The 57,671-nt window shown below is 40.8% G+C and carries 43 protein-coding genes (2 of these 43 running past the window's edge); 29 read left to right on the top strand and 14 right to left on the bottom strand.

From position 1 onward, the window contains the following. Positions 1–1,049, bottom strand: partial view of a M1 family metallopeptidase gene (locus tag K0S23_RS11260; protein ID WP_300357262.1) — the start only. It extends 1,579 nt beyond the left edge of the window; only the first 1,049 of its 2,628 coding nucleotides appear in the window; its start codon is at positions 1,047–1,049; its stop codon lies off the left edge, out of view. Positions 1,050–1,171: 122 nt separating this feature from the next. On the opposite strand from K0S23_RS11260, the gene K0S23_RS11255 reads away from it, so the two are divergent. Continuing rightward, positions 1,172–1,642 (top strand): biotin/lipoyl-containing protein, encoded by a 471-nt coding sequence (locus K0S23_RS11255; RefSeq protein WP_300357259.1) that lies wholly within the window; start codon positions 1,172–1,174, stop codon positions 1,640–1,642. Positions 1,643–1,735: 93 nt separating this feature from the next. Here K0S23_RS11255 and K0S23_RS11250 read toward each other — a convergent pair whose 3' ends face one another. The 4 genes from K0S23_RS11250 to K0S23_RS11235 all read right to left on the bottom strand — a co-directional run bounded on the left by K0S23_RS11250 (position 1,736) and on the right by K0S23_RS11235 (position 5,253). After that, positions 1,736–1,930: a hypothetical protein gene (locus tag K0S23_RS11250; protein ID WP_300357257.1), complete on the bottom strand. Its 195-nt coding sequence runs from the start codon at positions 1,928–1,930 to the stop codon at positions 1,736–1,738. Between the two features lie 139 nt (positions 1,931–2,069). Beyond that, positions 2,070–3,017, bottom strand: a complete 948-nt coding sequence (locus K0S23_RS11245) for an Omp28-related outer membrane protein (RefSeq protein ID WP_300357254.1) — start codon at positions 3,015–3,017, stop codon at positions 2,070–2,072. Positions 3,018–3,034: 17 nt separating this feature from the next. Beyond that, positions 3,035–4,729, bottom strand: a complete 1,695-nt coding sequence (locus tag K0S23_RS11240) for a DUF6029 family protein (RefSeq protein ID WP_300357252.1) — start codon at positions 4,727–4,729, stop codon at positions 3,035–3,037. Positions 4,730–4,743: 14 nt separating this feature from the next. Continuing rightward, positions 4,744–5,253, bottom strand: a complete 510-nt coding sequence (locus K0S23_RS11235) for a TlpA disulfide reductase family protein (protein ID WP_300357249.1) — start codon at positions 5,251–5,253, stop codon at positions 4,744–4,746. 338 nt (positions 5,254–5,591) lie between these two features. Between K0S23_RS11235 and K0S23_RS11230 the strand changes: the two genes are divergently transcribed. From K0S23_RS11230 to K0S23_RS11185, 10 genes are all read left to right on the top strand, one after another. Next, entirely contained in the window at positions 5,592–6,353 is a 762-nt protein-coding gene (locus K0S23_RS11230) for a T9SS type A sorting domain-containing protein (protein ID WP_300357247.1), read from the top strand. Between the two features lie 978 nt (positions 6,354–7,331). Beyond that, positions 7,332–9,170, top strand: coding sequence for a T9SS type A sorting domain-containing protein (locus K0S23_RS11225; protein WP_300357245.1), 1,839 nt, complete (start codon positions 7,332–7,334; stop codon positions 9,168–9,170). Between the two features lie 121 nt (positions 9,171–9,291). Continuing rightward, the gene (locus tag K0S23_RS11220) at positions 9,292–11,556 is read left to right on the top strand and encodes an NADP-dependent malic enzyme (RefSeq protein WP_300357242.1); all 2,265 of its coding nucleotides are present in this window, start codon (positions 9,292–9,294) and stop codon (positions 11,554–11,556) included. 12 nt (positions 11,557–11,568) lie between these two features. Continuing rightward, positions 11,569–12,147 carry a Holliday junction branch migration protein RuvA gene (gene ruvA / locus K0S23_RS11215; RefSeq protein ID WP_300357240.1) on the top strand — a complete coding sequence of 193 codons (579 nt, stop codon included), beginning with the start codon at positions 11,569–11,571 and terminating at the stop codon, positions 12,145–12,147. A 40-nt stretch (positions 12,148–12,187) separates the two neighbouring features. Further along, on the top strand, positions 12,188–19,525 hold the full coding sequence (gene sprA, locus K0S23_RS11210; protein ID WP_300357486.1) for a cell surface protein SprA: 7,338 nt from the start codon (positions 12,188–12,190) through the stop codon (positions 19,523–19,525). A 1-nt stretch (position 19,526) separates the two neighbouring features. After that, entirely contained in the window at positions 19,527–19,970 is a 444-nt protein-coding gene (locus K0S23_RS11205; RefSeq protein ID WP_300357238.1) for a GNAT family N-acetyltransferase, read from the top strand. A 63-nt stretch (positions 19,971–20,033) separates the two neighbouring features. Beyond that, positions 20,034–20,972 carry a hypothetical protein gene (locus tag K0S23_RS11200; protein WP_300357236.1) on the top strand — a complete coding sequence of 313 codons (939 nt, stop codon included), beginning with the start codon at positions 20,034–20,036 and terminating at the stop codon, positions 20,970–20,972. 62 nt (positions 20,973–21,034) lie between these two features. Then, positions 21,035–21,721 (top strand): phosphoribosylformylglycinamidine synthase subunit PurQ, encoded by a 687-nt coding sequence (gene purQ, locus K0S23_RS11195; RefSeq protein WP_300357234.1) that lies wholly within the window; start codon positions 21,035–21,037, stop codon positions 21,719–21,721. A 1-nt stretch (position 21,722) separates the two neighbouring features. After that, entirely contained in the window at positions 21,723–23,000 is a 1,278-nt protein-coding gene (purD, locus tag K0S23_RS11190) for a phosphoribosylamine--glycine ligase (protein ID WP_300357231.1), read from the top strand. A gap of 32 nt (positions 23,001–23,032) precedes the next feature. Beyond that, on the top strand, positions 23,033–24,286 hold the full coding sequence (locus K0S23_RS11185; protein WP_300357228.1) for a hemolysin family protein: 1,254 nt from the start codon (positions 23,033–23,035) through the stop codon (positions 24,284–24,286). Positions 24,287–24,349: 63 nt separating this feature from the next. Here the strand turns inward: K0S23_RS11185 and K0S23_RS11180 are convergent, their stop codons facing one another. Beyond that, complete coding sequence (locus tag K0S23_RS11180; protein WP_300357225.1) at positions 24,350–25,204, bottom strand: aldose 1-epimerase family protein; 855 nt, start codon at positions 25,202–25,204, stop codon at positions 24,350–24,352. A 427-nt stretch (positions 25,205–25,631) separates the two neighbouring features. On the opposite strand from K0S23_RS11180, the gene rimP reads away from it, so the two are divergent. The 3 genes from rimP to infB all read left to right on the top strand — a co-directional run bounded on the left by rimP (position 25,632) and on the right by infB (position 30,424). After that, positions 25,632–26,108 carry a ribosome assembly cofactor RimP gene (rimP, locus tag K0S23_RS11175; protein ID WP_300357223.1) on the top strand — a complete coding sequence of 159 codons (477 nt, stop codon included), beginning with the start codon at positions 25,632–25,634 and terminating at the stop codon, positions 26,106–26,108. A gap of 6 nt (positions 26,109–26,114) precedes the next feature. Next, on the top strand, positions 26,115–27,350 hold the full coding sequence (nusA, locus tag K0S23_RS11170; protein WP_294859994.1) for a transcription termination factor NusA: 1,236 nt from the start codon (positions 26,115–26,117) through the stop codon (positions 27,348–27,350). A 179-nt stretch (positions 27,351–27,529) separates the two neighbouring features. Continuing rightward, a complete protein-coding gene (gene infB, locus K0S23_RS11165; protein WP_300357220.1) occupies positions 27,530–30,424 on the top strand; it encodes a translation initiation factor IF-2 in 2,895 nt (964 codons plus the stop codon). 76 nt (positions 30,425–30,500) lie between these two features. On the opposite strand, the gene K0S23_RS11160 is transcribed toward infB, so the two are convergent. From K0S23_RS11160 to K0S23_RS11150, 3 genes are all read right to left on the bottom strand, one after another. Continuing rightward, a complete protein-coding gene (locus K0S23_RS11160) occupies positions 30,501–32,696 on the bottom strand; it encodes a M43 family zinc metalloprotease (RefSeq protein WP_300357218.1) in 2,196 nt (731 codons plus the stop codon). A 92-nt stretch (positions 32,697–32,788) separates the two neighbouring features. Next, entirely contained in the window at positions 32,789–33,232 is a 444-nt protein-coding gene (locus tag K0S23_RS11155; RefSeq protein ID WP_300357215.1) for a DUF4395 domain-containing protein, read from the bottom strand. Further along, positions 33,232–33,867, bottom strand: coding sequence for a peroxiredoxin (locus K0S23_RS11150; protein ID WP_300357212.1), 636 nt, complete (start codon positions 33,865–33,867; stop codon positions 33,232–33,234). Before K0S23_RS11150 ends, K0S23_RS11155 begins: the two co-directional genes overlap by 1 nt. A 134-nt stretch (positions 33,868–34,001) precedes the next feature. Between K0S23_RS11150 and K0S23_RS11145 the strand changes: the two genes are divergently transcribed. Continuing rightward, on the top strand, positions 34,002–35,252 hold the full coding sequence (locus K0S23_RS11145) for an LETM1-related biofilm-associated protein (protein WP_300357209.1): 1,251 nt from the start codon (positions 34,002–34,004) through the stop codon (positions 35,250–35,252). Continuing rightward, the gene (locus K0S23_RS11140) at positions 35,249–36,406 is read left to right on the top strand and encodes an acyltransferase (protein ID WP_300357206.1); all 1,158 of its coding nucleotides are present in this window, start codon (positions 35,249–35,251) and stop codon (positions 36,404–36,406) included. Before K0S23_RS11145 ends, K0S23_RS11140 begins: the two co-directional genes overlap by 4 nt. A gap of 100 nt (positions 36,407–36,506) precedes the next feature. Here K0S23_RS11140 and K0S23_RS11135 read toward each other — a convergent pair whose 3' ends face one another. Genes K0S23_RS11135 through K0S23_RS11125 form a run of 3 tightly spaced genes read right to left on the bottom strand, consistent with a single transcriptional unit; the run spans position 36,507 to position 39,454 of the window. Then, positions 36,507–37,445 (bottom strand): endo alpha-1,4 polygalactosaminidase, encoded by a 939-nt coding sequence (locus tag K0S23_RS11135; protein WP_300357203.1) that lies wholly within the window; start codon positions 37,443–37,445, stop codon positions 36,507–36,509. Positions 37,446–37,456: 11 nt separating this feature from the next. Further along, positions 37,457–38,287, bottom strand: a complete 831-nt coding sequence (locus tag K0S23_RS11130) for a hypothetical protein (RefSeq protein ID WP_300357201.1) — start codon at positions 38,285–38,287, stop codon at positions 37,457–37,459. A 24-nt stretch (positions 38,288–38,311) separates the two neighbouring features. Next, positions 38,312–39,454, bottom strand: a complete 1,143-nt coding sequence (locus K0S23_RS11125; protein WP_300357199.1) for a glycosyltransferase family 1 protein — start codon at positions 39,452–39,454, stop codon at positions 38,312–38,314. 288 nt (positions 39,455–39,742) lie between these two features. Between K0S23_RS11125 and K0S23_RS11120 the strand changes: the two genes are divergently transcribed. The 8 genes from K0S23_RS11120 to rodA all read left to right on the top strand — a co-directional run bounded on the left by K0S23_RS11120 (position 39,743) and on the right by rodA (position 48,642). Then, positions 39,743–40,471: an FkbM family methyltransferase gene (locus K0S23_RS11120; RefSeq protein WP_300357197.1), complete on the top strand. Its 729-nt coding sequence runs from the start codon at positions 39,743–39,745 to the stop codon at positions 40,469–40,471. 9 nt (positions 40,472–40,480) lie between these two features. Next, complete coding sequence (locus K0S23_RS11115; RefSeq protein WP_300357195.1) at positions 40,481–41,929, top strand: oligosaccharide flippase family protein; 1,449 nt, start codon at positions 40,481–40,483, stop codon at positions 41,927–41,929. 252 nt (positions 41,930–42,181) lie between these two features. Next, positions 42,182–43,207 (top strand): UDP-glucose 4-epimerase GalE, encoded by a 1,026-nt coding sequence (gene galE, locus K0S23_RS11110; protein ID WP_300357193.1) that lies wholly within the window; start codon positions 42,182–42,184, stop codon positions 43,205–43,207. Then, positions 43,194–43,934, top strand: coding sequence for a hypothetical protein (locus K0S23_RS11105; protein ID WP_300357191.1), 741 nt, complete (start codon positions 43,194–43,196; stop codon positions 43,932–43,934). The genes galE and K0S23_RS11105 overlap by 14 nt, the downstream gene beginning before the upstream one ends. 65 nt (positions 43,935–43,999) lie before the next feature. Beyond that, entirely contained in the window at positions 44,000–44,848 is an 849-nt protein-coding gene (mreC, locus tag K0S23_RS11100) for a rod shape-determining protein MreC (RefSeq protein WP_300357189.1), read from the top strand. Continuing rightward, complete coding sequence (locus K0S23_RS11095; RefSeq protein ID WP_300357187.1) at positions 44,849–45,367, top strand: hypothetical protein; 519 nt, start codon at positions 44,849–44,851, stop codon at positions 45,365–45,367. Further along, a complete protein-coding gene (locus K0S23_RS11090; protein WP_300357184.1) occupies positions 45,364–47,244 on the top strand; it encodes a penicillin-binding transpeptidase domain-containing protein in 1,881 nt (626 codons plus the stop codon). The genes K0S23_RS11095 and K0S23_RS11090 overlap by 4 nt, the downstream gene beginning before the upstream one ends. Continuing rightward, on the top strand, positions 47,245–48,642 hold the full coding sequence (gene rodA, locus K0S23_RS11085; RefSeq protein WP_300357183.1) for a rod shape-determining protein RodA: 1,398 nt from the start codon (positions 47,245–47,247) through the stop codon (positions 48,640–48,642). Between the two features lie 99 nt (positions 48,643–48,741). Here the strand turns inward: rodA and K0S23_RS11080 are convergent, their stop codons facing one another. After that, on the bottom strand, positions 48,742–49,470 hold the full coding sequence (locus tag K0S23_RS11080; RefSeq protein ID WP_300357181.1) for a DUF2490 domain-containing protein: 729 nt from the start codon (positions 49,468–49,470) through the stop codon (positions 48,742–48,744). Then, positions 49,471–49,896 (bottom strand): hypothetical protein, encoded by a 426-nt coding sequence (locus K0S23_RS11075; protein ID WP_300357179.1) that lies wholly within the window; start codon positions 49,894–49,896, stop codon positions 49,471–49,473. A gap of 182 nt (positions 49,897–50,078) precedes the next feature. On the opposite strand from K0S23_RS11075, the gene K0S23_RS11070 reads away from it, so the two are divergent. The 5 genes from K0S23_RS11070 to K0S23_RS11050 all read left to right on the top strand — a co-directional run. Beyond that, a complete protein-coding gene (locus K0S23_RS11070) occupies positions 50,079–53,159 on the top strand; it encodes a CotH kinase family protein (RefSeq protein WP_300357177.1) in 3,081 nt (1,026 codons plus the stop codon). Positions 53,160–53,161: 2 nt separating this feature from the next. Continuing rightward, a complete protein-coding gene (locus K0S23_RS11065) occupies positions 53,162–54,205 on the top strand; it encodes a PorP/SprF family type IX secretion system membrane protein (protein ID WP_300357175.1) in 1,044 nt (347 codons plus the stop codon). A 193-nt stretch (positions 54,206–54,398) separates the two neighbouring features. After that, a complete protein-coding gene (gene purH, locus K0S23_RS11060; RefSeq protein ID WP_300357173.1) occupies positions 54,399–55,931 on the top strand; it encodes a bifunctional phosphoribosylaminoimidazolecarboxamide formyltransferase/IMP cyclohydrolase in 1,533 nt (510 codons plus the stop codon). Positions 55,932–56,204: 273 nt separating this feature from the next. Then, positions 56,205–57,422, top strand: a complete 1,218-nt coding sequence (locus K0S23_RS11055; protein ID WP_300357171.1) for a hypothetical protein — start codon at positions 56,205–56,207, stop codon at positions 57,420–57,422. Between the two features lie 247 nt (positions 57,423–57,669). Beyond that, a protein-coding gene (locus K0S23_RS11050) for a rod shape-determining protein (RefSeq protein ID WP_300357169.1) crosses the window boundary here: on the top strand, positions 57,670–57,671 show a 2-nt sliver of it. 1,024 nt of this gene lie beyond the right edge of the window; only 2 of the gene's 1,026 nt are visible here; only part of the start codon is in view: it crosses the right edge, with 2 bases visible at positions 57,670–57,671; the stop codon falls past the right edge of the window.

Here is a 57,671-nt window from a genome sequence, read left to right as displayed (position 1 = left end):
TTATCATTTTCATCCAGTAATTCGCGTTTCGTTTTGTAAGCATATTCTCCGAAAATAACGGCTCCTGTATTTTCCATTGCCCCGGAAACGTAGTCTCTTACAATGATTTGTGAGTATTTATCCCATGGGTATTCAACTCCAAGAAGCTGAGAGAAGAAACCGATCATAGCCGGTGTTTCTCCGAAAATAGCTTTTGCATCTTTCTCCCATTCCGGCTCCACATAATAGTTTACTTCCATGTTCGTTCCGTCGGGGCGCTTGTATGTATCTTTTACTACTTTGAATTCCCCTACACCCATCATGAATAAGTAAGGTGCGTGAGGTAATTCCTGTTTCCAGTAATCTGTTCGTGTACCGTCAGCATTTTTTGTAGAGCTCACCAATTTTCCATTGGAAAGAGTAGCATATTTATCCTGAACGGTGATATAAATCTCCTGTTTTGTTTTAGAGTTCGGTGAATCAATAGTAGGAAACCATACGGAGTTCGATTCTGTTTCACCTTGTGTCCAGATCTGAGGCATTTTACCTGCTTCTTCTCCACGTGGGTTAATAAAGTAAAGACCTTTATCACTTGTGATTGCATTCGAACCACCTGTTTTGCGCTCGTCCGGTTTTGCGATGTAATCAATTACGACTGTAAAGCTTTCATCGCGGGTATATTTTTTATCCAGCTGAATGGTGAGTACATCGTCTTTGTATTCGTATTGACAAGTTTTACCGGCCATCGATACACCTTTGATCTCCATTCCCTTTGCGTCAAGGATCAGTTGATTGGATGCATAGTAATGCGGTTTTGCCTGCAGCGTTTCTTTACCGATCAGCCATGATTTCGTCCAATCGAAGGAAACCTCTAATTTCGTATTGATCAAATCCGTCAATACGGTTCTGGATGCATGATATACTGTGGGCTTATCTTGCTTCGATTCATCAACCGCAACTACTGCACTTGCCTTTGATTCGTTACTTTGGCTTGCTGCATGGTCAGTGTCAGAATGTTTAGGTTGACAAGCTACTAAGACAAGAGCAACCAAATAGTATATTTTCTTCATTTTCGGGCGAATATGATTCGTAAATATTTTGAAGAGCAAATATAGGAAACTATGCTTTTTTTACAAGGTTTTTCTAGATGAATGGCCAAATAGTTCGTATTATTGTCGCAAAATTCTTACAGATGGAAACAGCTAATTGGACATCGGACGGAGAAGTCCTTCATGCTAACAGAGATGGGGTTCATATTCGTTGGGAAGACCAGCAGTTTTTTACAATTACTTATAAGGGAAAAAAATTCCGTGGTGAGGTTATGTCAAACCGCATGGAAGAAGGCTTATTGACCCTGAAATTGAATCACAGGGTGTTTGAAGTAAAGAAGGGTGGACCTCTTGATGAACTAATCGCTTCTCTCGGAATGGACAAGCCGAAATTGCGCAAACTGAAGCAATTGAAAGCTCCGATGCCTGGAAGAGTTGTGAGCGTTGCTGTTACAGTTGGTCAATCAATTGAAGTGGGTGATCCTTTACTTACTTTGGAAGCAATGAAAATGGAAAATGTGCTCAAAGCAGAAGGTGTGGGAGTTGTTAAATCCATTGCTGTCAATCCGCAGGATGTGGTAGACAAAGGAGGCTTACTGATCGAATTCGAGTAGTTTCTGTGAAGCTTAGACAGATATTTCTTACGATATACCTCAAAATAAAAACGGCTCCAAAAGGAGCCGTTAGTCGTATATTATATATGTCTTTTAATTTTTTTGCATTGTAAATGCCTTTTGAATGATAGAAGGATAAACCGCGCCGAACTCCTTCATACACCATTCCCTTAAATGTTGAATTTCTTCTGAGTTAGACATCCATTTAATTGCTTTAGACAATTCTTTCTGGAATAAGAGTGGGTCAAAACTTACCCGAACCAGGATTTTTTTCGTCAGTTCAAACATGGGGTTCTGTTTAATAATTTCATCTAATATAACGAACCCTTTTCTTATTTGGTATTTGGAAAATGTTAAAAGTTCTTCACAAAAAAAGCGTGTGCCCGTAACAACCAGACACACGCTACTTTATAGTAAATGTTAAATTTTAAAGCAGGTGTTTTTCGATCACCTGGTAGATTTCTTCTGTCGTTTTGTCGTAAACATAAATGTACAATTTCATGTTGTCTGCATTGTACTGAGCCGGTAATTGATAGGAGTAACTCACAAAGTATTTTCCATTTGTTCCCAGGTCGCTTGCAGTCAAAACTTTCCCAAAAGTTCGCCCGTCAATAGTGCCTCTGAATATATCGCGGTGAATGTAATCTTCATCTTTTCCGTCGGGATCCATACTTGTCGGTACTAATTGTGGAGCAATTAATGAATCTTCAACCAAACAAACAACAACAGCTAAGTCTGAAGTAATAGATGCATCAATTTTATCTACTTCCGTATGCAGGAACAAACCGCGGGTAGAAGGGAAGTAATTGCTTACAGCTTGAATATTGATACGAATTGAACTTGCCAAACAAGTGTTGGTTTTATTCGCAATTGCAGCACCTGCATTCGAGGTAAACTGATTATTTGCTTTGGTTCTGTTTACACAAAATGCAGGATTCCCCAAAAAAGTAGATCCTGGAATATCCTGTCCGAAATGCTTCCCGGTTTCAATTCCGGCATCGCTGTAAAGAACAGTCGGGTATTCGGAAGAAGTTACCTGGAAACCCGTCAATCCGGTAGGTCCGGCATGAATAGCCAAACCAAATATATGCTCCGGATTTGTAGCGATTAATTGTTCCATGTTTGCTGTTGAAGCCGGACAATTCACGCACTGATGACCTGTAAAATCCTCGATCAATACATTGCGTTGTGTATTCGAGTTAGCCGTAAACGTTGGCCACAAACCTTGGGCAACATAATGAGCGGAATCCCCGTCCGGGTATAAACTCCAATCCAGGGTAGTTGATACCGGATTTGTTGGATAGGCATTTCTAACCTTGTCGCAAGAAGCGATTACGGTTGCCAGGACAGCTGTAAAAATTAAGATCTTTTTCATGTTCTAAACCTGTTTAATTAGAAACTTTGCGTTAACGAAACGGTCAAACCATTCGATGCCGGTACGAAACGACATACACCACCTACACAGAATAAGCCTGCACGCTGTCTACCGTAATTCAAAGTTATGCGGGTTGCATCTTTTATCCAACCGAATGATCCGATTGCATAATGTACGCGCAAGTCTTTATGTGGATTCCCATAATTGTATTGATCCATGAATCCCAGGAACCAATTAGGTGAAATGTTGTACTCTAAAACAACCGTTACCCAATCTCCTTTGTCCTCTGAAGTACGATAGTTGAAACCTGCCATTTTTTTATTGGCAGTGAATAGAGCTTGCACTTCAGCACGAATACTGTGTTTTTTATTGATCTTCCATCCGGCTTCCAAAACCCCGATGTGGGAGCTAATCATACCAGTTGCATCTTCCGTAATTTTGGAGACATCATTGTTAATGATAATATTGAAATAAGAGGCAATCAAGTAGAAATTTTTATTGAGTTTGAATGTCACATTTGCGTTGATATCCTGCCAAAGTAAACTGTCAGACAAATCATACGGATTCCCTTTATACATTACACGTGTCGAATCTCCCGGTAAGCCGAAGCCAGAATAATGTCTCATGGGCAAATAGGCCGTGGAATAATTCACGTTGACCGGAATTCCATATTTCCCGCCACCCTTTCCTTTTGGAATGGTATAAAGGACTTCTGCCTGGAAAGCTACTTCTCCCAGAGGTTGTGTAGCGTAAGGATACAGTGTTGCAACTAAATTATAGGTATGTGTTTTGTTCATCGCCGGAAGGTAGTTGATGAACAGATCGGCCAAACCTTTGGTTCTGTCTGAACGGTAACTCATATTATCTACCGATTTTGCGGCTAATGAGATTCCCAATCCTTTACGTGAATAACCCAAATTGATCAAAGCTGAATGGCCGGTATTATAAATGTATCCATTGTCCTCACTTGGGTCGTTATCTTTATGAGTATACTCACCGCTCAATGTAAATTTCTTGTAGCGTAAACCGAGCCTTCCGCTGTAAGCAGCAACGTTTTCAGGAAGGATGTATAAATCGTTATCATCTTTTTGGTATTTGCTCACAAAAGCACCTCCGATTGTAACATCCAAACCGCTTGAATCTAACCTGGGCGCTAATTCATTGAGATGAAGCTGTAAATCAATTCCGCGGGTCACACCACTCGATTTATCGACTCTTCCGCCTTGGAAAGCATAACGCTGGTTCCCGTAAACTCCTTTTAACTGAATTCCTTTATAAGGTCTGAGGATTACACGGGCACCGTCCATCGCATTATCGTAACCTAAATTTCGGTCTTCATAAGCCCTAAATATAGTTCCCGCACCAAACTGCTCGTAAAAGTTCCCGAGAGTTACATCTATATAATTGTTCGACCAGCCTACATAGCGCATACCGATTCCGGTACCGTCAAAACGATTCGGGTATCCATTGATTCGCGGCAGGTATGATTCAAAACGGGCACCCGCCTTAAAATGAGATCCGGAATAAAAGACATTCATATACGAATTCAACAAACCTCTTTCTGCCGGTTGGGTTGCACCGATTAATGGGTCAGCGTTTAAATACTGGAAGGTAGCTTCCATATTCCCGGTGATGTTCCCCAATAAATTCGATTGTCCGAGTGCTGTAAGCGACCCGGACAATGCGCAGATTCCTAAAATCCAGTTTTTCATCTATAAAGCAGTACTTATTTGTTGACTAATTTTTTGATCTCTTCGTACAACTTCTCTTCATCTCCGGGAGCGTAGTTGTTATGAGAATAAACAATATTTCCTTTTTGGTCGATCAGGAATGTATGAGGGACGTTGTTTACTCCCATTGCACGTTTGAAATCTCCGTTCGGATCCATTAATACTAAATATTCCCATCCTTTTCCGTCAACATAAACAGGAACCTGAGCCTTTGTTTTTTCGTCATCGATCGTAACCGCAACAAGGTTAACTCCTGTTTCCTCTTGCCAGTCTGTGTATAATTCATGAATAGTGTTTAGTTCGCGTTTGCATGGTGAACACCAGGTAGCCCAAAATGAAATAACAACAGGGCCTTTAAAACCTAATTCAGCAGTGTTAACCGCTTTGCCATTCATGTCTACTAATTTTACAGAGGGAAGTTGTTTTACAACTAAAGGTTCGTGGTCTTGAGCCATTGATAAAGTAGAAACAACAAGTCCTAACAATAAGAACGCAATTTTTTTCATAGTTTAAATTTTAGCTTGCACAGTTCAAGTTTCGTGCCGAATCCCAAAGATACCTTTTCCTTAACACAATTTTAAACATGTGTTATCCAAGACTCTTGTATTCCTAAAAAATGTTAAGCTAAGCATAGAAATTGTAATCCTAACATCTGAGAAATCTTCTGCTATTTAACCGTTTACTTGTAAAAACAAGCACTTAAATCAAAAACGGGCCAATATTCGATTCTTTCGTATTGTTTTTTTGGCAAATAAATTGTATTCTTACGAATTAATAGCGTGACCAAGCATCTTGTTTGTGAAGAATAGCTATTATATATTTGTAAAAACTAGAAGCTCAAGATATGAAAAAAATATACTCTCTATTAAGCATTGCTTTATTAACTGCTGCGGTTTCGACTGCACAGGTTGACATAAAGCAATATGAAACCGGTTCTGCAAGTGGTCCTAATTTAAACGGTACAACAATTACTAAGGTAGCAAGCGAGGATGAGTTGGTAGTGATTGACCTTGCGGTTATCAATAAGTTCGGATCAGACAAACTTTTAAGAATTACAAGAGATAAATTTGTCGACGTGCCTGCTTGGTCTATAGCTCACACTCCTCCTGAAGCGATTTGCTGGGGTCCTGTTCCGGATCCAAACTTTGAAGGGCTTTGTTCGCAACCAAACTCAGATCCATGGACTACTTCAAATGATTTTACTTTGGTTAATAATGGACTTGCTCAATTGAAGTTTGACATTCACACAGATGGTCCTGGAAGTATTCATTATCGTCTTTATATAGTAGATGGTTCTGCCAAAGTAGACTCTGTAGATGTTATTGTTACAACAGTTTTGGGAATCAAGGATCAGAAAAACGAAGAAATCACCATGTCTATTTATCCGAACCCGGTAAGTTCTTTATTGTCTGTTACTGCTCAGGGCTTGGATGGAAACTTTGATCTTAAAATGACAGACGTATTAGGCAAAGTAGTTTACAACGAATCTGTTGTTGGAGCTTCTAAGAAGGTAGATGTAAGTGATTTTAAAAATGGAGTTTACTTAGTTACGGTTCTTGAGAAAGGAAGGGTTGTTCAAACAAGAAGAGTGGTAATTAAGCACTAAGATACTTTAGAAATACAGAAAAGCCGGGATGAAAATTCCGGCTTTTTTTGTTGTATATACATTTCTCAACACCCATTATCCGGGATGGTGCTATAGAAATAATAAAACTGTTTTTTGGTCTAATAAAGCTATTTACAGCCAGATGAATGAATCCAATCCGTAACAAGTCTTATTTTAATTCCCTCCAATCCAAGTATGCATGCTAATTAACTACGTGTGGTTGCTGTTTAATGATTGAAAAACTTCAGTTGAAGTTAATCACAATGAATACGGTATTTCCTTAATCTAACTTTTACATTATCCTTGTTTAATCAATCTGAATCGGGATAAACTACTTTGTCTTGAATCACGATTCAGTCAATATTGCTTTAATAGACAGAAAATAAGTTGTTGCCCAAAGGGAAATCGTGCACCAGAATCGCATCATTAAATCTTTTTAATGATGATTGGGAAAACTCTTTGGATCTTCATTTTCTTTTCAAAACAGAAGCAAAACAAAGGTCTTTCACTTTTCTCAATACCTAATACCTCACAATAATCTACAAATACCCGTATAAAAGCGACTCATTAACTGGATATTTGGTCAAAATAGTCATTTAGGATTCAAATAGAATTCTTTTTTTGTTAGTGATTTAAGATTAAAGCAATCAATGGAAGACAATGTTTTTAGCAATTTAAAAAGCTTTGTAACTAACCATATTTCAATCGCATAATCGGCTAAAATCCACTTATTAAAACCGATAAGGACTGAATAATCAAACAAATAATCGCCTAGTGATGTTAAATTTGTTTAGGCTTCATTGATTAGTCACAGTAAAATCACCCAACTATAAAGTTTTGAGGATTGCGAAAGAAATAAAACTTGTGTGTTAATGCTGCTTTTAACATTTCAATAATCCATTGTTTTTTTAGCTCTAACGTTTTAGATACCAAGAAGAAAATAATTTAACTTTAGCCAAATTATAAAATCAAAAAACCATGAAAAAAATTTTACTATTGTTTGGTTCATTCGCTCTTTTAGGTGCTTCTTATGCACAGCAGCGATTTATTCTTGCTGAAAGTTTTTCACAAGCTTCTTGTGGTCCATGTGCATCTCAAAATCCGGCGTTTAAAGCTTTAATTGACGCAAATGCAAGTAAGATTGTAGCGATCAAATATCAAACTAGCTGGCCAGGTGTGGATCCAATGAATGCACAGAACGCTACTGAAATAGGTAATCGAGTATCTTATTACGGTATATCCGGAGTTCCTGATAGAATAATGGATGGGACAAATATGACTGTTACTCAAGGTGCAATCGATTCACGATATGCTGTGGCTTCGCCTGTAAGTATGACAATTTCTCATTCATTTGATCCAGGATACGCAACTGTTGATGTTACTGTAACTATTACAGCACCAAATGTTTGGAATCCGTCAAATACTGTATTGCAGTTAGCAATGGTTGAAAGAGAAATCACTTTTGAAAGTGCTCCGGGATCAAATGGGGAAACTGAATTTCACGATGTAATGCGCAAAATGGTTCCTAATACTTCCGGAACACCTGTTGTTGCATCCAATTTTAGTAGTGCTAACGGAACTCAAACATTTACATTTAACGATGTTCCGGTTCCTTCTTACATTTATAAGATTACTGAACTAGGTTTTATTGCTTGGGTTCAAGACAATACTACAAAAGAAGTTCACCAAGCTGGAGTTTCCGAGCCACTTTTATTGCCTGACTTCGCAGAGATCTCAGACTTAAATGCATCAGACTTTAGCTGTGCTGCAGATCTTTCAGGTGCAGTTGCTGTATTATCAAATGTTGGAAACAACGTGATTACATCTGCTACGGTTAATTACAAAATTGATGCAGGAACTGTTCAAACAGCTCCGTTCTCAGGATCTATTGCTGTAGGTGGAACTGCAAACTTTAACATTCCTACCACTGCTGTAACTTCAGGATCACATACATTGACTACGTACTTAACGAACATCAATGGATCTGGAAGCACTACGCCAATGGGTACAACTACAACTACTTTTTCAAGAATTAGTGCTGCTGGTACAACTGGAAACTTCTCACAAGATTTTGCAAGTTCAGCATTCCCATATGCTAATTACTCAGTTTACTCAGCAACAGATAAAAACTGGGCACGTGTAGCTGCAAATACAGGAAGTGCTAAATATGACAACTATAATGTTGCTGCAGGTAACAAAGGAAACATGATCCTTGCTCCTGTAGACCTTTCTTCAATCTCAAATAAAACGATGACATTTGATGTGGCATACCGCCAATATGCAAGTGAGAATGATAAGTTGGAAGTATTCGTTTCAACAGATTGTGGATCAACTTGGACATCAGTATATGCTAAGCAAGGTTCAACATTGTCAACTGGAGCTGCAACTACTAGTGCTTTCACTCCTACTGCTGCTTCTGATTGGAGAAATGAGTCAGTAAGTTTAACTCCTTATGGAACTGCAAATAAACTTTTCGTTAAGTTTGAAGCTACATCAGCGTATGGTAATAATCTGTATGTTGACAAAATTAACATCGGAGGAGGAACTGCTTCAATCAATGAAGCTTCTGCTGAAATCGCTATGTCTGTTTACCCTAATCCTGCTTCAGAAATTGTAAACGTTAGCTTCGAAGGTACAGGTGCAGATTACTCAATCTCTATCTTGGATGTTTCAGGACGTACAGTTGCAACTCAGGTTGTTACTGCTTCCGGAGCAACAACTGTTGAAATGCCGATTAACAACTTGCAAGCTGGAAACTACTTTGTTTCAGTTGCTAACGGAACTTCAACTTACACTCAAAAATTGATGGTGAAGTAATTCACAAATAATAAATTGGGAAAGCCCCGGCAATAAATGCCGGGGCTTTCTTTTTATACGAAGTTTTGGTGCTCTTGTATTAAGATTTATTAACTTTATCGCCCCTTACAATCTCATTTATATGGCAAAAGTTCGCAAACAAGACGCGTTAGATTATCATGCTTCTGGAAGACCTGGCAAAATTGAGGTCGTTCCAACAAAACCTTATGCATCTCAGCGTGATCTGTCTTTGGCATATTCCCCGGGAGTAGCCGAACCATGTTTAAAGATTGCTGAGAATCCTGCCGATGTTTATAAGTACACGAGCAAAGCAAATCTTGTAGCAGTAATTTCAAACGGAACTGCTGTTCTTGGTTTGGGTGATATCGGTCCGCTGGCATCCAAACCGGTAATGGAGGGAAAAGGCTTACTCTTCAAGATCTTTGCAGATATCGATGTGTTTGATATTGAAATCGATGCAAAGGACCCCGAATTGTTCATTCAAACAGTTAAAGCAATTGCTCCTACATTTGGTGGGATTAACCTGGAAGATATTAAGGCTCCCGAAGCTTTTGAAATAGAACGCCGTTTAAAAGAGGAATTGGATATCCCGCTGATGCATGATGATCAGCATGGAACTGCGATTATTTCTGCGGCGGCTTTATTAAATGCTTTGGAACTGGCTAAAAAGAAAATCGGGAAGGTTAAATTCGTGATCTCGGGAGCGGGAGCTGCTGCAATTTCCTGCGCCAAACTATATATGGCCTTGGGTGCCTCTGTAAATAACATCTTTATGTTCGATAGCAAAGGATTGATCCATGCTGCAAGAACTGATTTGGATGAAATGAAACAGATTTTTGCAACGCATAAGAAGGATTCAACCCTGCAAGAATCTTTCAAGGGAGCAGATGTATTTATCGGATTGTCAAAAGGAAATATTGTTTCAAAAGATATGGTTGCTTCAATGGCAAAGAACCCGATCGTTTTTGCATTGGCAAACCCCGATCCTGAAATATCTTACAAGGATGCAATGGCAACCCGTAACGATATTATTATGGCGACAGGTCGCTCGGACCATCCTAACCAGGTAAATAACGTGCTTGGATTTCCATTCATTTTCAGAGGTGCTTTGGATGTAAGGGCTACCGGGATTAATGAAGAAATGAAATTAGCAGCGGTGAAAGCAATTGCTAACCTGGCAAAAGAGACTATTCCGGAAGAAGTAATCGAAGCTTACGGCGAAAAACATATTTCCTTCGGAAGAGAACAAATTATTCCGAAACCTTTGGATCCGCGCTTGATTTATCATGTTGCTCCTGCAGTGGCTCGTGCAGCTATGGAATCAGGAATCGCAAAGAATCCGATTACGGATTGGCATGAATACGAAATGATCCTTAAAAAGAGATTGGGATTAGATAATAAATTGGTTCGACAGTTAACCACTAAAGCACAAAACAACCCGAAACGGGTAGTTTTTGCTGAAGCAGATAATGTGAAGATCCTGAAAGCAGCTCAAACAGCTACTGAAGAAGGAGTTTGTATCCCGATCTTATTAGGAAAAAGAAGAGTAATAGAAGCTTTAATCGTAGAATACTCTATTGAGATACCGAATATTACTATCATCGATCCGAAATCGGATACGGAAAAAATGCGTCGACAAATTTATGGAAAGTCCTTCTTTGAAAAACGCAAACGTAAAGGGGTTACAGAATATGAAGCGATCCAACTGATGCGTGAACGGAATCATTTTGGGGCCATGATGGTGGAGTTGGGAGATGCTGATGCAATGATCTCCGGTTTAACACGGAATTACAGAGATGTCGTTCGTCCTGCAATTCAGGTGATCGGTTTGGAAAAAGACGTGAATACGGTTTCAGGGGTTTATATTTTGAACACGAAAAGAGGACCGATCTTTTTGGCAGATACCACGATTAACAAAAATCCAACTGCCTGCGAGATCGCGGAAATAACATTCAACGTTGCTAAAACACTGCGAAAGTTTAAGGTTATTCCAAAAATAGCTTTGCTGAGTTATTCGAACTTCGGCTCTGCCCCGGGTGAGGATTCCGAAAAGATGGCTGAAGCGGTAAAGATACTGCATGAAAATCACCCGACATTAATTGTCGACGGAGAAGTTCAGGCGAATTTCGCTCTAAACAACGAGCTGATGAATGAAAAGTTTTCTTTTTCGCAATTGGCCAACAGAGAAGTGAACACCCTGATTTTCCCCAACCTTTCATCCGGAAATATTGCATATAAATTACTTCAGGAAATGACTGATTCGGATGCAATCGGACCGGTTTTGGTGGGATTGAGAAAATCCATTCATGTATTGCAAATGGGCTCATCCGTGCGTGAAATTGTAAATATGGTGAAGGTTGCAGTTGTTGATGCACAAACTAAATAGAAAATAAGAACGATGATCGCACATCTGAACGGACGCTTAATCGAGAAAAATCCAACCAACCTGATCGTAGAATGTGGTGGTGTGGGATACTTTGTGAAGATATCTCTGAATACCTTTTCGGCAATCGGAACCACTGAATCCGTGAAGGTTTTAACACAGCAAATTATTCGTGAAGATGCCCATCTGCTCTTTGGTTTTGCTACTTCTGAAGAGCGTGATGTGTTCAATCTCTTACTGTCTGTTTCCGGAATAGGACCTAATACAGCGATCTTAATGCTCTCATCCATGTCTCCGAATGAAATCGCCAATGCAATACAAACGGAAGATGTACGTTCTATACAAGCGATAAAAGGAATTGGCGCAAAAACAGCCCAACGGGTTATTATCGATTTGAAAGATAAGATGTTGAAGGTGGAGTGGAATGATCCGACAAATATTTTTGTCGGAAACAATACAAATCGATTTGATGCGTTAACTGCTTTGATTTCTTTAGGTTTTGATAAAAAATCGGCAGAGAAAGCAATAGAAAAAATTGCCACCGGTGATGAAACTGTGGAAGAATTAATTAAAGGGGCACTGAAAATATTATAAACACTTGGAAAAAATTTTGAACGCTAACTACACAAGAGTGATGCAACTGTTTTCAACGGTTGTTTTCTGTTTTGTATCGCTTGTATTCTGGGGACAAACCCCGCCGGATACTACATTGCCATTTCCGATTACCAATCCGCTGGATCCGACTCAAAACAATCCTCAGACTTTTGATTTGGGGGATCCTTCCGGAGTGAAAAGAAATATCGTTTTTGATCCGGTAACAGGGAAATATATTTTCTCCGAAACAATGGGAAGTTCCAATTTAAATTACCGGAATCCTTCCATGATGACTCTTGAAGAGTATTTGGAGTACGAGCGTCAAAAATCATTAAAGGAGAATTGGAAAGATAAAATTGACCAGCAGACAGAAGAAGACAGGGCTCTTGAATTTCCGATCAAAATTCCATCCAAAGTATTTACCAGCTTCTTCGGATCCGATGAAATTACTATTCGTCCGCAAGGATCAATTGAGTTGGCTTTCGGGGTAAATACTTCCCGTTACGATAATCCGATCTTACCGGTAAAACAACGGAAAATTACTCGTTTTGATTTCCAGCAGCAGATTCAGATGAATCTTGTAGGGCAAATCGGGACAAAGCTGAAATTAAGTGCAAGTTATAATACACAGGCGGCGTTTGACTTTGATAACGTTACGAAACTGGGTTATTCCGGTGATGAAGATCAGATCATTCAGCGCATTGAGTTGGGGAATGTTAGTTTTCCGTCTTTCGGAGCTTTAATCCCCGGGTCGCAAACATTATTCGGTGCATACGCCAAATTGCGTTTCGGAGATTTAACCGTGGATGCTATCGGTGCTTCTTCCAAAGGAAAAAGAACGGAAATTAATATTACCGGGAAAGCCCAGATTCAACCTTTCGAGGTTACAGCGGATAATTACGAAGCGAATCGCCATTATTTCCTGAATTTATTCTTCCGTGACCAGTATAACACTGCAATGGCTCAAATGCCGAATGTGGCTTCTGAGACCTATGTTACAAGAATGGAGGTTTGGGTTACCAACAGGGTCAATAACACGGAAAATTCCCGGAATATATTGGCGTTCACTGATTTGGGTGAGTCCCAGCCGGCAAACGTACAGGGGAACCCGGGCAACTTATCCACGTCACCATTACCGGATAATGAAACTTCAAACGGACTTTATACCTATTTGACTGCCGGCCCTTCTAGTCCAGCTATTCGCGGATTCAACGGCGCGGTTTCGGAATTATCTTCTCAAACAACTTCACCGGGCCCGTTCCAACAGGCTATTGAATACGAAAAAGTGGAGAATGCCCGAAAATTGAGTGAATCGGAATATACCTATAATGCCTTGCTGGGATTTATTTCCCTGAGTCAGCCCTTGAATAATGATGAGGTCTTGGCAGTTGCCTACGAATACACGTACAGGGGAGAGACACACCAGGTAGGTGAGTTTTCAACGGATGGTGTCGCGGGTCAGAATGCCTTGTATCTGAAGTTGTTGAAACCAACCATTACAAACCCGACATTAAAGTTGTGGGATTTGATGATGAAAAATATTTATTCGATCGGTGCATACCAGGTTGATCAGAACGGCTTTAAATTAAATATCTTTTACAATAATCCCGAAACATCTGTTTTAGCTCCGATTTTCCCTTATTCCGGCTTGGATGACAAACAAATCATCACCCTGGTGGAAATGGACCGCTTAAATGTCAATAACCAGCAGTTCTCAGATGGATTGTTCGACTTCGTGCCGATTATGTATAACGGGCAAAGGGCCGAAACCGGTGGTACGATCAATACCAAGAACGGACGGGTAATGTTTTCTACAACAGAGCCTTTCGGTGGAGTATTGAAACAAAAACTGATGGCAAACGGAATGCCGGACGTAATTGCAAATACGATCGCCTACACTGAATTATACGATTCGACGAAAACCGCAGCTCAGCAAATACCAAGCAAGAATCGTTTTGTCTTTAAAGGTGAATACCAGTCTTCTGTTACATCGGATATTTCTTTGAACGCATTGAATGTTCCGGAAGGAGCTGTGAAAGTTACTGCTGGTGGAATTCCAATGGTAGAAGGACAGGATTATACCGTAGATTATAATTTGGGTCGTGTAAAGATCCTCAATACGGGGGTTCTGGAATCAAATACTCCGATCAAAATTTCAATTGAAAGTAATTCGGTCTTTGGTTTCCAATCCAAATCGATGGTCGGGACACACCTGAACTACCGCATCAATAAAGATTTCAACGTCGGAGCTACCTGGCTTAGAATGATGGAACGTCCGGTGACTCAGAAAGTGGATTTCGGAAGTGAACCTTATAAAAATAATGTCGTTGGTTTCGATATCAATTATAGAACCGAATTGCCGTTTTTGACGAAGTTCATTGATCTCTTACCGGTTCTCTCCACGAAGGAAAAATCTTTTATGACGTTCAAAGGTGAATTTGCACACCTGATTCCCGGAACGCCAAAAGCCATTTCCAAAGCCGGAATTTCTTATGTGGATGATTTTGAAGGAAGCCAGAGTACAATTGATTTAAGAACACAGAGTGCATGGCGGATAGCGTCAACTCCTCAGGGACAGAACGACCTGTTCCCGGAAGGTTCTTCGAAAAACCTAAACAACGGGTTTAAAAGATCAAAGATCGCCTGGTATTTAATTGACCCGCTTTTTTATCAGTCAAATAATTTAACGCCTCAGCATATCAAAGATGATCCGTCTCAGATCTTCGACAGTCGTATGCGCCAGGTCCTTCAAACAGATATCTTCCCGAACCAACAGTTAACTTATGGATCTATCCCAACCATTCAGGTTTTGGAATTGGGTTACTATCCGAAAGAACGTGGGATGTATAACTACGATACAACTTCAACAGTTAACCCGGACGGTACTTTCACAAATCCTGAAGATCGTTGGGGAGGGATTATGCGTTCTTTAACAACCAATGATTTTGAACAGGCAAACGTAGAATACATCCAGTTTTGGATCCTAGATCCGTTCAACCAGGATGCGATGACGGCAACCCCGAATTTAACCGGTGGTGATCTGTATTTCAACCTGGGGAATGTTTCCGAAGATGTATTATCCGATTCAAGAAAAAGCTTTGAGAACGGAATTCCTCCGTATGCAGGCGCTAATTACCCGGTGGTGATTACTCCATGGGCAAAAGTATCCACTCAGCAAGTAATTGTGAATGCATTTGATAACGATCCGAATTCAAGATCTAATCAGGATGTCGGGATCGATGGCTATAAATCATCTGAAGAGACTTCGTCTTATTCAGCTTATGTGAATTGGGTTCAGAGTAATCCGACATTAAGTGCGGAAGCAAAAGCTAAAATGATTGCCGATCCTTCAAATGATGATTATAACTTCTACAGAGATGATCTATATGATCAGAATCAATTAAACATCCTCCAACGATATAAAAAATATAACGGAATGGAAGGCAACTCTGCTACAACAGAGATGTCCGATAACATGAATCCGAATGGCGGAGGTTACCCGACCCAGGCAAGAAACACTCCGGATTTGGAAGATATCAATCAGGACAACAATTTATCCGAATCGGAGGCTTATTTCCAATACCGGGTGAGTTTGCGTCCGGCAGATATGGTTGTCGGTAAGAATCACATTACAAGTGTGGTAACTTACACTCCGCCGAATTCTACCAAAACGGAAAAATGGTATCAGTTCAAAGTTCCGATCAAAGAACCGGAGAGAGCAATTAACGGGATTCGCGATTTCAGATCGATCCGTTTCTTCCGGATGTTCATGAAAGGCTTTGATGAAGAAGTAATCGTTCGTTTCGCAAAATTGGAATTGGTTCGCGGTGAATGGAGAAAATACTTGTTGGATTTAACTTCTCCGGGAGAAATCATCCAAGTGGATCCGAACCTGACAACTTTCAATATCGGGGCATTGAACTTCGAAGAGAATAATGAAAAACAACCTATCGGTTACCAGATTCCTCCGGGAATTCAGCGTGAAATCGATCCTTCGCAACCGCAGCAACGCCAGATGAATGAGCAATCGTTGACATTAGACGTTTGTAATCTTCAGGATGGTGACGCAAGAGCAGCATACAAGAATGTGCAATTTGACGTTCGTACATACAAAAAATTGAAAATGTATGTCCACGCAGAAGAAGTGATCGCGAATACATTACATGACAAAGACGTAACCTTATTCGTTCGTTTGGGAACTGATTTCGTAGACAACTATTACGAATATGAACTTCCTTTGAATCTGACTGCCTGGGGTACCAATAATGCAGATAATATCTGGCCGGAATCCAATAATATGGAAATCATATTCGATGATTTATTGAACCTGAAAAAACGCAGAAATGACTTGCTTGGTTCTGGAATTGCAGCTAATGTGGAATATGTGATCATTGATCCTCAAAATCCCGACAGAAGATTAAAAGTAAAAGGTAGTCCGAACTTACAGGGAGTGAAAACGATCATGATCGGGGTTCGTAATCCTAAAAAAGATCAGCCTTTAACATGGGCGGATGATGGTCTTGCCAAATGTGTTCAGGTTTGGGTAAATGAGTTGCGTTTGACTGACTTCGTAGATGAAGGAGGATCAGCTGCAATCGCTCAGCTCCAAGTACAAGCAGCAGATTTTGGTAGTTTCTCACTTTCCGGGAATTATTCCGGTGTGAATTGGGGAGCAGTAGATTCACGCGTTCAGGAAAGACAGCGAAATCAAAAGATTGGAATGGATTTCCAAACCAACCTGCAATTGGGGCAATTCCTGGGTAATAGAATTAAACTTTCGGTTCCATTCTTCTATGGTTACTCCCTGGGAATTATTAACCCTGAATACGATCCGTTTAATCCGGATATTAAATTGAGAGATTACGAAGCCGGACAAAGAAAAAGAACTGCAAAGATCGCTCAGGATTATACCGAGCGCAAATCATATAACTTCCAGGGTGTTCGAAAAGAACGTGCGGCAGGTAAAAAAGCACACTTCTATGATGTTTCCAATTGGACACTTGGATACGGCTATAGCGAAAGCTTCCACCGCGACTTCAATACAAATTATGACCGGACAAAACAATGGAGAGGTAGTTTGGTATATGCTTATACCTTCGACAACAAGCCATTCGAGCCGTTTAAGAAGACGAAGTTCATGCAAAAATCCAAATGGTGGGGCTTGCTTAAGGAAACAAGCATCGGTTACTTACCGAAAACCATCGGATTCACGAATGATTTACAGCGAAATTACAATGAACGCCAGATTCGTAATACGATCGATACTTCAGCAAATGCATTCCAGTACAGACCGGTTTATGTAAAGAATTTCCAATGGAACAGAGGTTATCGTTTAGGATGGGATCTGACCAAAAATTTAAAACTGACCTTTAATGCGAATAACCGTTCGATCTTTGATGAGGGAGACGGGCAAGTGGATCGTAAGAATAATCCGGAAAGTTACCGCACCTTTAAAGATACGATTTGGGATCAGATGAGAACTTTTGGTAAAACAATGGATTACACCCATGATTATACCTTCTCATACAACGTACCGTTTAATGTAATCCCTGCGCTGGACTGGTTAACCGGGAACATGAAATATACAGGAACTTATAACTGGCAGCGTGCACCTCTTGGACAGGACGGATCACAAAAAGCTGACGGATCGTTTAATCCGGATTACGGAAACATTGTTCAGAACAGCAGAACAGTTAACGCGACGCTTCAGGCGAATATGACCAACCTGTATAACAAAGTGCCATTCTTTAAAAAGGTAAATACCGGCGGAGCACCTTCGAGAGCAGCTGTAAGACAAAAGGCAGGAGGAACAGATGAAAATGTGAAACCGGAAGAGCCCGGAAAAGAAACTGTTACAGAGTTGAAACCACCGAAACCATTGGACGAAATGACCAAAAAGGAACGCCGCCAGTGGGAACGGAAGAAACGCAAACACGAACGTCAGCAGAAACGTAAAAAGAACAATAAGGTAAATCCGGTTCTTGGCTTCGGTGCCCGCTTATTGATGAGTGTTCGAAATGTTTCGGGAACATATAATCAAACAGATGGGACATTATTACCGGGATACAATCAACGAACGCAGGTTCTAGGATTTAACCCTGCATTTAGTTCGGGAATGGGTGGATTCATTTTTGGTCAGCAATCCTATTCTGTTACAGGAAGAGAAACAGGTTATAACTTTGCCCAGACTGCGGCAGATCGTGGTTGGTTGGTAGAGAATTCAGCCTTGAATCGCCAGCATACGATCACACACAATAAGATGTTCACAGCCCGCGCTACTTTGGAGCCGATGAAAGATTTAACAGTTGATCTGTCTTTGAACAGAACAATGTCTGAGAACACAAATGACTTCTTCAGATACAATGATGTTTCTGAGCAGTTTGAATCTCAAAGCCGTTTCCAGACATCTACGCTTTCATACTCTACCATTTCCATCGGAAGTGCATTTGAGAAGCTGTCCGCCGGCTATGAATCCGGGAATTTCAAACAAATGAGAGAAACGACCAAGCAGGTATCCGAGTTACTTGGATCTTCGAACAGCAATTCCAATGGAGTTTTTGGCGGATACCGTGACGGATACGGAATCTCTCAGCAGGAAGTGGTGATCGGTGCCTTCTTATCGTCTTACACGAATGGGAAAGTGAACAAGCGTTCAGCTAATCCGTTTAGTTCGATGCCTTTGCCAAACTGGACTGTAAATTATAACGGTTTAGCTAAATTTGAGAGAATGAAGAAACTGACCAAGAACTTTGTTATTCGTCATGCATATTCTTCTACTGTAACTCTTGGACAGGTTCAGTCAAACTTAAATGCAACATTCGATCAAAACGGTTCGGCAACTGCAAGGGATTTGAATGCAAACTTTATTTCTGAAAGAAACATTCAAACAGTTACTATTTCAGAACGTTTTTCTCCGCTGATCGGTTTCGATGCAACCTGGAACATTAAAAAACAAGGTTTGATCACTAAGTTTGAAATTAAGAAAGACCGTTCGGCTACACTTTCATTAAACAACAACCAAGTTACTGAGGTACTAGGAAATGAGTTAGTGGTTGGTGTGGGTTATAAATTCCCTAAGGTAAGATTGCCGTTTAAAATCGGTAAGAACAAACCTGAGAATCCGTTGAACATCCGTTTTGATTTTACTTTCCGCGATAACTTAACGGTAATCCGTAAGATAGTTGAGTCAACAGAGCAGGCTACTGCCGGTCAGAAAGTGATTTCAATTAAATCATCCATTGATTACAACATCGGGGCAAATTTAATGGTTCAGTTCTATTACGATCAGGTAATCACGAATCCGAAGATCGCGACTTCTTATCCAACAGGTAACATGAGTACGGGTATTCGATTCCGCTTTAACCTGGGAGGTTTGTAAAATGAATATCCGTAAGGCAAAAACCGGTGATGAAAAAGCCATTCATGAGTTAATATCTGAACTGGCATTGTATGAAAAGGCCCCCGACGAAGTAACCAATACGGTGGAAAAACTTCGGGTCGATTTGTTTGTTGACCATGTATGCGAAGCGTTGGTGGTTGAGAACGAAGACCTGGAAGTTGTCGGATTTGCCCTGTATTACAGATCTTATTCTACCTGGAAGGGAAGATGTCTTTACCTGGAAGACTTCTATATAAAACCTGATTTCAGAAGAGGAGGAATCGGCTCGGAACTATTTAGCCGGGTAGTTGAAACCGCTAAAAAATGGGAGGTTAAGCGCATGGACTGGCAGGTTCTGGACTGGAATGAACCGGCCATTGAATTTTATAAAAAACATCAGGCTATCCTGGATCCGGAATGGGTGAATGGCCGTTTGTTTTTTTGATTCTAAATTTCCGATTAAATTCGCAGCATGATATTGCGCCCTTTTTTGAATAATCGTCCTTTAGTGTTGTTACTATTGATTCCTATTATTATTGGGTTTCAATTCCTGAATACGCAGTTTCATTTCCACGCTTTGATTGATGTTGTTGATTTGGGTCTTTGGGGAAAAACTGCTTTTCTGAGTTCCTGGTGGACTTCAATAGGAGCTTCCCTTATCGTGATGGCGAATGCAATTCAGTTAAACTTTCTTTTCAACAAACACGAGTTCCTGGATAAGAATAACTACGGACCTTCCTTGTTCTATGTTGTTTTGATGAGTTTCTCCCATTCCTTTTACCAGGTGGATGCCGTATTGATTTGTCATTTGTTCCTGCTTCAGTCATTGCGTTTGCTGTTCCAGTTGAAAACCAATGAAACAAACCTGACATCTTCATTTAACAGTGCTTTTTTTATTGGATTATCTGCTTCATTTCTTCCCCCGAGTGCGGCATTAATAATACCTTTTTGGTTTTCCGCCTGGGCCCTGCACCCTTTTAGTTTCAGACAATGGCTTTTAATGATCATTGGATTTGTGATTCCGATTATCAACGGCTTGGCCTATTGGTGGATTTCGGGACATACTATCTCCACACGGATCTTAAGGCATTCTTCTCTCATTAAATATGAAGAAGTCTTCTTCTACGGAACTACTGCAACGATTGTCATTCTCTTCTTACTGAGTATTATCGGAACCCAGATCCGCGTTCGTGTAAGTAATATCCGGTTTAAAAAATTGAATCGCGCCCTGATATGGATTCTTGTCGGAACCCTGCTTCTGGGAGTGGCGGAAATGATTATTTATCAACAGTCGGAATGGATCAGTATGCTCTTTATTCCTTTAAGTTTCTTCTTTACCTTCGCCTTTATTCATCGGATCTGGCAACGGGTGGCCAGTATTTTTTTCTACCTCACCTTAATTATAGCTGTTGCTAAATTTTTCCTCATATCATACATGGTTGTCTGACTAGATTGACTAACTTTGTTGCCATTCATGAATTGACGGGCTTCCGTCGCAAAAATAGATCAATGAAATTTGGTGTTGTTACCTTTCCCGGTTCCAATTGTGATGAAGACATGGTATATGTACTTGAAACAATTATGGGCCAACAAGTAGAACGTTTATGGCATAAAGATACCAGCCTGAAAGGGGTGGATTTTGTAGTTCTTCCGGGTGGATTCTCTTATGGAGATTACTTACGCTCAGGAGCAATTGCAAAACTTTCTCCGATTATGGGTGAAATTATGAATCATGCTGACAAAGGTGGTTACGTAATGGGTATTTGTAACGGATTCCAGATTCTGACAGAAAGCGGACTGCTGGAGGGTGCACTATTGCATAACAACAACCAAAAGTTTATTTGCAAGAATGTGTATCTGAAACCTGCAACCTCAAACAGTGCAATTACAAAGGGACTGGATGCTTCAAAAGCATATAAAATTCCAATTGCGCACGGGGAAGGAAGATTTTATGCGCCAGATAACACCATGAAATCTATTTTAGATAACGATCAGGTATTGTTTCATTATGTAAATGAAGAAGCTCAGGTTTCCGAGACAAGTAACCCGAACGGATCTTTACATAACATTGCCGGAATTTGTAACCCGGGAAGAAATGTATTTGGAATGATGCCTCACCCGGAAAGAGCTGCAGACGGAGCTTTGGCAAATGAAGACGGAAAACGTTTCTTCGAATCAATCTTGAAATTCTGTTAATATGCGTATTTTATTGTTGGGTTCAGGGGGCAGAGAGCATGCAATTGCCTGGAAAATTGCCAAAAGCTCTCATTTAGAGCAATTATTTATTGCTCCGGGAAATGCCGGTACCCGACTGCACGGAACAAATGTGGATATATCTGCAATAGATTTCCCGGCAATTAAAGATTTTGTTCTCGCAGAGAATATTAATATGGTGATCGTCGGACCGGAAGATCCTTTGGTGAAAGGGATTCATGACTTCTTTTTAGCAGATCCTCAATTGAAAAGTGTTCCTGTTATCGGACCGAACAAGGAGGCCGCTCAGCTGGAAGGGAGCAAGGATTTCGCGAAAGCATTTATGATGCGTCACAATATCCCGACAGCCAAATACGCAACTTTTACAAAAGACACCCTGGAACAGGGATATAAATTCCTGGAAGGCATGAAAGCGCCATACGTATTGAAAGCGGATGGTTTGGCTGCAGGAAAAGGAGTTTTGATCCCTGAAACACTTCCTGAAGCAAAAGCTGAATTAAAAAGTATGCTTGCCGATGCTAAATTCGGAGATGCTTCTTCAAGAGTTGTTATAGAACAGTTTTTAAAAGGAATCGAATGTTCTGTTTTTGTTTTAACAGACGGAGATTCTTATAAAATCCTCCCCGAAGCAAAAGATTACAAACGCATCGGAGAAGGTGATTCAGGATTGAACACTGGTGGTATGGGAGCTGTTTCACCGGTTCCTTTCTGTGATAAAACATTCATGGATAAAATTGAAAACCAGATCATCATTCCAACCGTAAAAGGATTGAAAGCAGACGGAATTGTATACAAAGGATTCATTTTCTTCGGAATAATCAACGTGAAAGGCGAACCTTATGTAATTGAGTACAATTGCCGAATGGGCGATCCTGAAACGGAGGTGGTTATGCCACGATTAAAATCCGATTTAATAGACTTATTAGAAGGTGTTGCTACAAACACACTTTCGGAATGCGATATTCAGTTTGAAGAAAGAAGCGCTTGTACGGTCATGATGGTTTCCGGAGGATATCCGGATGCTTATGAAAAGGGCAAAGTAATCAACGGGATTAACAGTGTGACTGACAGTTTGGTTTTTCATGCCGGAACTTCAAGCGACGGACCGGTTGTTTTATCGAACGGAGGCCGCGTTTTAGCAATTACATCTTACGGACGAAACCTGGAAGCTGCATTGGAGCGTTCTTATGCAAGTATCGAGAAAATTTCTTACGACAAAGCGTATTTTAGAAAAGACATCGGATTTGATGTGACTAAATAAATTTTTAGTAAATTTCTACTTTCAGTAGTTGAATGGATCCTTCCGTCATCATTATTCTTGCATCACTACTATTTTCTGCATATTCTTCAGGAATGGAGATTGCGTTTGTCTCGTCTAATCGATTGAAAGTGGAATTGGATCGGGGTAAGAATTCCTGGTATAGCAGTCTATTAAATGTTTTTTATGGAAATGACGGGCATTTCCTGGCCACTCTTCTGATCGCCAATAATATTGGAATTGTCATCTTCGGAATGTACATGGCAGAAACCCTGGATCCCCTCATCGATTCCTGGGGAATCAGGCAGGAATTCCTGGTTGTATTACTCCAAACCATTATTTCAACCCTGATCGTTTTGACGTTTGCAGAATTCTTCCCGAAAGTTCTTTTCCAGATCAATCCGAATGGAATTTTCCGTCTTGGATCTGCTCCTATGCTTTTGATTTACTGGATTCTGTATATCCCAACGAAGTTGATTGTATGGATGAGTAATGGCTTGCTGCGGCTCTTTGGAATTCGCATAGAACAATCGGAAAAAGTGTTTTCCAAGACGGACCTTCAGCATTTTGTTCAGGATGTGAATGAGCGGATGGAGGACGAGGCAGACTTGGGGAATGAAATCCAGATTCTTCAAAACGCACTCGATTTTTCCAGGATTAAAGCTCGTGACTGCATGGTTCCGAGAATGGAAATAGAAGCGATTGATGTAGAGGAAAGTATTGAAAATCTCCTTGCGAAATTTGTCGAAACGCGCTTATCTAAGTTACTGTTGTACAGGGATTCTGTCGATAATATTATCGGCTATGTACATTCCTATGAGTTATTCAAAAAACCGACTGCAATCACACAGATTTTAAGACCGATCTCTTTTGTTCCGGAAGCCATGCCAGGAAAAGAATTACTTGAATTGTTCACCAAGAAAACACAATCCATTGCTGTTGTAGTGGATGAATATGGTGGAACCTCAGGAGTTGTAACCATTGAAGATGTTATTGAACAGATCTTTGGAGAGATTGAAGACGAACACGATGACGAACCCTGGCTGGAAGAACAAATCGACGAAGACACCTATCGCTTTTCCGCAAGAGCTGAGATTTCTTATCTGAACAGAACATACGGCCTGAAATTACCTGAATCGGATTCTTATGAAACCTTGGGAGGCCTGGTGATTCATCAGTTGGAAGCTATTCCACAGGGAGGAGAAGAGATTGAAGTTGAAAAATGGACTTTGATCGTAGAAGAAGTGACGGATCGGCGGATTGAGATCATACGGTTGACCAGAGACTGACTTCGATTACCCACAGTCAGCTGGAAACGTAACAAGCTTATTGAGCATAGTCAAAATGACACTTTATATTTTCAATTCATACTCCAGCAGTTCACTTTCTCCCGGGTTCAAACTTCTTATTCCTGCCTTTTCTTCCAATTTTCCACTTGCATCCGAGTGATCTGCCCATCCCCACCAGGGTTCGATACAAAGAAAGGGAGCGTCTTTTTTTGTCCAGAAACCAATCGCGGTCCATGAATCGCATTGCATCTGAACAATTGTTTCTCCACTTGAGTGTTTCAGGGAAACCGAATTAAAATCAGGACCCTTCATCACGAACGCATCATTTTCGAATAGTTCACTGCTTAAATTCAGATGAGTCGAAACACCATAATAGCTGGTTTCTCCCGAAAAGTAACTTCCCGCCAGTTCTTCGCGTTCCAGTTGAATGTCCGAATCAAATTCCAGGTAGTAATTCTCCAGTGGTTCCTTCAGGTGAAAAGCCGGATGTCCGCCTACAGAATAATACATCACTCCCTTACCGGTATTTTGTGTTTCATAAGAAATTGTAAGCCCTGATTCTGAAAGCGAATAACATACATCAAACACAAAAGAAAACGGGTAGATATGCATCGATTCAGTATCTGAAACCAGGCGTAGACGAACTGAATTTTCTGTTTGTTCTGCCACTTCAAACATCCGGTCCCGTGCAAAACCGTGTTGCGTGAGCGGATAAGATTTCCCGTTAAAAGTGTAAGAATCGTTAACCAATCTTCCAACGATCGGGAAAAGGTTCGGAGCGACACGGTTCCAGTGCTCCGTTTGTTTGGCCCATAAGATGTTCGCTTCTGTTTTTTTTCCGAAAAAAGTCAATTCCGCACCAAGTAGATTGATTTCGGTGGTGAATTGATCATTTTGTAATTTGACACGTGTTTCCATGAATTCCGAAAGTTAATTAAATTTAAAATGTGCACGAAAATCATTCAAACAGAAAATGGCTGATTGCCTTACGGATTCGTTATCTTTTAAGTATGGATACTCCCACTATAGAGCATGGATTAAGTATGGATACCCCACCTTTCAAACTACGAAGCTCGAAAGAGCGAAGTAGGGAATAACCTGCGAAGTCGACAACGAAGTAGGTTTCGCATTCGTAGCGACTGTAAAGTCTGCTACTGTCACCTTTGTGAGAATACTATTGGCGCGAACAGTTGTATTCTGAATAAAACTTAAATTGAAAATGCCATTATCAGAGAAAGAAATTCGTGCCTCTTACTTGGTTTTCAATAATAAATGCGTATATTTGCGTCACATTTAAGGTTAAATACACAAATGAGGGGACGCAAGTCCCCTCTTTTTATCTCATATGATTTCAAAACAAAAAGTAAAAGAACTGGCAGAAGAACGAATCAAAGACCGCGATGAACGCTTGTTTATTGTGGAATTGACAATTAGTTCTTCAAACGTGATTCGCTTAGAGTTGGATAAAACAGAAGGAAATGTCTCAATTGAAGACTGCATGTCTGTTTCGAGAAACATCGAACACAATCTGGATCGCGAAGATGCTGATTTTGAATTGAGTGTTTCTTCCGCAGGCTTGGATAAGCCATTGCGTGTGCATGCCCAGTATGTAAAGAATATTGGTCGTGATTTGAATGTGAAATTGAAATCAAAGGAAAAAGTAACGGGAACATTAATGACCGTTGATGAATCCGGGATTGTTTTGCAGCGCGAAGAGAAGCAGGCAATCGAGGGTAAAAAGAAAAAGGAACTGGTGGTGATCGAAAATAAGATTGCCTTTTCAGATATAGACGAAGCAAAAATTGTTATTTCATTTAAATAAGAAGCTATGAACAGCTTGGAACTAGTAGAATCGTTTTCGGAGTTTAAAGAACTCAAAAGTATCGACAAACAAACGATGCAACACGTTTTGGAAGACGTGTTTCGTGCGATGTTGAAGAAAAAATTCAACACGGATGAACACATTGATGTGATCGTTAACATTGATAAAGGAGACGTTCAGATTTTCGTAAACAAGGAGATTGTTGCGGACGGTGAGGTCGAAGATCAAAACACGGAGATCGCTTATTCGGATGCAATTAAAATAGAGCCGGATTTCGAAATCGGTGAGGAAGTATCGGAAGAATTCCGTTTCAATGACTTCGGTCGCAGAAACATCCTGTCTCTTCGTCAAAACCTGATCTCTCGTATTCTTGAATTGGAAAAAGACCATTTGTACAAGAAATACAAAGAGCGTATCGGTGAGATTATCACAGGTGAAGTTTACCAGGTTTGGAAGAAAGAAATTATGGTATTGGATGATGAGAACAATGAGTTAATCCTTCCAAAATCAGAGCAAATTCCTTCGGATTACTTCAAGAAAGGTGAATCTATTCGTGCAGTTGTTTCGAAAGTAGACATGCGCAACAGTTCGCCGGTAATTATCCTTTCCCGTATCGCACCGGAATTCCTTGAGCGTTTGTTCGAATTGGAAGTTCCCGAAGTGTTTGACGGTTTGATCACTATTAAACGCATCGTTCGTGAACCGGGAGAAAGAGCAAAAGTAGCAGTTGAATCGTACGATGACCGTATTGATCCGGTTGGAGCTTGTGTTGGAATGAAAGGATCGCGTATCCATGGAATCGTTCGCGAGTTGCGCAATGAAAACATTGATGTGATCAATTTCACTAGTAATCCGAAATTGTTTATTCAACGTGCATTGTCTCCGGCAAAAATTACCAATATCGAAATTGATGAGGAAGAAAAACGTGCAAGCGTATTCTTAAAACCGGATCAGGTTTCTTTGGCAATCGGAAAAGGAGGATACAATATCCGTTTGGCAGGTAAGTTAACAGGATTTGAAATCGATGTCTTTAGAGATGGAGAATCTGACAATGAGGATGTTGACTTAGAAGAATTTGCAGATGAAATCGACAGCTGGATTTTGGATGAATTGAAAGCAGTTGGTTGTGATACAGCGAAATCTGTATTGGAATTGACAGTTGCCGATTTAGTTCAGCGTACAGACCTGGAAGAAGAAACAATACAGGAAGTATTGCGCATTCTTCGCTCGGAATTTGAGTGATAGAAAGCACAATTTTCAATAAAGAAATAGATGGTGATTTCGGTCAGGTGAAAAATACCTGACCGATTTTCACCTAAATCTGACTAACACTAACTATCTTTACAAAGCAAAAACTGTTCATTCCGGTCCGTCGGTGACGGATGGAACATTGAACATTAATTAAAAGAAGCAAATAATATATGTCTGGTAAAACACAGCGTTTAGGAAAAGCAGCAGGAGAATTGAATGTAGGAATCTCTACGATCGTCGACTTTTTGGCATCGAAGGGACAAGCTATTGACTCCAATCCAAATACGAAGTTGGATCCGGAGCAGTATGATATGTTGCGCACTCAATTTGCCGCTGACCAAAATTTAAAGGAGCAATCCAAAATGACGGCGGTTAAGAGAGAAAAGCGTGAGACAATTACTTTACGCGATATCAAAGACGAACCGAAGTCTCAGGAAGACGAGGAAGATTTTGATAACAGTGCGTTAGAACAAGTAAAAACTGCACCCGTTGTTACTCCGAAAGTTGAAACTCCAAAGGTAGAAGAGACTCCGCCGGTTGAAGTTCCGAAACCTGTTGTTGAAAAACCAGTCGAAGAGGAGAAACCGAAAACAGAAATCCCACGTGCTGAAGAAGAGCCACAAGCTCAGTCAGCTGACGGTGGAATCCAGGTAATCGGTAGAATCGACCTTGATAAATTGAATACTAAAACAAGACCGGATAAACGCAAAAAGGAAGACGGGCCGATCGATAAAAGCGATTATCCTAAATCTCCGGTTGCACCTGTTGTTCCTGAAAAAGAATCTGCAGCAGCAGAAAAAGCAAAGGAAACTCCGGCACCGGCACCTGATGCTCCAAAAGAGATAGAAACGATTCGCGTTGATCGCACAAAATTATCGGGACCAACTGTCCTTGGTAAAATTGAATTACCTGTTGAAAGACCAAAATCTGTTGGTTCTTCTCGTCCGGGTGATGATCGCAAGAAACGTAAACGTATAAAGAAAGAAGTACCGAAAACTCCTGGTACAAACCCACAAGGTGGTACAGGAGGACCAGGTGGTGGAAACCGTCCGGGAGGACCAGGCGGACCAGGCCAGGGTGGAAATCGCCCGGGTGGAGGAACCTTCAACCGTGGTACAGGAAGCAACTTCAGAAAAGGAGGACCTGTTGATAAACCGGCAGTTACCGAACAAGATATTCAGAAAGAAATTAAAGATACCCTGGCTCGTTTATCTTCTCAGGGAGGTAAATCCAAAGCGTCTAAGAATCGTCGTGCTAAACGGGATGACCGTGCGCAACGTCGTGAAATAGAACAATTGGAAGCTGAATTGCAAGAGAAAATCTTGAAGTTGACGGAATTCGTTACCGTGTCAGAATTGGCATCGATGATGAATGTGTCTCCAACTCAGGTTATTTCAGCTTGTATGTCATTGGGAATCTTCGCTTCGATCAACCAGCGTTTGGATGCTGAAACTATTCAAATCGTGGCAGAAGAGTTCGGATTTGAAACAGAATTCGTTTCAGCCGACGTTCAGGAAGCAATTCCGGAAGTAGAAGATAAAGAGGAAGATCTGATCGACCGTCCGCCAATCATTACGGTGATGGGACACGTTGACCACGGTAAAACTTCCTTATTGGATAAAATCCGTAATGCAAACGTAACCGCTGGTGAAGCCGGGGGAATTACACAGCATATCGGTGCTTACTCAGTTACATTGAAAGATGGTCGTAAAATGACTTTCCTCGATACACCGGGTCACGAAGCCTTTACGGCGATGCGTGCTCGTGGTGCTCAGGTAACTGACGTTGCAATTATCATTGTAGCAGCGGATGATGACGTGATGCCTCAAACAAAAGAAGCAATCTCTCATGCTCAGGCAGCAAATGTACCAATGGTATTTGCGATCAATAAAATTGACAAACCTGGTGCAAACCCGGACAAAATCCGTGAGCAACTTTCTGCTATGAACATCTTGGTAGAAGAGTGGGGTGGAAAATACCAGTGCCAGGAAATTTCTGCAAAACAGAATTTGAATATTGACGCCTTATTGGATAAAGTATTGTTGGAAGCAGAGATTCTGCATTTACGTGCAAATCCGAATAAGAATGCAGTTGGTACGGTAATCGAATCTTCTTTGGATAAAGGAAAAGGATACGTTACAAACATGCTTGTACATGCTGGAACAATGAAAGTTGGTGATGTTGTATTGGTAGGACGTAACTACGGTCGTGTTCGTGCAATGCATGATGAGCACGGTGTTTCCTTGAAAGAAGCCGGGCCTTCACAGCCAGTATCTGTATTAGGAATTAACGGTGCACCGTCTGCAGGAGATACATTCCATATTATGGATGACGAACGCGAAGCGAAATCAATTGCTACGAAACGCGAGCAGTTGTATCGTGAGCAGGGTCTTCGTACAAATAAACACATTACCCTGGATGAGATCGGTCGTCGTTTGGCGATTGGTGATTTCAAGGAATTGAACCTGATCGTTAAAGGTGACGTGGACGGATCAATCGAAGCCTTGTCGGATTCATTATTGAGACTTTCTACAGAGGAAATCCAGGTAAATATCGTTCACAAAGGAGTTGGTGCAATTACTGAAGCCGATGTAAACTTAGCTTCTGCATCCGATGCAATCGTTATCGGGTTCCAGGTAAGACCATCAGTTGCTGCTCGTAAATTGGCAGAACAGGAACAAATTGATATCCGACTTTACTCTGTAATCTACAAAGCGATCGATGAATTGAAAGCTGCAATGGAAGGAATGTTATCTCCGGATATCGAAGAAAAAGTACTTGGTACTGCAGAGATCCGCGAAACATTCGAAATCACGAAAGTGGGTACGATTGCAGGATGTTACGTAACAGACGGTTTAATCAAACGCACTTCCAAGATCCGTGTTATTCGCGATGGAATCGTAATTCACACAGGTGTTCTTGGATCATTGAAACGATTCAAAGACGATGTGAAAGAAGTGAAAAACAATTACGAGTGTGGTTTGAATATCGATAAATTCAACGATATCAAAATCGGTGACTTAGTTGAAGCTTACGAAGAAGTAGAAGTTGCAAGAAAATTGTAATTAATTCATATTGATAAACACGTAGGGCCGCGATTAATCGCGGCCCTACGTGTTTTTATTAGATTCTTTCTGATTATTATTCAATCAGGATTAACCTGGTTTCGTTTAAATCAGTATTCTCGTTGTAAATATGAATGAAGTAAGCTCCCGAAGCTAATCCCTCGCGTTTCAGCGATAACTCTTTTCCATCAGTTTTTACTCTTCGCACCAGTTTTCCTGCCGGATCAAGTAATTCAATCAAAGTGGCATCCTGTTCTTCGGAGAACTGAATAGTTAAGATTTCGGAAAAGGGATTCGGGAAAATGTCAATGTTCGTCTCAGCAAAAGTATTCACTCCAAGATTCGTAATACAAATTGTATCTGTGATGATGTATTCACAAGTTATGCATCCGCACCAGTAACATCCGTTTTGCGGAACTACCAAAGCACTGTCCTGCTCACTTAAAAGAACACCATCCCGATACCATAAATGCGACAAACAATCGTAACTGTTGCGAAGGGTAGTTCCATCGAAACTCAAATGAACCGGTTCAGCGTCATTGATGAAAAAATGAATCGTATCACTGTCGGTTTGACATCCAATCGGGTCAACATTATTCTCAACCCACACAGCCTGATCTCCCGGTGGTGTTCCATAATTGGATAGAACTGTCTGGTTCTCTGAAAACCAACTTCCATTTCTGTACCAGGTATTTGTAGCAGGAAACCAATAGGGAATCGGGTACCATCTCAAAGTCACCAAATCGCCGCAATCTACTGTGTCGGAACCGACCTCCATAACCATGTGGATCGGCGGATTTACACCAATTCTAAAGCTTTGACAGGAGCTTAGTATTTCACCTGACGGAGTTGTAATTGTCAATGAAACCTCGGTTGTAGTGTCGATTGTAAATGTGGTGTTTTGAGTTGTACTTCCTGTACTCCATAAATAGCTGCTCATTCCGGGAGCTCCCGTTAAAGTTATTTGATCACCGATACAAGCATAGGGAACATTCAGAATAGGATCCATTGTTGTTCCGATCGCATTTTCTGAAACAGGATAATGAAGTGGTGCAACAAATACGGAAACCAATTGAGTCAGTGTGTCCGAACCGCCGTACCCGCTCACATAAAGTTTGACGGGATATATGCCGGAATTCGAAAAACGATGTACTACCTGTTGCCCGACCGTATCAATTGTTCCGTTTCCGTCAAAATCCCAGGCGGCATAAAGTGAGTTCGGATCGCTTGCTTGAAATCCATATTTTCCGGTTCCTTTACAAAAAGAGGAATCAATCGTGAAAGATGCAAGCGGAATGGCTCCGCCCGGATGTGCCCCGCATCCGTTCGACTGCAGTAAAGTTGGTCTTAGCTGGATAAGAGCGGCTTGCATTCTGTCTGCCTGTCCCTGTGAAAATGATAGGGGACAAGAGGTATAGTCCATGTAATTTGGCAAATCCGCAACATCTCCGGAAAACGGGTTGAAACCTGAAGTATCACTCATTTCAGTATTACAGGAATTTCCCTGGCAGGCGGAATTGTCATTTGAATTGTCAGGTGGTGTGTCACAAACACGGTCCCCGTCCAGCAAACAATTGAAATTGGTACACGAATGGAAGGTATGATACAGGTTCAAATAATGCCCGACTTCATGCGCCAATAAGCTAGACACAAACAGGTTATAACGGCCCACGATACCATCTGTTTCTATCGGGCCACCGGGAAAAGTGGCATAACCGCCTACACCCAATGGATTTTGGAATGGGTCAACTGCAATGTTTCCTACGGTCCAAACGTTCAGGTATAGAAACGGATTCCACCTATTTTGTGTCTTGAAAGTCCAATCCTGAACATAATCATAATAATTGAGAGTCAAAATCGAAGAATAATCGTGTGTAATTCCACTTGTTGGATTCCCCCAGGGATCAACCGATGCCAAACAGAATTGAATATCTACCTGATGACCGCTTGCATCGAAAAATTGTCCCATATTCTGAAAACGTTGATTCAACTCGTCTACTGCCTGAATTACGGTCGCATCAGAAATGTTTTCAGGTCCGTTTTGATGCATGATGTGAAATACGATTGGGATGATATGGACCGTTTTTTCGTGGTTCGATGAGTCTGACGCCAGAAAGTGGTATAAGCGCTCGTTATTCTGATTTTCCTTTTCAAAGAATTCAGGGAATCGCTTGATTAAATGATCGTGGATTTGATCGGTACCGCAGTTTCCCGTTTGGGCAAATGAATTTTTAATTGCGAATAGTACAAGCAGGAGTAGAACTGTTTTCATAAATCTGTTTCTTCTGCTCTAGACTCCAAATAGGAACAGGCGGTTGCAGATCGGGGTGCAAATTTTACAACCCGACCTGATTCAAACGATAATCAAACCACCTTATAACGAGTTAATTGATGGTAGATGATACACCCGACACAAATCCCGAATCCCGATTCCAAAACCGCGAAGAGAAGTAATCCGGTACCAAGTAATAAGGAAAACCAGGGAATTTGAAGAAACATACCCACTGAGAATAGCGTAACAACAAACAATCCGACCTTTGCAGCAAACCTTTTTGGTGCCTCATTCGTTGCCTTGTAACCCAATTGAAAGTGAGAGACGGTTTTTCGGGCAATAAATTTCAAAGGAGAGAAATGGCTAAATCCAAATGCGCGAAAACCGAAATCAACTACTAACAGCATTGTGATATAAGGAATTTGGAAATACAATGCCGTTGCAGTTATAAAGATAACCTGCATTGCAATCAGCCGGATCACGATCTCATTAACCTGTTTGTCATTAACCGGACAACTTGAGCCTTCTTTCTCCATCAGATATTGGGTTGTGGCGTCAAACGCAAATAAGGTTTCACCTCCCGGAATCCTTTCGGGAATTTTCCGGGAATATCTTCTGTCTTGATAGCAGGGATGACTACAACGTCTTCACCGTGTTTCCAATCTGCCGGAGTTGCAACACTGTAATTTGCCGTTAATTGCAGGGAATCGAGAACTCGCAGAATCTCCTGAAAATTCCGGCCTGTTGAAGCAGGATAAGTGATCATCAGTTTGATTGTTTTATCCGGAGCAATAATGAACAGGGAACGAACAGTTAATGTTGCAGATGCATTCGGATGGATCATATCATACAATTCGGCAATCTTGCGATCTTCATCTGCAATAATTGGAAAATTGACTTCCGTATTTTGTGTTTCATTAATGTCCCTGATCCATTCATGGTGTGAATTCACCCCGTCGACAGAAAGAGCAAGTACCTTTGTATTCCTGGCGATAAATTCATTCGCTAGTTTGGCAGTTTTACCCAATTCTGTAGTACAAACAGGAGTAAAATCAGCAGGATGTGAAAACAAAATACCCCAGGAATCTCCTAAGAATTCATGAAAATCGATATCTCCGCTGCTGGTTTTTGCCGTGAAGTTTGGTGCTGTGTCGCCGAGTCTTAAAGCCATATTGCTGTGTTTTTTATTATTAAAATATATATTCTATAGAATAAGTAGGACAAATATAGGTGGAAATAATGAAACCAAAACAGACTAATTGAAAATTTTAGCAGTCCCTATCCAAATATGCTTAACTTTGCTTCATGATCGCTCCCGGTTCGAAAGGATGGATTGCTAAGTACTTACAACTGATAGAGTCAGGTGAACTTTCTATTGACCTGCAAAAGCCGGCAGATTTAACCCGCGCAGAATTCAATCATTACACACTTTCTCAAACGGGAATTATCTTTGGTTATCCTTCAAAATTGTTATTCGGAAAAAGCTGGAACATTTCCAAATGGACACACGACGAGCAGTTAACCGTTCTTCTCTTCGAATCGCTTTTGTTTACGCATTACAATATTCAGGGGAAAACAAAACTGCAACCGGAGGAGTTTTTGAATGATCTGCATATTTTCTACAAAAAACATCGTGTTCAATCACTTACTTCAGTTCTGACATTCTTCCTGAAGGAAAGTCCTTCCGAGAGGATCGAGCGTATTTTGGAGAAACGTACGGATGTTCCTAAGCATTTGATAAATACGAAATCCTGGATGAGTTATTTCAATAATTCATTCATCTACCTGGACGTTATTCTCTTCGAGGATTTTTTAAAGAATAAGCGACAACAAACGCTGGATTATCAGAAACTGGCACTTATGGCCTTGGGGATTATTTCTATTTCCGCCTATTCTGACGGAGAGATCCAGGATCATGAAAAGAACTTATTCAATACTTTTTTGCTTTCGGCAGATTTGGATTCCGATGAAAAGGAACTTGCGAAATTGCGTTTTAAAGAAGGGATCAGCCTGAACGAGCTAAATTCAGAGATGGTTGATTCATGGAATTTCAAACGCTATTTACTGGATCTTGCCGTCCTTACCATGCATATGAATCAGAATTCAAGGGAAACAGATCTTGAGACTTTGATCATGCTGAAAAAATGGATGAAGTGTTCGGAAAGGGATTTGGATGAGGCGATTTATTGCACCGACCAGTTTTTATTGGAAAATAATCACCAGGTTTCTTATTTGAACGATTCGAATTCGATGGAGTTAATGCTGGATAGTGTTTCCAAACGCTGGATCAAGATATTGGGAAGGAACAAAGATAAATTAGCTCAGGAAATTAAACAGAGCAAGGAACTGGTCTTTTTGATCCGGAAATCTGCATCCGAAGAATTGACTAAGGAAGAAAAAGAAAAGGTTAAAACGCAATTTATGGATATCGTAAAATCGATGCCTGCTTTAGCTATTTTTCTATTGCCGGGAGGAGCTTTGCTCTTACCGATCGTTTTGAAAATTATTCCTAACCTGGTGCCGTCAGCCTTTAAAGATAACGAACTGGAAGAATGACGAACTACAAAGCAATTTCTCGTTTCAAAGGTTTGAACACCCTGCGGTTTATCGCTGCTTTTTTGGTAGTGATCCACCATGCGGAGTCTTTAAGAAAAGATCATGGCTTACAAAATCATTTAAAGGATTTCGGATTGTTTCAAAACGGTACGCATGCCGTCAGTTTTTTCTTTGTTCTGAGTGGCTTCCTGATCACTTATTTATTGCTGAAAGAGCGGGAAGTAAAAAATGATATTTCCATTAAGCAATTCTATATCAAACGCGTTTTCCGGATTTGGCCCTTGTATTTTCTGATGGTCATTATCGGAGCAATTATTCAGCCGTATTTTATTGATTGGTTCAATATTCCTTACAAAATGCCTTATACTTTCGGGGAAACTTGGTACTACTTCGTTTTCTTTGTTCCGGGAATGGTGAATTACTTCTTTGGGAGTAACCTCCTTGAACCCCTTTGGTCTATTGGAGTAGAGGAGGTATTCTATCTTATTTGGGCGCCTCTATTCAAATGGCTGAAAAAACACGTGCTGAAATTGTTGCTTGGAGTTATTGCATTCAAATTGATCCTGATTAGCATTAATACTTATTGGGCATTACCGGGAGTTTTGAGTTATGTGATTCGCATTCACCAGTTTGAAGCAATGGCGATCGGTGGTTTGGGGGCTTATTTGGTGTTTAATTATGGAAGTCGGATTACTGTTTCTTGGATTTACAGCATTCCTTCACAACTCTTTTTCTATTCCCTGATACTCGTTTTTATTCTCTTTGGAGCAAATATCCACGCAGATCTTTGGTATTTCTTTTTCGGGAATCCGATCGTTTCAGCTATCGTTCCGAATGCCTTATTCCTTTACCTGATTATTGGAGTTTCGGTTGTGGATAAGAATTTGTTTACCCTGGAAAACCGCTTTTTTTCTTATCTCGGGGAAATCTCATACGGGATTTACATGTTCCATTTATTGATTCTTTCCCAAATCATTGAATTGGTAAAAGGCTTTGTTGCCGGTTCGGGAATGTGGTGGGAAAGCTTGTTTTACTATGGTATTGCCATTCCGCTGATCATTGGAGTTTCAGCGCTTTCTAAACGAACTTTGGAAGCTTATTTCGAAAAGAAGAAGCAAAAGGTGTTGCAGAAGATGAACCGCGAAGGCGCATAGAGCGCGAAGAATTAGACCATTGTTCAAGGAACTCTCTTTGCGTCCTTTGCTCCTTCGCTGTAGCTTCGGCGTAAGCGTTCAATCTTTGCGGTGAAAAATGCTAATCTTTGTGATAGAGGAAATAGTAGGCTTCTACATTATCCAGATACACCCCGTCAAAACCGGCATTCAGTAGTTTTTTGGTGTATGAATCGTCATTTCCGTATATGATTTCCTGCCATTCGTCTTTCCAGAATTTCACCCAGATCTCATCTTTGTATCCGTCATATTTTTTCTTCAGCCATAGCGGATGATGCAATCCCCAGGACTTTTTCCAGTAATAGCGGTATTTTTCTGCCGAACCGATGTTCATGTAGGAAATCACCAGGCGTTGTCCGCCGTTTAATTTGGTTTTAAGACTTGCTACGTCATCTGCGGTGAGCAAATCATCTCCAAAAAACGCATCGATTATCACCACATCGAAATTGGTTTGTTGAATAGCATTAAGGAATGTTGCTTTATCCGAATAATTATCCGTACTAATGAGATACAGGTAGTTTTGAGCCTGGGCTAAAGTTTGGATATTATTCGTGTTTTCATGATAAACTGTACTTGGGATGGCTTTATAATCATAGTTTGAAGTACTTCTTGGAAAAGCGATAAATTGATTCGCATCGGCCAGTTGAAAAGAATTCGGAGCGTTTGAATCAACATCTAAATAATCAGCAACCATCACTTTTAATGATGAGTTGACTTTTCGTAAGATTCCCAATCGGTAATCGTCGGGTGTATAAGCCTGATTATAGAATAATTCCTCCACTCCGTAGCCGTCAATAGCCTGAATCAGATTGGTGTTTAATCCCTTTTCCGGGTCGATATCAGTAAAGAGAATTTCTTCACCGTTTTGAGGAATGAGGATAAAATCCGGATCCTGGGAGCGGGCATATTCACTGATTGAAATAATGAAATCCTGCATTTTTACACCAGCCTTAATGGTCTTCTTCTCTTTGCAAGAAAAAAGGAACAGCATTCCGACAAGCAATAGAAATAGTTTCGACATAACTTCAATAATTAGTTCCGGTATTCATAAGTAAACTCATATTCCCGGACAGTATGGTTTCTTTTGTCTTGTAGACGAACGGTAGTTAGTAATCCATTATCTGAATAGAAGAATTCGTCCGTCTCATAGTGCTTCCCTTTTTCATCAAAACGATTTTCGATGCTGGAAATTAAATTTCCATTTTTGTCATAGCAATAGCTTGTTTTTACCTTGTGTTCATAGGTGCCAGGTTTGAATGCAAACTCAACGCGTTCTAAAGTTTCAACTCTTCCTTTGGGATCAAATTTAATTTCTTCGTAATAGGTAGTTTCCCTCCAATGGAAAGCAGGAACTTTCGCATGATATTTTGTAATCCAAATGGTATCCTGGTTGAATTGCGAAGTATCTATTGGCTTGGTAGAGGTAAACAAATCCAGTGTACATTCACCTTCTGTGTATGAACGAAAGCCCATATGTGATGTGATTTTTGAAATCGTATCTTCACTATGGAGAAATATATTCTTAATTGGATTTTCGGCTTTTGGAATGTAATTTACCTGCCCGACGAGTTTTCCATTTTCATCGTAATAGCGGTAAACAATTTCTTCTTCGGGTTCATAAACACCTAAAGCCTGGTTATATTGATAATCGTAATCGTTGGAGATGATTACTTGCCCCTTTTCATTGAAAACAGCATAAGAACTATCGGCATGTGATGAAGTTTGATTTGTTTTGTTCACCTGAATGGCCTTACGAACATGATTCTTTATCAAGGTCTTTCTGTCTAAAAAGTGAACAGCAACCTGGCAGTTGCAAATTGAAATGAACAAGAAAGAAATCAGAAAAAACAATCCTTTTTGCATGAAGAATGGATTTGAGTTTTGTTTTTAAATCGTTTTGCCATGGTTTAGCTTACCTGTTTCAGTAAGAACGTTCCAGGTAGCTTCTGCAGTATGGTTCCAGGAAAATAAAGCTGCCCGCTTAAGGCTTTTTTGTGCTAATTCTGCTTGTTTTTGCTCGTCTGAAGCAAGGTATATCATTGCTTTTGAAACTTCTTCTATATCGAAGGGATTGACATAGATTGCGGCTTCACCTGCTACTTCCGGCAGACAGGTTAAATTTCCGGCTATGATCGGCAAACCGCAGCGCATGGCTTCTACCAATGGAATTCCAAATCCTTCAAAATAAGGAATGTATGTCAGCGCAAAAGCTGCCCCCATCAGCTTATTTAATTCTGCCAGGGAAACATGACCGGAAAATAAAATGCGTTTTTTCAATTCTTCTGAAACTTCCGGAATGGAAGAAGCCTTATTTGCCCACAAACTTTCACCGACAATCAACAGATCGATATCCGGATTGACCTGTGCAAACTTGCCGAATGCTTCAATGAGACGTCCCACATTTTTTCTCGGATGAATTGCTCCAACGAAAATGAAATAAGGTCGGCCGCTTGTTTTTTCTATTCTGACAGTTTGAATCTCTTCAGCTTCTAAGGGCAAAAATGATTCGGAAGCACCATTCCAGGCTACGGTTATTTTCGAGGGTGAAATCCCGTAAGATTGAACAATGTCTTGTTTGGAATATTCGGAAACTGTCAGGATATGCGCAGCCTTTTTCGCAAACTTCGGAAAGTATTTGCGTAAATATCTTAAAGGACTTGCCGGAATATCCTCCGGATGGTGTTCGAAGTTCAGATCATGGATCACGCCAAGCTGCGGAACCGGTGACCTCAAAGACAAATATCCGTCCGGTGAATAGAAAACATCAATCCGGTATTTTTTCAATGCTCTTTTGATGGAATACTCGAACCACCAGACAAAGAGAATCGGATGTCGGGCAGGAGGAAACAACACAACCGGAGTTACATTTTTTGCAAAAATAAATTTCGGATCGAAAGGACGGTCGAAGAAGAACACGAATTCATGTTCCGGGTGTGCTTCCACCATGCGTTTTACCACTTCATAAGTGTACCAGCCGAAACCTTCCATTTTGGAAGACAATAAAAACCGTGTGTTTATTCCGATGCGCATCGGTTCCGAAGTTACAAACTACTTTGCGTTCTTTGCATCTTTGCGGTGAAAAATAAAAAAGTAACCGCAAAGAAAGAAGGTCGCGAAGAGTTCTTAAGCTCAAATTTGTTTTATTCTAAAAACAGTACTTTTAACTTCCGGATTGGTTTGTGAAAGGCTAAAATACCCCGGCTTCATTGTTTTAGTTTACCCTCGATGTAAGGATCTCAACCACATTTATCCAAAATATCCAAAATAATAAGCCGCCTTCTTTCCAACTTTTCCTAACTTCGCGGCATCTTATTGAAAATGAAGAATAGCGTTAAATATATTTTACAGAAATTATTGGGTCTAAATACCTATCTGTATGTCTTTGCGCTGTATAAAATCAAAACACTTCGTTCGGACAAAAAGGAAAACGATTTCTTCACCTTCTTATCATTATTGAAAGACGGTAAAGGAGATGTCCTGGATATTGGTGCGAATCTGGGAATTATGACCGTGCATTTGGCCAATAAACTTCCCAATACAACCATTCACGCCTTTGAACCCATGCCGGCAAACGTGAGCGTCTTAAAACGGATTATCGCGAAATTCAAACTAAAAACAACTAAAATCCATGAAATTGCATTGGGCGACGAATCGGGAACCGCTAAAATGGTGCTTCCGGTAAATGGTCAAACAGTGATGCAAGGTTTGAGTCACATCAAACACGAAACCATTACGGAATGGAATGAGGGGAAAGAAGTGGATGTGAAATTGGACAAATTGGACAATATATTAAACGGTCAGCCGGTTCAGGCAATTAAAATCGATATTGAGAATTTCGAGTATTTTGCTTTAAAAGGAGCAAGCCGTATCATTACATCCAATAAACCGATCATTTATGCCGAGCTTTGGAACAATGAGAACAGGGCTAAGTGTTTCGAGTATTTGAAATCATTCAGTTATTCTATTTTTGTAGGAGAGAACAACCAGATCGTTCCGTTTGATTCTTCTAAACATCACACACAAAACTTTATTTTCATCGCAGAATAACTACCGCTAATGCAAAAACTGTTTTTAAGAGGATTAGGCATTACGCTGTTGTTGAATTTACTGGTTAAACCCGCTACCATTTTCATGGTGGATATTAAAATGCAAAACGAATTGGGTCTCGATTCGTACGGCATTTTTCAAACCATGCTCAATTTCACTTTCTTATTCTCCATGCTGCTGGATATGGGAATCACCAATTTCATGACCCGGATGATCGCACAACATCCGCACATGATCCATAAATACAGCAATCGCTTATTTACTTTCCGTCTCATCTTAGTACTGGTTTATATTGTCTGGACTGTTTCCCTGTTCTTTATCCTGAGATTTTCAGTCGAATGGTTGTGGGTACTTGGTTTATTGATCATGCACCAAGTAAGTATCATAACCGTAAATTATGTGAGGGCTTATACAGGCGGTTTATTGAAATTCGGATTGGACGCAGTTTTATCCGTTGTTGAAAGATCGGTTTACTTCGTTTTCGGAAGTATTTTGATCTATACTACATTTGTAGAGCCTGTGACCTTGCAATGGTTCACCATCATTTTTGTGGGATCTTCAAGCATTTCATTAATTGTAGCAACCATCATTTATTTGCGTATCGTGGCATTGCCCAGATTGCACTGGGATTCTGATTTTTTTAAAGCTATTTTCAGGCAATCCTACCCCTATGCGATCCTGGTGATCATCATGATGCTCACATCGCGTTTAGACGCCGTGTTTTTAGAAAAATTGCATCCCGAAGGAACTTTTCAGGTGTCATATTATACGCAAAGCTTCAGATTACTCGATGCATGCTGGATGTTTGCGGTGCTGTTCGGAAGTATTTTGCTGCCTGTCTTTTCACGTGTACTGAAAGACAATGGCTCAACAACCGGAATTATGACCAGTGCTCTAAATATTTTGTTTTCCGGAGGGGTTTTGATGATCACACTAACTATCGGAATTAAAGAATTCTTATTTGATAAGTTGTACGACGATGCCAATTGGTATTCCTACAATGCCTGGATCTTCCATTCCATTACCTTTATTCCGATGTGCTTTACGGTCGTTTTCGGAACCCTGCTTACTGCCAACGGGTCACTCCGGATCCTGAATCAGATTGCTTTTCTTTCCCTGATCACCATGTCGGTTCTGAATGTGCTGTTAATTCCGTTCTTCGGTGCAGTGGGCGCAGCGATTGCTTCTTTAGTGGCCCAATCAACATTGGGAATTCTCCAATACTTGGTTGTCCGTTACAAAATGAAACACCGTTTGGCAACAAATACCTGGTTAAAGCTGATGGTCTTAAGCATATTCATGCTTGTGGCGATGTTCCTGGAAATCAAATTTAAGTGGAATCAATTATATTACGCTTTAGGAATCGGGACACTTTGGATCGTCCTTGTTTTTGGCCTGAAGATCATTGATTTGGTTCAGGTACTCAAAATGCTGAATAGTAAGGGAGAAAAGGCATAACATTAGAAAAGCTATCTGAGGTGGCAATAAGGAGAATCACTTATCCCTCGTCACTGCCGCACTAACGCTTACGCAGTAGCTTGTGCCATCGCTAAAGCTATTGGCGACATGCGATCAGCGTAGGCGCAACGTTTGTTGTGACTCAGTCTTTCCACCGCGGCGGACTATCGCTTTATCCCTCGTCACTGCCGCACTAACGTTTGTTGTGACTCAGTCTTCAAAAGCTATCGCTTTTTCTTATCTTTACACTGCATGATTGAAAACAAAGAAATTCTTGTTACCGGCGGAACGGGTTTTATCGGTTCGCATACCATTGTAGAGTTAGTTGAATTGGGTTATACCCCCATTGTTTTAGACAATTATTCCAATTCAAGTTCATCAATTATCAGGCAGATCAGTTTAATTACCGGAAAGAAGTGCATCTTTTACCAGGGTGATATGCGTGATAAAGTATTTTTGAAGTCGATTTTCACAAAACATCAACTAAGCGGGGTGATTCATTTTGCAGCATTTAAAGCAGTTGCAGAATCGGTGGAAAAACCTTTACATTATTACGATAACAACCTGGTTGCGCTTATCAATTTATTGGGATGTATGGAAGAGTTCCGCGTAAATAAGATCGTTTTCTCTTCTTCGTGTACGGTTTATGGTGTGGAAAACAGCCTGGAGCCGCTAACAGAACAAATGTCGGTAGGGAAACCGAATTCTCCTTATGGATGGACTAAATGGATGGGAGAACAAATGCTGGCAGACATTGCCGGCAAGAGTGATCTGCGACCGATCTTTTTACGCTATTTCAATCCGATCGGAGCACACCCAAGCGGAAAACTGGGTGAACTGCCACTCGGACCACCGAATAATGTACTCCCTTATATCACACAAACAGTTGCCGGGTTAAGAAAGGAACTGACCATCTTTGGAAAGGATTACGATACCCCGGACGGAACATGTGTGAGAGATTATATTCATGTGACGGATGTTGCAAAGGCGCATGTAAGAGCATTATCTCATTCCTTCAATTCCAATTTTGATGTATTTAATTTAGGTACTGGAAAAGGAACTTCTGTTCTTGAATTAGTCCGCTTATTTGAAAAGATTACCGGGAAGCCGGTGAATTATCAGTTCGGACCCAGAAGACCCGGTGATGTAGACGCTTTATTTGCAGATGTTTCAAAAGCAAAGAAATTTTTAAACTGGAATGCCGAAAGAACCATCGAAGATGCTATTTTAGATGCCTGGAAATGGGAACAATATCGCTTGGAAAATGAAATTTCTTAAATTATTAGCAGTCTTTCTCCTGATATCTTTTCACGGATCGGCACAGCCCATCGGGAAGGATTCTATTCTTGTTTCCCGGCACCGCCCCGGAATTTTTTGGTATAATACAGGCTGGAGACCGGCAAGACCCGGTAAATTGAGAAAATACGACCGCCTTATTCTCGACGTAACTTATAACCAATTATTAAAATCCGGTGGTATTCAGTCAAACCCATGGAGATCTTTCGGGTGCAACATCAATACCATGTGGGACATTCCCATCACGAACGGGAATACGGTTTCTCTCGGAATTGGATTAGCATATAAATATCAAAAAACCGGCCCGAAAGGATTATTCTTTGCGGATAGCACCAATTCTTATACCCGCTATTATGCAGATTCAAGTTATGCAGATTACCGTAAAAACACTTTCGGGAATCATATTTTGGCAATCCCAATAGAATTCAGATTCCGAAGCCGCAAATGGCAGCATTTCAAAATGCATCTCGGCGGTTCCGTGGGTTACAGACTCCAGACTTTCCAAAAAGTATGGCCCGAGGGCAAATACAAGGGAAGAAAAGATACCGGTTTACCGGATAGAAATCCTTTGGTTTATGGCGTTCATATGCGTATCGGTATTCGAAATTGGGCTTTGTTTGCAGATTACACATTGGCTCCTCAATTTAAGGGGGATAAGAGTGATAAAATCAATGCATTAGCTTTTGGGGTATCACTTTCAATTTTTTAATTACATTGTCAAATAAAAATTCATTTCATCTCTCGGAAAATCGTTTATCTAACTAATTTTGTGACATGCGCAATCTGATTGCTTTTTTCAAACGATTTCAGATCTTTTTGGTCTTTGTGTTACTGCAAATTGTAGCACTATCGGCCTATGTCCAATACTCTGATTTTGCGCGTCTTCAGGTTTTTTCAAGTGCTTCGAGAATCAATGGCGGACTTTTTGAAGTCAGAAATTCATTTACCAAGCATTTCAACCTGGAGGGAACCAACAGAAAGCTGGAGTGGGAAAATGCGCGCCTTAGAGAAAAGTTAAAGATTTCCAACTATAAAATTGACCGGGAACTCATTCAGATAGAGGATACGAATTATCGTCAGCAATATTTGTACATGGCTGCTGCAGTTATCAATAACACGTATGATAAACGCAATAACTACATGACAATTGATATCGGTAAAAATCATGGAATTCGGAAAGGCTGGGGGGTTATATCCTCTAAAGGTGTTGTCGGGATCGTTCACTTGGTCGGGGAATCTTATTCAGTGGTTAAAACCATTCTTTCCAAAAATATTAACGTGGATGTAAGTATGCGTGACGGCGGTGCTTTCGGATTATTGAAATGGGACGGTATCAACCCGAAGATTTGCCAGATTTCAGGAATCTCAAACGACATTTCCATTAAAAAATTCACGAAAGTAATTACCCGCGGGGGATCCGGAATCTATCCGAAGGGAATTCCTGTCGGGGTTATTACAAAACGCAAATCCATCGAAGGAAAACCTTTATGGGACCTACAGGTTAGAATTGCAGAAGATTTCAGGACCATTCAGCATGTTTACGTGATCAAAAATGTCATGCTTGATGAATTAAAAGAGTTGGAAGGAAGAATTCCACCGGACAAAGAAGAGGAGGATTTTTAAGTGAATATTTTTGTTTTAAATAGCGCTCGTTTCGTATTATTTGTACTGTTTCAAGTACTGATTCTGAACAACCTGGAACCGGGTCTCGGCTTGTATGCCATGATTTATCCCCTGTTCATTTTTATGCTGCCTTTTCAGATGGGAACGGTACCGCTTATGCTGACCAGTTTTGCTTTTGGATTAGTGATTGATTCATTTTCCAACACATTCGGGCTTCACGCGTCGAGTGCTGTTGTTATGGCTTTTTTCAGACCGATCATTTTTAAATGGCTATCACCAAGAGACGGTTATGATAGCGTGGAATCGGTAAATGTCTACTCAATGGGCGGACGCTGGTTCCTTTATTCATACGGCACATTACTACTGATTCATCATACCTGGTTCTTTTCGATAGAATCGTTTAAACTAAATGAGTTTATCTGGATTTTGCTTAAAATCGGATTAAGTGTTCCAAGCTCTTTTTTATTGAGTTTGCTGGTGCAATTTATCTTCATCTCTAACAAAAAAGCAATACGATGAATCTGGACGGAAGGAAATATGTCATCCTGGTATTTTTTATACTGGTTGGGTCAATTTACCTGATCCGTCTATTCTTCATGCAGGTGGTTGATGATTCCTGGAAACTAAGAGCACAGGAAATTGCAGAAAAGAGAAAAGAAATTACACCTCCGAGAGGGATTGTTTTCGACAGGCACAACAAGAAAGTGGTAACCAACAGAAGTTACTACAACTTGATGATGAAGGAAGAAGACATCCACGATTTCGATACTGTTGCATTTGCAAAACTTGTCGGATGGACTAAACAGGAGGTCAAGGACCGTTTCTACCAGATAAAAAAAGGTGAAGGAAAATACCGGAATCCGAATACCGGTAAATTACAAGCAAATTATCAGAAACAACGTCCGTATCCCTTCATTAAAGAATTGACTATTGATGAAATTACCCGCATTGCTCCTCACCTGGAAAAATTTCCCGGATTCTATGAGGATCTTACATCGATGAGAAGTTACCCGTATTCGGGAGGTGCAAACATATTCGGTTACCTCAATGAGGTTTCCAAGGAAGAAATCGAAGAAGACCGTTTTTATCGTCCGGGTGACCAGATCGGAAGGGCGGGAATTGAGCGGTACTACGAAAAGCAATTAAGAGGTCAGAAGGGAATCAAGTACATTGTAACTTCTGCCTTGAACAATGCGATCGAATCTTATGCCGGCGGGAAGTACGATACTTTGGCGGAACAAGGTCCGGCTTTGCATTTGGGATTGGATATCCAGTTACAGGTTTACGGTGAAAAACTGATGCAGAATAAGCGCGGATGTATTGTTGCAATTGAACCAAAGACGGGTGAAATCCTGGCATTGGTTTCTGCACCAAGTTTTGACCCGAACATTTTGGTCGGAAGAAGAAACATCGGGAAAAATTATCCCAAGTTATTGCTTGACGAAGGAAAACCACTGTATCCGCGACCCTTGGCTGCGGAATATCCGCCGGGATCCATTTTTAAATTGTTGCAATCATTAATTGGTTTGCAGGAAGGTGTTATTACCCCGGAATCAGGGTTTCCTTGTACGAAATCGATGGTGGGCTGTCACAATCACCCGAATGCCAACAACTTGCCGGACGGAATTAAAAACTCCTGTAATCCTTATTTTTACTATGTCATGAGACGGATCATCCAGCAGGGGAAAAAGAGATCTATTTTTGCGGACGCTGAGCTCGGCTTGAATATTTGGTATGATTACATCATGAGTTTTGGACTGGGAAGCGAGTTTGAAACGGATGTTACCGGAATGCGATCGGGCTTGATCCCTAATTCCGCCTATTACGATAAGTGGTACGGACATAATACATGGGCTTTTTCTACCATTCGTTCCATTTCAATCGGACAAGGGGAAGTGAAAGTGACACCGCTTCAAATGGCGAATATTGCTGCAATCATTGCAAATAAAGGATGGTATTACACACCTCATTTTGTGCGGTCGATCGGAAACAAAGGTCCGCTTCCTCAATTTAAAGTCGTGCATAAAACAAAGATCGATTCCCAAAATTTTGAGCCGATCATTGAAGGAATGAGAAGGGTATGTTACGAACCTGGAGGAACCGGAAAACGCGCTGTTGTAGAAGGAGTGACCGTTTGCGGAAAAACAGGTACGGCACAGAATCCGCATGGGGAAGATCACTCGGTGTTTCTTGCATTTGCCCCGATGGAAAATCCGAAAATTGCAATTGCCGTGTTTATTGAAAATGCCGGATTCGGAGGGGTTTGGGCTGCTCCTACCGCAGGTTTGATGATCGATAAATACATTCATAGAAAAGTGAAGGACAAGGCCAAAGAGCAAATGATTGTTTCAGCGAATCTATTGAATGTGAAGGCAAGGCCTATGAAAAAAAAATAAATGAGAAGAGACGATTCACTGACACAGCATGTAGACTGGTGGTTACTTTCAATTGTAGTCATTATGCTGGGTATGGGGATTGCCAATGTTTACTCTGCTGCATATGATCCGGATCATCCCAATATTTTTGATTTTTCCCAGAAATACGGAAAGCAGATTATGTGGGTGGGAATATCTATTTTCCTTGGGTTCCTTGTTTTCCTGATCGATTCGGATATCTATAGAAAATTTGCCATACCTATTTACCTCTTTTGTTTTTCCCTGCTGGTTGTGGTTCTCTTCACACCACCGATCAATGGTGCACGGGCCTGGCTTGGAATCGGAACCATGGGAATTCAGCCCGCCGAGTTTATGAAGATTGGAACTGCAATTGTTCTCTCACGTTACATTTCAACGGTTAATGTAAAGAACCAAAATGTGCAGACAGTATTTATAGCCCTGGCAATAGTTATGGTGCCGATGGTTATGATCTTGCTTCAGCCGGATGCGGGAACATTTGTTGTGTTTACTTCCTTTTTCTTCGTCCTGTACCGTGAAGGAATTACTTTTGATCCCCTGGTATTGAAATTAGTCAATGCAATTCCGGGAGTTCGCTTTAAGGAAACATGGGTTGGAAGCCACTTCATTCCGATTTTATTCTATGTCGTATTTCTTTCCATCGTAACACTTTTGATGAGCGGGAACAAATATGAATTCACCTTCATGCGCGGAGTTTTGATCCCCGGTTTTTATGGTGTCATTACTGTTATTACCTTAATTGCACTAATCGCATATTTAATTTTGCGTTGGATCTCATCTCGTCGTGATCAGAGAAGGGTTCTTCTAATCATCGTTACAGGTTGGTTTTTATCAGTTGCGGTTTCAACCACAGTCAACTTTTCTTTTTCCAGCTTAGCTCCTCACCAAAAGGACCGGATCGAATTGGTTCTCGGTTTGCGTAAAGACGATGACGGGAAGGATTATAATCGCAACAGGGCTATGGCTGCAGTTGGTTCCGGCGGACTCTTCGGAAAAGGATATAAAAAAGCGAGTGTGGCCAGTGTTCGTTCAAATCATGTTCCTGAAAGCGAAACGGATTTTATTTTTTGTCCGTTGGCAGAAGAATGGGGTTTCATGGGAAGTTTGGTAATTGTTGGCCTCTTTATGGGGATGTTGTTCCGGATCATTGTGATAGCCGAACGTCAGCGTTCCACTTTTAACCGGGTATATGCCTACTGTGTGGCGATGATCGTCTTCTACCACTTTGCAGTCAATATCGGGATGAATATAGGTTTGGCCCCCGTAATTGGAATTCCACTGCCATTCTTTAGCTACGGAGGATCTTCTTTGATGTCTTTCTCAATGCTCCTGTTTATCTTATTGAAGTTGGACAGCCAGCGCAGAGACGTGCTTTTCTAAAAAATCAAAAAGCAGAAGAGTTCAAATGTTCAAAGTATCATTTCCTTAAAAACAAGTTACTTGAACTTTTTGAACCCTTTAAGCTTTTAAACTTGTTTATTATTTCGGATACTCAATATCTTCCTCCAGTTCGTCGTCATCTTTCTTTTTCTTCTTCTTTGCCTTTTTCCATTCAAAAGTATATTCCAAAGAAAGAATGTGTTCGTTGTAGTTATTCTTGGTATTGAACTTTTGTCCGTAATAATAGGTTAAGCCCAGGTCATTTGACCCCGGTAAATTGAAGTTCAGGGTTAATCCGTAACGAACGCGGTTCCAGGTGTGTCCGAAAGGCCCGTTATTCGGGTTATAGAAAAATTCTACGGAAGCTTCAGGAGTTATTTTTGATTTCGGTTTATCCCACTCAATATGAGGTTTGATTCGAAAAGCAGGATCCAGATCTCCCCCGGTAGTAGCATATCCGCCAATATACATCTGATAGCGCAAACGGGCACCGAATTTGAGTTGCTTCACTTTATGGCGGAAATCAGCATTGAAATTCAAACGATGGCTATTGTCGTAATTTCTGCGTTCATCGTAATCGGTAATAATCCGGTATTCAATGGAAGGTCTTAACCAATCCAGTTTCGTGTACTTTAAACTTGCCTCCTGGTAAAGAGTAGCTAGCTGACCGTAATTATTCAGCCGTACATTTGTATTTAAATTAGCTTCCAGATTGTATTTAATCTCGCGTTTTACACCCGCACTAAACCAAAACTGACCTCTCGTGCTCTGGTTCCACGCCATGAAACAAGGCGTAAGGAAAAGGGCAGCAATAAATAAGGACTTCATTTAGTTTTTGATTAGCGTAATAGTTCCGATATCCGCATTTTCCTTTTTGCCGATAGTTACTGTTTTACTCACAACTTCCATCGTGTTGTAATCGTCGTCGTTATTCGGAATATTATTCCCGGGATGAAAAATCTTGCTGTATCCGAAAATGGTATAGGTTCCCGGTTGTAAAAACTCAAACTTGAATGAGCCGTCGTAAGAAACCTCGATCTTATCATCGTACATTACATCACCGTCACCGTAAATTATATACAAATCTTCTGCGGCACCGGAATAAGTGACTGTATCGACACACAAGCCATTGATATACAGGCGTTCATTAACAGTTACATTTCCACTGATTGATGCGCGACCACCGTCGCCTTCTACTTTTTTACATGCTGAAATTGCGGAGAGAATGACAATTCCAAAAATTAGTTTTTTCATTATTCTGGTTTATATAGAACACGCAATATTAAGAGAATTTTAATCAAATAATACTTATGTAATAAGGAATTACAAAATAAAAAAGAACTTTTCCGCCACTTTTCGTGAAAAATTACGTCTAGTGTTTGGATTATAACAGAAAAGATTCGTAAAATTATACACTCTTTAAATGAAAACTACACATGAAATTGTTACCTCTCTTTAAAACGACTTGTTTCCTCTTATTTATTTTGCTGTCAGGCACAGCAAATTCTCAGGTCGTAATCAATGAATATTCCTGTTCCAATATCAATGGTCCAACCGATGCATTCGGTGAACGCGAGGATTGGATCGAATTATACAATACCGGCGCTGCAGCGGTGGATCTTACAGGATATTATTTGTCAGATGATGACAATAATCCGCAAAAGTGGCAAGTTCCTTCCGGATCAATTCCTGCCAACGGCTACCTGATGGTTTACTGTAGCGGACGGGGAGTAACTTCCGGAGGTCAGTTACATCCTGATTTTAACCTGGCTCAAACTTCTAACGAGTGGTTTATTTTAACAAGTCCGGGTGGTACAACAATAGATTTTATTGAATTTACACAGATGACGAAACAAAACCATTCAATTGGTCGTCAAACAAACGGAGCAGCAACGTGGAGACTTTTCCTTACTCCAACTCCCGGGGCAGCTAATGCAGGAGGTATCAATTTTTATACTCCAACTCCTGTATTCAGTGTTGCACCAGGATTTTATACCACAACTCAAAACATTACAATAACCTGTCCTATGGGTTCTGCAACGATTCGTTATACAACGGATGGATCTGAGCCTACGGCAGCATCTACTTTATATTCCGGTCCGGTTTCAATAAGTGCTACCAGCGTTTTACGTGCAAAAGCTTTCTCCACAGATCAACCGAGTTTTACCATGTCGGGAACTTATTTCATTAATGTGAATCATACGGTTCCGGTTGTATCCATTGCTGGTGCAGGATCTAATTCAGTAGCAACACTTTTGGCAGGAAGTCAAATCGAACCTCAGGGATTTTTTGAATTGTGGGAAGCTGATGAGTCTTTTATCGGGAAAGGTGAAGGGCAGTTTAACAAGCACGGTAACGATTCCTGGGCATATCCTCAAAGAGGTTTTGATTTTATAATGCGTGACCAATACGGTTACGAACATGAATTTGAACATCAGATATTTCCATCGGTGAACCGTGATAAATTTCAGCGATTGATTCTAAAACCTGCTGCAAGTGATAATTATCCCTTTGAAAATGGAGGAGCACATATCCGAGATGCTTTTGTACATACCTTATCTCAACGTGCAGATCTGAAACTGGACGAACGTACCTGGAGACCTTGTGTGGTTTATTTAAATGGCCAGTATTGGGGAGTGTACGAGCTTCGTGAAAAGGTAGATGATGCAGATTATACGAAACATTACTATAATCAGGATAAATTTAACCTGCAATACCTGAAAACCTGGGGAGGAACCTGGGAAGAATTCGGAGCTCCGAACGCACAGCCTAGCTGGAATGCATTGAGAAATTATATCAACACAAACAATATGGGTGTTGCTGCCAATTTCAATTATGTAGACAGCTTACTGAATTGGGAGTCTCTGGTAGACTATTTCGTACTGAACTCTTATATCGTTAGCCAGGACTGGTTAAACTGGAATACGGGTTGGTGGCGTGGAATGGATCCGAATGGCGACAAGAAAAAATGGCGCTATACGCTATGGGATATGGATGCATGTTTCGGACATTATATAAACTTTACCGGGATTCCGGATCCTTCCGCAAATGCAGACCCGTGTAATGTGGAGAATCTTCCGAACCCTGGCGGACAAGGTCATACCGACATCCTGGAAAAACTAATCGATGAAAACCCGCTTGTTGAGCAATATTACATTTCCAGATACATTGATTTGGTGAACACGCACTTCTCTTGTCCATATATGATTAACCTGCTTGACAGTATGGTCAATCAAATTGCACCTGAAATGACACAGCATTGTGCGAAATGGGGCGGATCTGTTGCAGGTTGGCAAACCAATGTGCAGGCGATGAGAGATTTTATAAATTTGAGATGTACTGCCTTGAATCAGGGAATGACAGATTGTTACGAGGTAACCGGCCCGAATGCAATTGTTGTGACGGTTAGTCCTGCTCTTTCCGGAGAGGTAAAAGTAAACTCAATTTGGGCACCTACATATCCGTGGTCTGCTAATTATTTCGGAGGAATTCAAACCAATTTAATAGCACGGCCATTAACCGGTTTTGTATTCTCGCATTGGGAACATACAGCGAACACATTAACTGCTCCTGTAGCCCAGGATACTAACTCTATGGATATTGTTGCACCTGTGACAATCACAGCTGTGTTTATTGCAGATAATCCGGACCTTGATGGTGACGGCTGTACAAATACCGACGAAGTTACTGCTGGAACCGATCCCAATAACCCGGATACTGATGGAGATGGAGAAGGTGATTGTCCTGAAATAGGTCCTGACCCATCTAATCCTTTAGATACTGATGGCGACGGAATCATAGACGGATTGGAGTCAAGTACTGCTGATGTGGATGGTGACGGAGTGAATGATGAAACTGACCCTGCAAATACGGATCCGTGTATTCCAAATCCAAATGCCGGACCTTGTGATCAGGATGGTGACGGACTTACAAATGCTGAAGAAACAACTGCAGGTACCAATCCTACAAATCCGGATACGGATGGAGACGGAATTAATGATGGTGATGAGATAACAAATGGTACGAATCCATTGGATCCTTGTGATCCGCCGAATGCAACACCACAGTGTAATATCGATACGGATGGCGATGGTATCCTGGATGGTTCTGAGGCTCAATATGGAACCGATCCGAATAATCCGGATACAGATGATGATGGAATCAACGATGGAGATGAGGTAGCGAACGGAACAGATCCGCTTGATTCATGTGATCCGAATCCGGTAGGAGAAAACTGCTTCCTTGGATTCCATATGCCAACAGCTTTCTCTCCGAATGGAGATGGCTTAAACGATTATTTGGCTCCAAGAATAGGAAGAGATGTTCTTTCATTTACCTGGTATGTTTATGACCGTTGGGGGAATCGAATGGTTGTTAGCTCCGATGTAAATTTCAAATGGGACGGAATCTTCAATGGCGTAAAAATTAATACAGGTGTATATGCTTATCAGGCCGATGTGACTTTCACGGATGGCAGAAAAGAAAAGTATACCGGTAACATCACTGTAACAAGATAATCATGAAGAGAGGGACTTTAACGGCACTTGTATTTCTGACAACTTTGTCAGCAAGTGCCCAGGATTTTCATGTAACTCAAATACTTCAATCTCCGAATCTGCTCAATCCGGGAGCAGTCGGAGTTTATGATGGTTGGGAAAGAATTGCGATTCAACATAGAAATCAGTGGCTGGGTGGTGGCACAACATACATGACAACAGGATTGGCTGCAGATGCCAATTTTTTCAAAAACGACAGAAAACCGAAGGCACATCTTGGAGTGGGTGTTCAGTTTTATAATGATGTTGCCGGAAGTTCCGGATATGGATTACAAACCGGATCAGTTACAGTTTCTGGGATTCTTCCGGTTGGAAACGGCAGCCAACTGTCTCTTGGAATCCAGGGCGGTGTCGGAAACCGCTCGGGAAATATGTCGCGATTGATTTATGATTCCCAGTGGAACGGGAACGGAGCATACGATCCGACTATTGTTAGCGGAGAAACAGGTAGTTTAAGTTCGTTTATGTATTTGGATGCCTCTGCAGGGGTTTTCTATCAGTTCGATGGTGGGCAAAGTACCTTCGCGCGAAATAATGATATGAAATTCCAGGTAGGCTTCGCAGGCTATCACTTGAATGCTCCTGCATTGCGCTACCGGTCAGGATCTCAGGAACAACTCGCACGAAAATATGTAGGGATGGTGAAATATTCAATGGATATTCCAGGCACCAAAATGGCATTTGATGCACAATTTGCACAATTCATCCAGGGTGGTCACTATGAATCCATTTTAGGACTGATTTTGAGAAGACGTTTCACGGATGGTGGTAAAATTACCGGTTTGAACCAGGATGCCTTTATTGGTCTGGGAGTTTATACCAGGCTGAAGGATGCTGTTTCGCCTACTATGCAGGTTGATTGGAGAGGATTCCATTTTGGAGTATCGTACGATATTACCTTGTCTGCACTCAGATATGGCTATAAAGGGGGGAGCCTTGAGTTTTCCATTAGTTATACGAATCTGAATAATGCGATATTTAAAACAAGAAGAAAAGGATTCAGATAGTGAATAGCTGTGATTTTTAGCGTGTCGGGATAAGAGTACACTTATCCTCCTTCTACATGGTAAATAATTGAACTTGTATATTTCTTCCGGGTTTGTTGGTAATTAATTATCAATAAACTACAACGGTTTTCCATTTAAAGCTGTACTTTTGCGCCCTCGAATCAGGTTGATTCGGAAGGAACAAAGTTGACATATGGAAAACACAAAGAAAATTACAGGAGCTTTAATTTCAGTTTATTACAAAGATGGCTTGGAGCCGATTGTGCGTAAACTGCATGAAGAAAACGTAAGCATATATTCTACCGGCGGAACTCAGACATTTATTGAGGGATTGGGAATTCCGGTTATACCGGTTGAATCAATGACTTCGTACCCTGAAATTTTTGGAGGCCGTGTGAAAACCTTGCATCCTGCTATTTTCGGTGGAATCTTACACAGAAGAAATCTTCAGGCTGATTTAGACCAGGCAAAACAATTCAATATTCCCACAATTGACCTGGTGATTGTTGATTTATATCCGTTTGAAGAAACGGTAGCATCCGGTGCGGATCACCAATCCATTATTGAAAAGATCGATATCGGTGGAATTTCTTTGATCCGTGCAGCTGCTAAAAATTACAACGATGTGGTAATTATTCCTTCCGTAAATCAGTACGGTGAATTTCTGTCAATTTTGAATGAACAGGGCGCGTCATCGACATTGGATCAAAGAAAGCAGTTTGCAGGGAAAGCATTTATGATCTCTTCCCACTATGACACACATATCTTTAATTACTTTAATGAAGGAGAGGAAACTCCCGTATTTAAGCAAAGTATTTTAGAGAGCCAGCCACTTCGTTACGGAGAGAATCCGCATCAAAAAGGATGGTTCCACGGAGATTTTTCGGCTATGTTCGATCAATTACATGGAAAAGAACTTTCTTATAATAACTTACTCGACGTTGATGCTGCGGTACAATTAATGGCTGAGTTTGAAAACAATGATCCCACCTTCGCAATTTTAAAGCATAACAATGCCTGTGGTATGGCTACACGTCCAACCCTGGACCAAGCTTATGCTGACGCATTGGCAGGAGACCCTACTTCTGCATTTGGTGGAATCTTAATCGCAAACCGCACGATTGATCTGGCAACTGCCACCCTGATAAATGATTTGTTTTGTGAAGTAGTGATTGCTCCGGGATTTGATGCAGATGCTCAGGAAGTATTGCAAAGCAAGAAAAACCGCATTTTATTGGTTCAAAAGAAAGTAGAGTTACCGAAGCGTCAGTTCAGAACATTGCTGAATGGTGTGTTAGAGCAAGATAAAGACATGCTTTCCGAATCGGCTGGCAACTTTGAGTCAAAGACAAACTCAGTGCCTACTGCACAGGAAGTAGAGGATTTGATCTTTGCAAATAAATTGGTGAAGCATACGAAATCAAATACCATTGTTTTAGCAAAGAATGGTCAGCTGCTTGCTAGTGGAACGGGGCAAACATCGCGCGTGGATGCTTTGAGACATGCCATTGAAAAGGCAAAATCATTTGGTTTTGACCTGAAAGGCGCAGTGATGGCGTCCGATGCATTTTTCCCTTTCCCGGATTGTGTTGAAATAGCTCATCTTGCAGGGATCACCGCCGTAGTTCAGCCCGGAGGTTCTATTAAAGATGAATTATCAATTAATTACTGTAATGCAAACGGTGTGGCTATGGTATTTACAGGAAACAGGCACTTCAAACATTAAAATAAAATAAATGATTAAAAAGGGAGTTGAAAAGCTCCCTTTTTTGTTGAGAATAAATACCGCCTCTGTCAAATTTCACACGGACCTTTAGAACCGTGAATTTGTCCACATAAAAAACCAATAATTGACTTCCAAATTTTTTCAAAAACCAGCATATCACATACTTAAACTCGCCAATCACCCCTTTTTATCGGATTTTCGCACTCCTTTGGGAAACCAAGCAGTACTTTTGCGGTCTTAAATTACAACAACTATAACATATTAATTCTTGCGATGAAACCAATCTTGCTAATTCTATTAGCCTTATCAACTAATTCTCTATTTTCCCAGTTTCAATATAAAATTACCTTGACGGCTACTGAATCTGAAAATAAGTCCTATTTAACAGATTTTGAAAAACACATTCCGGACACATACAATCGCTTTTTGAGTGATAATCAGATTCTTTTTAGCACACCGGTAAACTATTCCATTCAATCGATCGATTCGGTCCTGCAACTTATTGGAATTTCTTCCGCATCTGTTACTAAAACGAAAGGACCGTTTCGCAGCATAGAAAAAGTAGGTGGAACGAATTGCGAAGCTGCAGAGCAAATTTGCTCGGGAACATCACTTCCGGGAAACAGTTCGGGATATGGAATCCAGGAATTGAGCAATGCAAATAATGGATGTTTGACCAGTGAGCATCAATCGTCCTGGTATTATATCAATATCCAGTCAGGTGGCTCGCTTTCTTTCCGAATTGATCCGAATTCAAATTCAGATTATGACTTTGCTGTTTGGGGACCATTCACTGCTGCAAGTGCAAATGCCAATTGTCCACCGGTAAACGATCCGATTCGCTGTTCGTATGCTGAGGGGAACGGAAATACCGGAATGCGTACCGGAGAACCTGATAACAGTGAGAATCAGTATGGAGACCGCTGGGTAAATGCCCTGAATGTAGCTGCAAACCAGGTCTATATTTTGTTGATTGATAATTACAGTAACTCGGGGATCGGTTATACCTTCGATTTTAATTGGGCTTCAAATACAACTACTGCAGTGATTGGTTGTACACCTGTGGTTTTACCGGTTGAATTGTCCGGCTTTTCGGGGAAATATACGGCAGGTGTGAATGTGTTGCAATGGGCAACAGAAACAGAACTCGACAATGATTATTTCCAGGTAGAATGGACAACAGATCCTGCTTCGGACGTTTGGACAAAAATCGACTGGGTAGATGGCGCCGGAAATAGTGAATCTCCCGTGGATTACAAATTGAATGTCTATAATTATACACGAAACGTGATTAATTATTACCGCTTGAAACAAGTAGATATGAATGGCCAGGTTCGAACCTATCCTTCTATCATATCAGTTGATAACAGACTGAAGGACCAGAAACTGGTGAAAATTGTAAATCTGTTGGGTCAGGAAGTCTCTGAGTCTGAAAAAGGCCTGGTAATTTATGTTTATGACGACGGAACAATAGAAAAACGCGTAAACTAATTTAAATAGTAGCTTGATAAAGGCATTCGTTCACAGCGGATGCCTTTTTTATTGCTTCGGATTTACAGACGGATACTTGATTTCGGTGTGTTTTAGGAGGATGTGTCACCCAATCTGTTGAATTTCAAATTTCTTTCTGCAAATTAGAACAGGGTTTTGATTTTTTTTCGATTATTTAATCTAATTTTGTAACACTTTCCTGGAATTTACGAATAAGGAAAGGAAAACGCAAAAAGGAGCGCGCTAGAT

The organism is Fluviicola sp. (assembly GCF_029266855.1).
GTDB lineage: Bacteria > Bacteroidota > Bacteroidia > Flavobacteriales_D > Crocinitomicaceae > Fluviicola.
The sequence above is the reverse complement of the archived record's forward strand: the minus strand, read 5'-3'. Positions and strand labels throughout refer to the sequence as shown.

Excerpts from the sequence above, each read along its gene's own strand:
- K0S23_RS11185 (WP_300357228.1), top strand. The coding sequence starts at position 23,033 with ATGGATCCTTCCGTCATCATTATTCTTGCATCACTACTATTTTCTGCA.
- K0S23_RS11065 (WP_300357175.1), top strand. The coding sequence starts at position 53,162 with ATGAAGAGAGGGACTTTAACGGCACTTGTATTTCTGACAACTTTGTCA.
- K0S23_RS11230 (WP_300357247.1), top strand. The coding sequence starts at position 5,592 with ATGAAAAAAATATACTCTCTATTAAGCATTGCTTTATTAACTGCTGCG.
- nusA (WP_294859994.1), top strand. The coding sequence starts at position 26,115 with ATGAACAGCTTGGAACTAGTAGAATCGTTTTCGGAGTTTAAAGAACTC.
- K0S23_RS11135 (WP_300357203.1), bottom strand. The coding sequence starts at position 37,445 with ATGTCGAAACTATTTCTATTGCTTGTCGGAATGCTGTTCCTTTTTTCT.
- K0S23_RS11160 (WP_300357218.1), bottom strand. The coding sequence starts at position 32,696 with ATGAAAACAGTTCTACTCCTGCTTGTACTATTCGCAATTAAAAATTCA.
- K0S23_RS11115 (WP_300357195.1), top strand. The coding sequence starts at position 40,481 with ATGCAAAAACTGTTTTTAAGAGGATTAGGCATTACGCTGTTGTTGAAT.
- purQ (WP_300357234.1), top strand. The coding sequence starts at position 21,035 with ATGAAATTTGGTGTTGTTACCTTTCCCGGTTCCAATTGTGATGAAGAC.
- K0S23_RS11080 (WP_300357181.1), bottom strand. The coding sequence starts at position 49,470 with ATGAAGTCCTTATTTATTGCTGCCCTTTTCCTTACGCCTTGTTTCATG.
- K0S23_RS11150 (WP_300357212.1), bottom strand. The coding sequence starts at position 33,867 with ATGGCTTTAAGACTCGGCGACACAGCACCAAACTTCACGGCAAAAACC.
- K0S23_RS11225 (WP_300357245.1), top strand. The coding sequence starts at position 7,332 with ATGAAAAAAATTTTACTATTGTTTGGTTCATTCGCTCTTTTAGGTGCT.
- K0S23_RS11105 (WP_300357191.1), top strand. The coding sequence starts at position 43,194 with ATGAAATTTCTTAAATTATTAGCAGTCTTTCTCCTGATATCTTTTCAC.
- K0S23_RS11120 (WP_300357197.1), top strand. The coding sequence starts at position 39,743 with ATGAAGAATAGCGTTAAATATATTTTACAGAAATTATTGGGTCTAAAT.
- K0S23_RS11255 (WP_300357259.1), top strand. The coding sequence starts at position 1,172 with ATGGAAACAGCTAATTGGACATCGGACGGAGAAGTCCTTCATGCTAAC.
- galE (WP_300357193.1), top strand. The coding sequence starts at position 42,182 with ATGATTGAAAACAAAGAAATTCTTGTTACCGGCGGAACGGGTTTTATC.
- K0S23_RS11090 (WP_300357184.1), top strand. The coding sequence starts at position 45,364 with ATGAATCTGGACGGAAGGAAATATGTCATCCTGGTATTTTTTATACTG.
- mreC (WP_300357189.1), top strand. The coding sequence starts at position 44,000 with ATGCGCAATCTGATTGCTTTTTTCAAACGATTTCAGATCTTTTTGGTC.
- purH (WP_300357173.1), top strand. The coding sequence starts at position 54,399 with ATGGAAAACACAAAGAAAATTACAGGAGCTTTAATTTCAGTTTATTAC.
- K0S23_RS11130 (WP_300357201.1), bottom strand. The coding sequence starts at position 38,287 with ATGCAAAAAGGATTGTTTTTTCTGATTTCTTTCTTGTTCATTTCAATT.
- K0S23_RS11220 (WP_300357242.1), top strand. The coding sequence starts at position 9,292 with ATGGCAAAAGTTCGCAAACAAGACGCGTTAGATTATCATGCTTCTGGA.
- purD (WP_300357231.1), top strand. The coding sequence starts at position 21,723 with ATGCGTATTTTATTGTTGGGTTCAGGGGGCAGAGAGCATGCAATTGCC.
- K0S23_RS11240 (WP_300357252.1), bottom strand. The coding sequence starts at position 4,729 with ATGAAAAACTGGATTTTAGGAATCTGCGCATTGTCCGGGTCGCTTACA.
- K0S23_RS11235 (WP_300357249.1), bottom strand. The coding sequence starts at position 5,253 with ATGAAAAAAATTGCGTTCTTATTGTTAGGACTTGTTGTTTCTACTTTA.
- K0S23_RS11205 (WP_300357238.1), top strand. The coding sequence starts at position 19,527 with ATGAATATCCGTAAGGCAAAAACCGGTGATGAAAAAGCCATTCATGAG.
- K0S23_RS11245 (WP_300357254.1), bottom strand. The coding sequence starts at position 3,017 with ATGAAAAAGATCTTAATTTTTACAGCTGTCCTGGCAACCGTAATCGCT.
- K0S23_RS11140 (WP_300357206.1), top strand. The coding sequence starts at position 35,249 with ATGACGAACTACAAAGCAATTTCTCGTTTCAAAGGTTTGAACACCCTG.
- infB (WP_300357220.1), top strand. The coding sequence starts at position 27,530 with ATGTCTGGTAAAACACAGCGTTTAGGAAAAGCAGCAGGAGAATTGAAT.
- K0S23_RS11055 (WP_300357171.1), top strand. The coding sequence starts at position 56,205 with ATGAAACCAATCTTGCTAATTCTATTAGCCTTATCAACTAATTCTCTA.
- K0S23_RS11125 (WP_300357199.1), bottom strand. The coding sequence starts at position 39,454 with ATGCGCATCGGAATAAACACACGGTTTTTATTGTCTTCCAAAATGGAA.
- K0S23_RS11075 (WP_300357179.1), bottom strand. The coding sequence starts at position 49,896 with ATGAAAAAACTAATTTTTGGAATTGTCATTCTCTCCGCAATTTCAGCA.
- sprA (WP_300357486.1), top strand. The coding sequence starts at position 12,188 with ATGCAACTGTTTTCAACGGTTGTTTTCTGTTTTGTATCGCTTGTATTC.
- K0S23_RS11155 (WP_300357215.1), bottom strand. The coding sequence starts at position 33,232 with ATGGAGAAAGAAGGCTCAAGTTGTCCGGTTAATGACAAACAGGTTAAT.
- K0S23_RS11180 (WP_300357225.1), bottom strand. The coding sequence starts at position 25,204 with ATGGAAACACGTGTCAAATTACAAAATGATCAATTCACCACCGAAATC.
- K0S23_RS11250 (WP_300357257.1), bottom strand. The coding sequence starts at position 1,930 with ATGTTTGAACTGACGAAAAAAATCCTGGTTCGGGTAAGTTTTGACCCA.
- K0S23_RS11145 (WP_300357209.1), top strand. The coding sequence starts at position 34,002 with ATGATCGCTCCCGGTTCGAAAGGATGGATTGCTAAGTACTTACAACTG.
- K0S23_RS11070 (WP_300357177.1), top strand. The coding sequence starts at position 50,079 with ATGAAATTGTTACCTCTCTTTAAAACGACTTGTTTCCTCTTATTTATT.
- ruvA (WP_300357240.1), top strand. The coding sequence starts at position 11,569 with ATGATCGCACATCTGAACGGACGCTTAATCGAGAAAAATCCAACCAAC.
- rimP (WP_300357223.1), top strand. The coding sequence starts at position 25,632 with ATGATTTCAAAACAAAAAGTAAAAGAACTGGCAGAAGAACGAATCAAA.
- rodA (WP_300357183.1), top strand. The coding sequence starts at position 47,245 with ATGAGAAGAGACGATTCACTGACACAGCATGTAGACTGGTGGTTACTT.